At 66.8% G+C, this 56,709-nt stretch carries 52 protein-coding genes and 3 tRNA genes (2 of these 55 cut by a window edge); 30 read left to right on the top strand and 25 right to left on the bottom strand.

Features of this window, described 5'->3' with window-relative positions:
* Window positions 1-26 carry the final stretch of a DUF937 domain-containing protein gene (locus tag OPU70_RS10405; protein ID WP_498557701.1) on the top strand. Its footprint begins 565 nt before the window's first position, so the window shows 26 of its 591 coding nt (coding positions 566-591); the start codon falls outside the window, past its left edge; the stop codon is at window positions 24-26.
* A gap of 91 nt (window positions 27-117) precedes the next feature.
* Here the strand turns inward: OPU70_RS10405 and tilS are convergent, their stop codons facing one another.
* Window positions 118-1,104 carry a tRNA lysidine(34) synthetase TilS gene (gene tilS / locus OPU70_RS10400; RefSeq protein WP_498557700.1) on the bottom strand — a complete coding sequence of 329 codons (987 nt, stop codon included), beginning with the start codon at window positions 1,102-1,104 and terminating at the stop codon, window positions 118-120.
* 77 nt (window positions 1,105-1,181) lie between these two features.
* On the opposite strand from tilS, the gene OPU70_RS10395 reads away from it, so the two are divergent.
* Together OPU70_RS10395 and OPU70_RS10390 are read left to right on the top strand one after the other, a co-directional pair.
* Complete coding sequence (locus OPU70_RS10395; protein ID WP_475433691.1) at window positions 1,182-1,841, top strand: TMEM175 family protein; 660 nt, start codon at window positions 1,182-1,184, stop codon at window positions 1,839-1,841.
* Between the two features lie 43 nt (window positions 1,842-1,884).
* Window positions 1,885-2,376, top strand: coding sequence for an inorganic diphosphatase (locus tag OPU70_RS10390; RefSeq protein ID WP_042536967.1), 492 nt, complete (start codon window positions 1,885-1,887; stop codon window positions 2,374-2,376).
* A 73-nt stretch (window positions 2,377-2,449) separates the two neighbouring features.
* Here OPU70_RS10390 and OPU70_RS10385 read toward each other — a convergent pair whose 3' ends face one another.
* Window positions 2,450-3,817 (bottom strand): M23 family metallopeptidase, encoded by a 1,368-nt coding sequence (locus OPU70_RS10385; protein WP_498557699.1) that lies wholly within the window; start codon window positions 3,815-3,817, stop codon window positions 2,450-2,452.
* A 211-nt stretch (window positions 3,818-4,028) separates the two neighbouring features.
* Between OPU70_RS10385 and OPU70_RS10380 the strand changes: the two genes are divergently transcribed.
* The 6 genes from OPU70_RS10380 (at window position 4,029) to OPU70_RS10355 (ending at window position 6,742) form a co-directional block, all read left to right on the top strand.
* A tRNA-Glu gene (locus OPU70_RS10380) sits at window positions 4,029-4,101 on the top strand.
* A gap of 29 nt (window positions 4,102-4,130) precedes the next feature.
* Window positions 4,131-4,204 (top strand) — tRNA-Asp (locus OPU70_RS10375).
* Window positions 4,205-4,275: 71 nt separating this feature from the next.
* Window positions 4,276-4,348 (top strand) — tRNA-Phe (locus OPU70_RS10370).
* A gap of 121 nt (window positions 4,349-4,469) precedes the next feature.
* The gene (locus OPU70_RS10365; RefSeq protein ID WP_309693758.1) at window positions 4,470-4,778 is read left to right on the top strand and encodes a hypothetical protein; all 309 of its coding nucleotides are present in this window, start codon (window positions 4,470-4,472) and stop codon (window positions 4,776-4,778) included.
* Between the two features lie 105 nt (window positions 4,779-4,883).
* A complete protein-coding gene (locus OPU70_RS10360; protein ID WP_498557698.1) occupies window positions 4,884-5,507 on the top strand; it encodes a GntR family transcriptional regulator in 624 nt (207 codons plus the stop codon).
* A 314-nt stretch (window positions 5,508-5,821) separates the two neighbouring features.
* Window positions 5,822-6,742 carry an AEC family transporter gene (locus OPU70_RS10355; protein WP_498557697.1) on the top strand — a complete coding sequence of 307 codons (921 nt, stop codon included), beginning with the start codon at window positions 5,822-5,824 and terminating at the stop codon, window positions 6,740-6,742.
* Here the strand turns inward: OPU70_RS10355 and OPU70_RS10350 are convergent.
* Entirely contained in the window at window positions 6,723-7,457 is a 735-nt protein-coding gene (locus tag OPU70_RS10350) for a DUF2071 domain-containing protein (protein WP_498557696.1), read from the bottom strand. The two genes, OPU70_RS10355 and OPU70_RS10350, sit on opposite strands and share 20 nt — an antisense overlap.
* Before the next feature lie 71 nt (window positions 7,458-7,528).
* Here OPU70_RS10350 and OPU70_RS10345 point away from each other — a divergent pair, with 71 nt between their 5' ends.
* The 6 genes from OPU70_RS10345 to OPU70_RS10320 all read left to right on the top strand — a co-directional run bounded on the left by OPU70_RS10345 (window position 7,529) and on the right by OPU70_RS10320 (window position 13,457).
* Window positions 7,529-8,032: a hypothetical protein gene (locus tag OPU70_RS10345; protein WP_042536958.1), complete on the top strand. Its 504-nt coding sequence runs from the start codon at window positions 7,529-7,531 to the stop codon at window positions 8,030-8,032.
* A 168-nt stretch (window positions 8,033-8,200) separates the two neighbouring features.
* The gene (locus OPU70_RS10340; RefSeq protein WP_309693748.1) at window positions 8,201-9,616 is read left to right on the top strand and encodes a coiled-coil domain-containing protein; all 1,416 of its coding nucleotides are present in this window, start codon (window positions 8,201-8,203) and stop codon (window positions 9,614-9,616) included.
* A 146-nt stretch (window positions 9,617-9,762) separates the two neighbouring features.
* The gene (locus OPU70_RS10335; protein WP_498557695.1) at window positions 9,763-10,668 is read left to right on the top strand and encodes an ABC transporter ATP-binding protein; all 906 of its coding nucleotides are present in this window, start codon (window positions 9,763-9,765) and stop codon (window positions 10,666-10,668) included.
* Complete coding sequence (locus OPU70_RS10330; RefSeq protein WP_498557694.1) at window positions 10,665-11,498, top strand: ABC transporter permease; 834 nt, start codon at window positions 10,665-10,667, stop codon at window positions 11,496-11,498. Before OPU70_RS10335 ends, OPU70_RS10330 begins: the two co-directional genes overlap by 4 nt.
* A gap of 106 nt (window positions 11,499-11,604) precedes the next feature.
* Window positions 11,605-12,837: a sensor histidine kinase gene (locus OPU70_RS10325; RefSeq protein ID WP_498557693.1), complete on the top strand. Its 1,233-nt coding sequence runs from the start codon at window positions 11,605-11,607 to the stop codon at window positions 12,835-12,837.
* The gene (locus OPU70_RS10320; RefSeq protein ID WP_309693734.1) at window positions 12,834-13,457 is read left to right on the top strand and encodes a response regulator; all 624 of its coding nucleotides are present in this window, start codon (window positions 12,834-12,836) and stop codon (window positions 13,455-13,457) included. Before OPU70_RS10325 ends, OPU70_RS10320 begins: the two co-directional genes overlap by 4 nt.
* 71 nt (window positions 13,458-13,528) lie before the next feature.
* On the opposite strand, the gene OPU70_RS10315 is transcribed toward OPU70_RS10320, so the two are convergent.
* From OPU70_RS10315 to OPU70_RS10285, 7 genes are all read right to left on the bottom strand, one after another.
* On the bottom strand, window positions 13,529-14,647 hold the full coding sequence (locus OPU70_RS10315; protein WP_042537176.1) for a fatty acid desaturase family protein: 1,119 nt from the start codon (window positions 14,645-14,647) through the stop codon (window positions 13,529-13,531).
* A gap of 147 nt (window positions 14,648-14,794) precedes the next feature.
* The gene (locus OPU70_RS10310; protein ID WP_311879854.1) at window positions 14,795-15,079 is read right to left on the bottom strand and encodes a hypothetical protein; all 285 of its coding nucleotides are present in this window, start codon (window positions 15,077-15,079) and stop codon (window positions 14,795-14,797) included.
* 192 nt (window positions 15,080-15,271) lie between these two features.
* The gene (locus OPU70_RS10305; protein ID WP_153302128.1) at window positions 15,272-15,715 is read right to left on the bottom strand and encodes a Sec-independent protein translocase subunit TatA/TatB; all 444 of its coding nucleotides are present in this window, start codon (window positions 15,713-15,715) and stop codon (window positions 15,272-15,274) included.
* A complete protein-coding gene (gene tatC, locus OPU70_RS10300; RefSeq protein WP_498557692.1) occupies window positions 15,712-16,518 on the bottom strand; it encodes a twin-arginine translocase subunit TatC in 807 nt (268 codons plus the stop codon). The genes OPU70_RS10305 and tatC overlap by 4 nt, the downstream gene beginning before the upstream one ends.
* A gap of 3 nt (window positions 16,519-16,521) precedes the next feature.
* Entirely contained in the window at window positions 16,522-16,764 is a 243-nt protein-coding gene (locus OPU70_RS10295; RefSeq protein ID WP_042536944.1) for a twin-arginine translocase TatA/TatE family subunit, read from the bottom strand.
* 38 nt (window positions 16,765-16,802) lie between these two features.
* Complete coding sequence (locus tag OPU70_RS10290) at window positions 16,803-17,786, bottom strand: intradiol ring-cleavage dioxygenase (RefSeq protein WP_498557691.1); 984 nt, start codon at window positions 17,784-17,786, stop codon at window positions 16,803-16,805.
* Window positions 17,787-17,875: 89 nt separating this feature from the next.
* Entirely contained in the window at window positions 17,876-19,006 is a 1,131-nt protein-coding gene (locus OPU70_RS10285) for a low temperature requirement protein A (protein WP_079113896.1), read from the bottom strand.
* A 350-nt stretch (window positions 19,007-19,356) separates the two neighbouring features.
* On the opposite strand from OPU70_RS10285, the gene OPU70_RS10280 reads away from it, so the two are divergent.
* The 3 genes from OPU70_RS10280 to OPU70_RS10270 all read left to right on the top strand — a co-directional run bounded on the left by OPU70_RS10280 (window position 19,357) and on the right by OPU70_RS10270 (window position 23,214).
* Window positions 19,357-20,889, top strand: coding sequence for a sugar transferase (locus tag OPU70_RS10280; protein ID WP_498557690.1), 1,533 nt, complete (start codon window positions 19,357-19,359; stop codon window positions 20,887-20,889).
* 4 nt (window positions 20,890-20,893) lie between these two features.
* Window positions 20,894-22,060, top strand: a complete 1,167-nt coding sequence (locus OPU70_RS10275; protein WP_498557689.1) for a DUF1972 domain-containing protein — start codon at window positions 20,894-20,896, stop codon at window positions 22,058-22,060.
* Between the two features lie 65 nt (window positions 22,061-22,125).
* Entirely contained in the window at window positions 22,126-23,214 is a 1,089-nt protein-coding gene (locus tag OPU70_RS10270; protein ID WP_498557688.1) for a glycosyltransferase family 4 protein, read from the top strand.
* Here the strand turns inward: OPU70_RS10270 and OPU70_RS10265 are convergent.
* The 3 genes from OPU70_RS10265 to OPU70_RS10255 are packed head-to-tail and all read right to left on the bottom strand — an operon-like array spanning window position 23,201 to window position 26,529.
* Entirely contained in the window at window positions 23,201-23,845 is a 645-nt protein-coding gene (locus OPU70_RS10265; RefSeq protein ID WP_363519527.1) for an arsenate reductase/protein-tyrosine-phosphatase family protein, read from the bottom strand. The two genes, OPU70_RS10270 and OPU70_RS10265, sit on opposite strands and share 14 nt — an antisense overlap.
* 57 nt (window positions 23,846-23,902) lie before the next feature.
* Window positions 23,903-25,222, bottom strand: coding sequence for a tyrosine-protein kinase domain-containing protein (locus tag OPU70_RS10260; protein ID WP_363519524.1), 1,320 nt, complete (start codon window positions 25,220-25,222; stop codon window positions 23,903-23,905).
* A gap of 35 nt (window positions 25,223-25,257) precedes the next feature.
* Entirely contained in the window at window positions 25,258-26,529 is a 1,272-nt protein-coding gene (locus OPU70_RS10255) for a hypothetical protein (protein WP_498557687.1), read from the bottom strand.
* Window positions 26,530-26,608: 79 nt separating this feature from the next.
* Between OPU70_RS10255 and OPU70_RS10250 the strand changes: the two genes are divergently transcribed.
* The 4 genes from OPU70_RS10250 (at window position 26,609) to OPU70_RS10235 (ending at window position 31,364) form a co-directional block, all read left to right on the top strand.
* Window positions 26,609-27,577 (top strand): acyltransferase family protein, encoded by a 969-nt coding sequence (locus OPU70_RS10250; protein ID WP_498557686.1) that lies wholly within the window; start codon window positions 26,609-26,611, stop codon window positions 27,575-27,577.
* Window positions 27,578-27,721: 144 nt separating this feature from the next.
* Window positions 27,722-28,723, top strand: coding sequence for a polysaccharide pyruvyl transferase family protein (locus tag OPU70_RS10245; RefSeq protein ID WP_498557685.1), 1,002 nt, complete (start codon window positions 27,722-27,724; stop codon window positions 28,721-28,723).
* Between the two features lie 89 nt (window positions 28,724-28,812).
* Window positions 28,813-29,922, top strand: coding sequence for a Coenzyme F420 hydrogenase/dehydrogenase, beta subunit C-terminal domain (locus OPU70_RS10240; RefSeq protein ID WP_498557684.1), 1,110 nt, complete (start codon window positions 28,813-28,815; stop codon window positions 29,920-29,922).
* A complete protein-coding gene (locus tag OPU70_RS10235; protein ID WP_498557683.1) occupies window positions 29,919-31,364 on the top strand; it encodes a lipopolysaccharide biosynthesis protein in 1,446 nt (481 codons plus the stop codon). The genes OPU70_RS10240 and OPU70_RS10235 overlap by 4 nt, the downstream gene beginning before the upstream one ends.
* A 61-nt stretch (window positions 31,365-31,425) precedes the next feature.
* Here OPU70_RS10235 and OPU70_RS10230 read toward each other — a convergent pair whose 3' ends face one another.
* The 6 genes from OPU70_RS10230 to OPU70_RS10205 all read right to left on the bottom strand — a co-directional run bounded on the left by OPU70_RS10230 (window position 31,426) and on the right by OPU70_RS10205 (window position 40,196).
* Entirely contained in the window at window positions 31,426-36,093 is a 4,668-nt protein-coding gene (locus OPU70_RS10230; RefSeq protein ID WP_498557682.1) for a PKD domain-containing protein, read from the bottom strand.
* Window positions 36,094-36,104: 11 nt separating this feature from the next.
* Window positions 36,105-36,446 (bottom strand): DUF4352 domain-containing protein, encoded by a 342-nt coding sequence (locus tag OPU70_RS10225; protein WP_363519505.1) that lies wholly within the window; start codon window positions 36,444-36,446, stop codon window positions 36,105-36,107.
* A 457-nt stretch (window positions 36,447-36,903) separates the two neighbouring features.
* Complete coding sequence (locus OPU70_RS10220; RefSeq protein WP_498557681.1) at window positions 36,904-37,863, bottom strand: DUF6492 family protein; 960 nt, start codon at window positions 37,861-37,863, stop codon at window positions 36,904-36,906.
* The gene (locus OPU70_RS10215) at window positions 37,860-38,723 is read right to left on the bottom strand and encodes an O-fucosyltransferase family protein (RefSeq protein ID WP_140036041.1); all 864 of its coding nucleotides are present in this window, start codon (window positions 38,721-38,723) and stop codon (window positions 37,860-37,862) included. The genes OPU70_RS10220 and OPU70_RS10215 overlap by 4 nt, the downstream gene beginning before the upstream one ends.
* Entirely contained in the window at window positions 38,716-39,618 is a 903-nt protein-coding gene (locus OPU70_RS10210) for a glycosyltransferase (RefSeq protein ID WP_363519499.1), read from the bottom strand. The genes OPU70_RS10215 and OPU70_RS10210 overlap by 8 nt, the downstream gene beginning before the upstream one ends.
* The gene (locus OPU70_RS10205; RefSeq protein WP_498557680.1) at window positions 39,615-40,196 is read right to left on the bottom strand and encodes a CDP-alcohol phosphatidyltransferase family protein; all 582 of its coding nucleotides are present in this window, start codon (window positions 40,194-40,196) and stop codon (window positions 39,615-39,617) included. Before OPU70_RS10205 ends, OPU70_RS10210 begins: the two co-directional genes overlap by 4 nt.
* 276 nt (window positions 40,197-40,472) lie before the next feature.
* Here OPU70_RS10205 and OPU70_RS10200 point away from each other — a divergent pair, with 276 nt between their 5' ends.
* Together OPU70_RS10200 and OPU70_RS10195 are read left to right on the top strand one after the other, a co-directional pair.
* The gene (locus OPU70_RS10200; RefSeq protein ID WP_363519493.1) at window positions 40,473-41,474 is read left to right on the top strand and encodes a glycosyltransferase; all 1,002 of its coding nucleotides are present in this window, start codon (window positions 40,473-40,475) and stop codon (window positions 41,472-41,474) included.
* Window positions 41,471-42,403, top strand: coding sequence for a glycosyltransferase family 2 protein (locus tag OPU70_RS10195; protein ID WP_498557679.1), 933 nt, complete (start codon window positions 41,471-41,473; stop codon window positions 42,401-42,403). Before OPU70_RS10200 ends, OPU70_RS10195 begins: the two co-directional genes overlap by 4 nt.
* A gap of 140 nt (window positions 42,404-42,543) precedes the next feature.
* Here OPU70_RS10195 and OPU70_RS10190 read toward each other — a convergent pair whose 3' ends face one another.
* Together OPU70_RS10190 and OPU70_RS10185 are read right to left on the bottom strand one after the other, a co-directional pair.
* Entirely contained in the window at window positions 42,544-44,028 is a 1,485-nt protein-coding gene (locus tag OPU70_RS10190; RefSeq protein WP_498557678.1) for a hypothetical protein, read from the bottom strand.
* A gap of 254 nt (window positions 44,029-44,282) precedes the next feature.
* Window positions 44,283-45,524 (bottom strand): glycosyltransferase, encoded by a 1,242-nt coding sequence (locus tag OPU70_RS10185; protein ID WP_079112189.1) that lies wholly within the window; start codon window positions 45,522-45,524, stop codon window positions 44,283-44,285.
* Between the two features lie 97 nt (window positions 45,525-45,621).
* On the opposite strand from OPU70_RS10185, the gene OPU70_RS10180 reads away from it, so the two are divergent.
* The gene (locus tag OPU70_RS10180; RefSeq protein WP_042542251.1) at window positions 45,622-46,080 is read left to right on the top strand and encodes an FAD synthase family protein; all 459 of its coding nucleotides are present in this window, start codon (window positions 45,622-45,624) and stop codon (window positions 46,078-46,080) included.
* Between the two features lie 30 nt (window positions 46,081-46,110).
* Here OPU70_RS10180 and OPU70_RS10175 read toward each other — a convergent pair whose 3' ends face one another.
* Window positions 46,111-46,503, bottom strand: coding sequence for an SIP domain-containing protein (locus OPU70_RS10175; protein WP_042542250.1), 393 nt, complete (start codon window positions 46,501-46,503; stop codon window positions 46,111-46,113).
* A gap of 99 nt (window positions 46,504-46,602) precedes the next feature.
* On the opposite strand from OPU70_RS10175, the gene OPU70_RS10170 reads away from it, so the two are divergent.
* The 3 genes from OPU70_RS10170 to OPU70_RS10160 are packed head-to-tail and all read left to right on the top strand — an operon-like array spanning window position 46,603 to window position 50,085.
* The gene (locus OPU70_RS10170) at window positions 46,603-46,866 is read left to right on the top strand and encodes a glutaredoxin domain-containing protein (RefSeq protein WP_042542249.1); all 264 of its coding nucleotides are present in this window, start codon (window positions 46,603-46,605) and stop codon (window positions 46,864-46,866) included.
* A 38-nt stretch (window positions 46,867-46,904) separates the two neighbouring features.
* On the top strand, window positions 46,905-48,284 hold the full coding sequence (locus tag OPU70_RS10165; protein ID WP_498557677.1) for an MFS transporter: 1,380 nt from the start codon (window positions 46,905-46,907) through the stop codon (window positions 48,282-48,284).
* 46 nt (window positions 48,285-48,330) lie between these two features.
* The gene (locus OPU70_RS10160) at window positions 48,331-50,085 is read left to right on the top strand and encodes an aldehyde dehydrogenase family protein (RefSeq protein WP_498557676.1); all 1,755 of its coding nucleotides are present in this window, start codon (window positions 48,331-48,333) and stop codon (window positions 50,083-50,085) included.
* Between the two features lie 22 nt (window positions 50,086-50,107).
* Here OPU70_RS10160 and pip read toward each other — a convergent pair whose 3' ends face one another.
* Together pip and ypfJ are read right to left on the bottom strand one after the other, a co-directional pair.
* Window positions 50,108-51,070: a prolyl aminopeptidase gene (gene pip, locus OPU70_RS10155; RefSeq protein WP_498557675.1), complete on the bottom strand. Its 963-nt coding sequence runs from the start codon at window positions 51,068-51,070 to the stop codon at window positions 50,108-50,110.
* A gap of 2 nt (window positions 51,071-51,072) precedes the next feature.
* Window positions 51,073-51,957, bottom strand: a complete 885-nt coding sequence (gene ypfJ, locus OPU70_RS10150; protein WP_042542245.1) for a KPN_02809 family neutral zinc metallopeptidase — start codon at window positions 51,955-51,957, stop codon at window positions 51,073-51,075.
* Window positions 51,958-52,008: 51 nt separating this feature from the next.
* Here ypfJ and OPU70_RS10145 point away from each other — a divergent pair, with 51 nt between their 5' ends.
* Both OPU70_RS10145 and OPU70_RS10140 read left to right on the top strand, forming a co-directional pair.
* Entirely contained in the window at window positions 52,009-52,998 is a 990-nt protein-coding gene (locus tag OPU70_RS10145) for a malate dehydrogenase (RefSeq protein WP_455904193.1), read from the top strand.
* A gap of 52 nt (window positions 52,999-53,050) precedes the next feature.
* Window positions 53,051-53,521: a recombinase family protein gene (locus OPU70_RS10140; RefSeq protein WP_052493032.1), complete on the top strand. Its 471-nt coding sequence runs from the start codon at window positions 53,051-53,053 to the stop codon at window positions 53,519-53,521.
* Window positions 53,522-53,570: 49 nt separating this feature from the next.
* Here OPU70_RS10140 and OPU70_RS10135 read toward each other — a convergent pair whose 3' ends face one another.
* Window positions 53,571-56,709 carry the 3' portion of a type VII secretion protein EccC gene (locus OPU70_RS10135; protein ID WP_042542243.1) on the bottom strand. The gene runs 836 nt beyond the window's last position, so the window shows 3,139 of its 3,975 coding nt (coding positions 837-3,975); its start codon lies off the right edge, out of view; the stop codon is at window positions 53,571-53,573.

Below are 56,709 nucleotides of genomic sequence, written 5' to 3'. Positions count from 1 at the left end.
GCGGGCTGCTCGGCGGCAAGAGGTAGCAGCCGCCCCTGCCTGACCAGAACCCCTGCGGTCCCCGAGGACGGGACCGCAGGGGTTCTCTCGTCGCTGCGGGTCGCGGAATACTGCGACTCAGCGCGCGGTGAAGACGATGCGTCCGCCCACCCGGGCCGCCGAGCACGACGGCAGGTCGATGGGGCCCTGACCCGCCCAGTCCGTGGCGAGCCGCGCGACCTCGAGAGTCTGCAGGCGCGTCAGGCCCACCCCGAACTCGCTGTCGACCACCAGTCGGATGATCCGATTGCGCAGAGCCGCCGGATTGGCGGCGAGAGCGGCGACGCTGACCGAGATCCCCGCCTCGGCATGCTCGACGATGTCCTCGATCGTCTCGTGGATCATCTCGTCGAACGCCTCGGCGTCTTCCCGCAGCTGTTCGGCCGTGCGCGCCAGAGCCTCGGCGATGCCGGGGCCGAGTTCCGATTCGAGCACTGGCAGCACCCGGTCGCGCACACGCACCCGGGCGAATCGCTGCTCTGCGTTGTGCGGGTCGTCCCAGACCTCGAGGTCGGATGCCGTGCAGCACGCTCGCGTGGTCTCGCGCCGCACCGCGAGCAACGGCCGCACCCAGCGCAGCCCGTCGTCGTCTTCGCGCACCGGCGCCATCCCCTGCAGGCTCGCCGCCCCGGATCCGCGGGCGAGACCGAGCAGCACCGTCTCGGCCTGGTCGTCGAGCGTGTGTCCGAGCAGCACGGCTGAAGCGCCGGCGTCCGCGGCAGCGTCCTTCAGCACCCGGTACCGCGCGTCGCGGGCCGCGGCCTCCGGACCGCCGTCCTCGCCCACCTCGACCCGGACGATGAGAGCGTCGAGCCCCAGCGCCGCCGCCGTTCGCGCGGCGCGCGCGGCGACAGCATCCGATCCGTCCTGAAGACCGTGGTCGACCGTGAGACTCCCCGCGCGGAGCCCGAGCTTGGGGGCTTCGAACGCGGTCGCCGCGGCGAGCGCGAGCGAGTCCGCTCCCCCGGAGAGAGCGACGACGACGGTCGATCCCGCGGGCAGATCGGCGAGCGCGGTGCGCACGGCGAGGCGGATCTCGGCGATGGCGGGTGATAGCGACGGCACAGACCAACGGTAGATCACGAGGATGGATCGCCGCGCAGGTCTCGCGCTCTGCGGGCTCTGCGTCCTAACCTGGCGCCGTGACGGATCACCCAGTGCGTTTCAGGGCAGTGCGGTTCAGGACAGAGCGGTTCAAGGCGTTCGTCGATGCCGTCGTCGCGATCGCGATGACTCTGCTGATCCTTCCGCTCATGGAATCCGTGTCCGAGGCCGCCTCCGGCACGCTCAGCACGGCCGAGTTCTTCGTCGAGCATTCGGGTCAGCTGCTGAGCTTCGGGCTGAGCTTCGTCCTCATCGCGACGTTCTGGATGGGCCACCATCGGCAGTACCGCGACGTCGAGTGGGTCACGGGCCCGCTGCTCTGGATCAACATCGCCTGGATGGCGACGATCGTCTGGCTGCCCGTGCCGACCGCGATGATCGGACAGATGGAGACCGACTCTCTGCAGCCGGTGGTCTACATCGGCACGCTGATCCTCACGCAGATCACGACCCTGGCGGGGTGGCTCTATCTGCTGCGTCATCCCGACTTCACGACGACGCCCGTCGAGGTTCTGCGAGCGGGCGTGATCGGCGACCTCGCCGCGATCATCCTGTTCCTGATCGCCCTCGCGATCGCGGTGTTCGTGCCGTCGCTCGGCTACGCCGGGCTCCTCGTGCTGCTGCTGACAGGGGTCGTGACGACGCTGCTGAGCCGGGCGTCCCGGCAGGCGCCCAGGCCATCCACCGGCCGCGGGTAGGCTAGTGCGCGGCATCCAACCGTCATTTCTGAGGAGCACACGCATGGGCGCACACGACGCCGTCATCGAGATCCCGCGCGGCAGCCGCGTGAAGTACGAGGTCGACCACGAGACCGGACGAGTGCACCTCGACCGCGTGCTCTACACGACCTTCGGGTACCCCGCCGACTACGGCTACTTCGACAACACCCTCGGAGAGGACGGCGACCCGCTCGACGTGCTCGTGCTTCTCGACCACGCGATCTACCCCGGCGTCGTCGTCGAGGTGCGCCCCGTCGCCGTGCTCAAGATGAGCGACGAGGCCGGCGGAGACGACAAGCTCGTCGCCGTGCTGTCGAAGGACCCCCGCTGGGCACACATCCAGGACATCGGCGACGTCGCCGAGTTCACCAAGAAGGAGATCGAGCACTTCTTCGAGCACTATAAGGACCTCGAGCCCAACAAGTGGGTCAAGGTCGACGCGTGGGGCGACGCCGCAGAGGCGCAGCGCATCCTCGACGAGGCGATCGTCCGCTTCGGCGAGCAGGGTCACTGACCCCTCGCTGCAACGAGGAAGACCCCCGGATCCGCACAGCGGTCGGGGGTCTTCCTCGTCGTGGACGCGGAACTCAGACCGAGACGCCGCGATCCGCGAGGAAGGTGATGGGGTTGGTGTACGCGCCGTTGATGTAGACCTCGAAGTGCAGGTGGCAGCCGACGGATGCTCCGGTGTTGCCGGCGTAGGCGATGACCTGACCGGAGTTCACCCAGGTGCCGCTGCGGACCGCGAATCCACCGTCCCTGATGTGCGCATAGCCGGAGGAGACTCCGCCGCCGTGCTGGATGCGGATGTAGTTGCCGTAGTTGCCCCGGGGGCCGGCGTAGTCGACGGTGCCGGACTGCGCCGCGTAGATCGCCGCTCCGCAGCCGTTCGCGAGGTCGACGCCGTAGTGGTAGCCGGAGCATGCCGCGCAGGGCTTGGGACGAGGGCCGAACCCCGCGCTGCGGTGGCCGCCGTGCGGTCGGACCCAGCCTCCCGATCCGGGTGACCCGCCGACTCCTCCGCCGCCACCGCCACCGCCGCCATTGCCTGCGGCGGCAGCAGCGGCCTCGGCCGCTTCGCGACGCTTGCGTTCTTCCTCCGCGACGCGCACGCCCTCCTGGTAGCCGGCCACGGTCGTCGCCGTGGCGTCCTTCAGGGCGGCGAGCTGCGCCTGCATCGTCGCGAGGTTGGCCGACTGCTCGTCGAGCGCCGCCTGGGCGGCGTCGGCTGCCGCCTGGGCCTCGATCATCTTCTGCTCGGCGATCTGCTGCAGACGGTCGCGCTCGGTGCGGGCGACGACGGCCTGATCGGTGAGCGCCTGGGCCGAGTTGCGTGCGGCGACCGCGTTGTCGTGCACCGTCTGGTTGTACTGGTAGACCTTGTCCATCGTCCCGAGACGAGAGAGCAGCTGGTCGGCGTTGTCGGCCGAGCCGGCGAAGAAGAGTTCGAGGGCGGTGTCATCGCCCCCGTTGCGATAGAGCTGAGCGGCGAGCTGGGCGGCCTTCTTGGTCGCGTCGTCGGCGACGAGCGCCTGCTCGTCGGCCTTCGACTGGAGCTCATCTGCGACGGCGATGGCGTCGAAGTACGCCAGCTGTGCGGCGTTGTACTCCTCGCCGGCGAGGACGGCCTTCGCCTGCGCGTCTGCCACCCGCTGCTTGAGCGACTGGATGAGCCCCTCGATGCGCGTGACCTCGCCTGCCTTCGCGGCCTCGTTGTTCATCGCGTTCTGGACGTCGTCCCAGCTGGGATACGTCGCCGCGTACGCGGAGGTCACGCCGTTGGAGACGCCGAAGGCGCTGAGGGCGACGACGCTGAGCGCGCCGAGAGTGAGGGCGCCGCGACGGGTGACCGAGCGGTCCTTCCAGAACGCACGGCTCTCCGCGGGCGTCGGCGCGCAGCCGCAGTCGTCGGATGCCGCCGCAGCAGCATTCGTCGTCGAGTCCTTGTCGTTCACTCGGCCCCTTCCGCCGGTTTCACAAATGCCACACTAACAACTTCTTTCACATCCGCACCAGGAGGCGGACAGCGCGAGAGGACACAGCGATACGGGTCCATCGTCCTCCCGAACACGCCCGGGGTACAGCAGGCTCGCCCTCGATTCGCGTTTTGCTCAGATCTTCCCTTATGCTTGAGCGTCGGCAAGGAAGTCCTCCGGGACAGACTTCGGCCCCATCGTTTAGCGGCCTAGGACGCCGCCCTTTCACGGCGGTAGCACGGGTTCGAATCCCGTTGGGGTCACTCCTTCCGGTATAATTGAAAACAAGTATGGCCCTGTAGCGCAGTTGGTTAGCGTGCCGCCCTGTCACGGCGGAGGTCGCGGGTTCAAGTCCCGTCAGGGTCGCTCTAAGCGACGGGCCTTTCTCTTCGAGAAGGGCCCTTTCGTCTAGATGCGACAGGTCTAGCCCGTCGCACGGCTCTGTAGCTCAGTTGGTAGAGCGCACGACTGAAAATCGTGAGGTCACGGGATCGACGCCCGTCGGAGCCACAGGGTGATCATTACAGTCACCTTAGGAACCCTCGCCTAGCTTCTACATGGCGGGGGTTTCCGCTTTTCCTGGGCGGAGGCGATCTGAACGCCGGACAGCGCACTTGATACCGTCGATGACATGTTCGTCTTCGGAATCGCTGCCGCTGTCGTCGGGATCGCGATCTTCCACACCGCTCTCGGGATGACTCTTCGAGCCAACGCGACCACGCGAGTTCCGTTCGGCGGCAAGCCTCGGACGACGCCTGAGCGCTCGATCGCACTGCGGGCCGTGGGCGCCGGACTCATCGTGCTCGGCGCCGCGCTCGTGAGCATCGCGGGATGGCACTGGACGATCATGGTGGTTCTGGCCGGTCCCGTCGCAGCGCTCGTCGTGCTGATCCTCCACAACCGGCGCGTCAGCCGCGAGGTCTCCTTCACGCGCGAGTGACGACCGCATGGATGCAGTCCATGAGTGCGGCTGCAGCACGATAGACACGCAGGTCGTCTCTCGCGGTCGATATCCCACCCGACGTATGCGAAGTAATATATCGATATGGGACCTGACCTGCCGGTTGTGCCTGGGGCGCAGCGGAACCTCGGAGCTGAGGAGCTCTTCCGCCGATTGGCGACGTCGATCGCCGACGGCACTTATGCTCCGGGCGCGAAACTGAGCGACAAGGCGATCGCCGACGACCTCGGCGTCACCCGCACCCCGGTGCGAGAGGCAGTGCAGCGACTCGCGCGAGCCGGGCTGATGGAAGTCCACGCGAATCGCTATTCGATGGTCACCGACATCACCGACGAACGCTCACGCATCACCCGCGAGTTCGCCGCGTCTCAGGGCGGCGAGATCATCCGCGAAGCTGCACTCGCGCTGTCCGAGGCGGACCTCGCCATCGCGTGCGAGCTGATCGGCGAGGCGATCGAGTCGGTCGAGTCCGGCAAGGGCTGGATCGAGGCCCATGTCAAGCTCTTCGAATTCCTGACCGACCGTGCGCTGAACGATCTCTATCGACTGATGCTGAGCGACTTCTGGTATCTCGTGTTCCGCGATCTCTACCTCGGAGAGCCGCGAGTGAACACGCGGGAGTCGCTCGAGGAGCTCGAGTCCGCGATGCGCGCCCGCAGCGCGAACGCCGGCGTCAAGGCCGTGCAGAGGATGCTCCGCCTGAAGTAGCGGATCGACTCCGAGGAGTTGGTTCCGGTCCCCCGCGCCCGAACGGGGGGACCGGATCAGTCGATGAGAAGGTCCGCAAGCGCACCCACCCCCCAGTGGGCGCTCAAGACCGAGAGACTCGAGGGCACGTCTGGTTCGACCGACGGAGAGCAGCAGACTGCGGCTCGTCGTATTTCCAGCGTATTGGCGAGACGGGCACCGACGCTGATCGGGGCTCAACCATTGACGCCGAGACGCTCGAACTGCTATGCCGAGACACCCTGCCCGAGCCGCCGGTGACGACGGGGGGAGTCCGGGCTGGATACGCTCGAACCATGCTCGAGACGTTCACCGGATTCGCGGTCGTGGGGGTGGCGATCGCCCTCGGGTACCTGCTCGGGCGGATCGATCTGCTCGGCCCGCACGCCCGGCATGTGCTCGGCCGCCTGATCTTCTTCGTGCTGTCGCCGTTCCTGCTCTTCACCGTGCTCGCCCATGCCGATGCGAAGATGCTCTTCTCCTCGCTGCTCCCCGTCTCGGCGATAGCGGCCGTCGCGATCATCGCGATCTACACGCTGGTGGCGCGACTCTGGTGGAAGCGCCCCGTCGGAGAGACGCTGATCGGCGCCCTGTCGGCCGGGCAGGTCAACTCGAACAACATCGGCATCCCACTGTCTCTGTACCGGCTCGGCAGCGCCGCCTACCCCGCGCCGGTCGTGCTCATGCAGCTGCTGGTCTTCACGCCGGTCTCGCTGACGATCCTCGATGCCGTCACGAGCGACCGGGTCTCGCTGCGCAAGACCCTCGTGCGCACGGCGACCAACCCGATCATCATCGCCTCGCTCCTCGGAACCCTCGTCTCGGTGCTGGGCATCACTGTTCCGCCCATCGTCATGGAGCCCGCGCAGCTGATCGCCGATGCTGCCGTGCCGGTGCTGCTGATCAGCTACGGCATCTCGCTGCACGGCCAGCGCGTCCTCGGAGCCCCCGGACACCGCCGAGACATCATCGTCGCCACATCGCTCAAGCTCATCGCGATGCCTCTGATCGCCTGGGTCGTGGCGGAGTTCGTCTTCGGACTCTCTTCGGCCGAGGTGCTGATCGTCGTCATCCTCGCGGCGCTTCCGACCGCCCAGAACGTCTTCAACTACTCGCAGCGATACGACATCGGCGAGACCATCTCGCGTGACACCGTGTTCCTCACCACGCTCGGCTGCCTGCCCGTGCTGATCCTCATCATGTTCCTGCTGGGGTGAGCACCGCAGCATCCCGCCGGCCGCCGACGCCGGAGAGGGTCAGCGGGAGATCGCGCATCACGACGACGCTGTCGAAGACCGTGGCCCCGGCGGGAAGCGCCTCGAAGAACGACGACCGAAGGTGGTGCAGACGGGCACCTTCGACCTTCCACGAGTCGGACGCGAGCGCGACCGGTTCGACGGTGCGTCGGTCGCGCGCCAGTGACCACCCGATGCGACCGGAGCGGTAGAAGTCGGAGGCCTCGTCGACAGACGCGAACAGCGCACTCGACCATTCGCCGCCCACTTCGACATCGGCGTCGAGGCTGTGCCCGGCCGCCTCCATCGCGAGCGCGTAACGATCGCCGGATTCCTCGATCCGGAATCGCGCCCTCCGATGCACCCCGGGGAACAGTCGCCCACCGAACAGCACCGGATGCCATGCCGAACTGTGGCGTTCGAAGATGAAGACCCCCTGCTCGACGCCGTCGGGGCCGTCCCACTCGACGGCGATCCGATGAGCGGCGTTCTCGGAGCGGAGACCCCATCGACCGCTCGACCAGCCCGGGCGAATCGATTCCAGACCCAGCACGCACACGCCGGCGACCGCAGAGCCGTCGACGATTCGAGGGCGGAACCCCGCAGGCAGCAGCGAGACGGCGACGTCAGGGTCCACCCGGTAGCTGATCAGAAGTCGCCGGCGCAGCTGCGCCCGTACGTCGCGAATGATCCTCATGTTGTGAATCTAGCACTGTAGCTAAATTACTCCAAGGGTGTCGGCGTATCCGCCTCCCGTAGGTTGTATGCGTGGACAACGCGCTCATCTACGTCGCGGTGATCGCCGCGATCCTCGTGCTGGCGATCTTCCTCCCCCGCTGGGTGCGCCGCTCGACCGACGCGGCTGGAGGAAGAGAAGGGCGGCGCTACGCGACGACCCGCCTCACCGGGATCCTCGACGAACTGGACACGACCCTGGTGCTGCATGCGCCGGAAGCCACAGCACGCGAGGTCGTCGACGGTGTCGTGCTGCAGCAGCCGCGCAAGTTCACCCGGCTCGGGGGCGGGGGCTACGGCATCCGATTCATCGAGCCCGACGACGCGATCGTGCGGCTCGTCGACGATGAGCGCGGAACCCGGCTGGAGGTCGAGAGGGTCCGCGAGCACCTGGGCGTGCCGAACACCTCGGAGTTCTGGGCAGACCTGCGCTCCGGCGTCTCCGCGGCCGCGCACGTGAGGGGCATCGATGTCTCCCCGGGACGGCCGACCCACCACCGGCGCGACGAGGCGACGGGAACATGGATGCCGGTCTAGACCGACCGCACGTCGCGTACCGGAACACCGGGTGCATCTCACAGCCGCCGCAACTAGGCTGTGGTATTGCTGATGACGCACCGGCCCCACCACAGCCGGCCTCGCGACGGCACCATTTCTCATCACAGCCCTCAGTCCCTCTGTGACCTGCGCCGGAAAGGCCGACCAATGAGTGAATCCCCCAATAACGACCGGACTCCCGACTTCTTCGACAAGCTGATTGAAGAGACGCCCCGTGAGCAGTCCGGCTTCACAGCGTCGTTCCGCGGCTACGACAAGGCCGAGGTCGACTCGGCTCTGAGCGCGCTGCGCAATCAGCTGCAGCAGGCGAAGGCAGACCTCGCCGCCACCGAGGCGCGCCACGAAGACGCCGTCGAGGCGCTCCGCGAAGAAGAGCGCATCGCCCGCGAAGAACTCGAGGCCGAGCTTCTCGCCACCAAGGCGAAGGCCGCGGAGACCGAGCAGCAGGTCGCCACCCTGACCAACGAGCTCGTCGACACTCCGCGGGCGGACGGCCAGGAGGCGCCGTCGCGCGAGCAGTTCGAGGCCATCCTCCGTGTCGCCGAAGAGCAGGCGAACGTGCTCATCCAGAACGCCGCGGTGCAGGCGGACCGCCTGATGGCCGCAGCTCGCGAAGAGGTCACCACGCAGCGTGCCGAGGCCGATGCCGATGTCACCCGCATCATCGCCCACGCTCAGCACGATGCCGACCAGGTGCGCCTGAAGATCGACACCGAGTACACCGCGCACCAGGCGACTCTCGAGCGCGAGGCCGCGCACGCCGCCGAGCGGGTGCACCAGGCGACGCAGGAAGCCACGGCGATCCGCACCGAGGCCGAGAAGGGCGCTGCGGCGCTTCGCTCGCTCGTCACTCGCGAGACGACCCAGCTGCGTGCCGAGGCGGAGCGCGAGGTGCGCGAGATGAACGCGCGCGTGCTCGAGTTCGAGGAGACGCTCACCCGACGCCAGGACGACGCCCAGCAGGAGTTCCTCGTGCTGCACAACCAGGCCGTCGCCCACGCCGAGCGCATCACGAACGATGCCAACGAGCAGGTCGCCGCGTCGCTCGATCATGCACAGCGCATCTCCGCGAAGGCCGACGACTACGAGCGGCTGATGCGCTCGCAGGCGCAGACCATCGAAGCGGATGCCCAGGTGCGCGCCCGCGACACGCTCGACCGTGCGCGCGTGAAGTCGCAGAAGATCGTCGACTCTGTGACGAGTCACACCTCCGCAGTGCTGCGGGATGCCGAAGACCAGGCGCGCCAGCTGCGCTGGCAGCAGCAGCAGCTCGCCAGCTTCATGGCCGAGGTGCGCGAGCTGATCCGCCCGGAGGGGATCTTCAGCGACCAGCAGAAGGAGGACGCCGTCGCCCCGGCGGCCGACGCTGACGACGACGTACTCGACGTCGACACCCTCGATGCCGAGATCCTCGAAGACGACCAGGACGACATTGTCGAGCCCGTCGAGGAGTTCCGCGGGGACGAGGCCCTCGACGATGAGCTCCTCGATGACGACGCCGAGACCATCGACGGCAAGATCACCATCGAGGTCGTCGAGACCGATGAGAAGGCCTCACGCTGACCTCGATCTCCTGACGAACAGGGGCGTGGGCGGACATTCCGCTCACGCCCCTGTTCCGACCTCAGCCGGCATCCACCGATCGGTGGATGCCCGAGTCCGTCGCTTCACGGCTACCGCTCGCGCTCTTCCGCGGGCACGCTGGGAACATGACAGACAGCGTGATCGAGGTGCGGGATCTCCGCAAGGACTACGGCGGGTTCGCCGCCGTCGACGGCATCAGCTTCGACATCGGCCGGGGCGAGACGTTCGCGCTGCTCGGCCCGAACGGCGCAGGAAAGTCGACGACCATCGAGATCCTCGAGGGATATCGACACCGCACGTCCGGCGAGGTGCGTGTGCTCGGCGTCGACCCGCAGCGCGGCGGGCTGGACTGGAAGGCACGCCTGGGCATCGTGCTGCAATCCACCGGCGAAGCGGGCAACTTCACCGTCCGTGAGCTGCTCACCGAGTTCGCCGGGTACTACCCCCGCCCTCGCGACATCGACGAGGTGATCGCCGCGGTGGGCCTCGAGCAGAAGCAGCGCTCCCGCGCAGGGAAGCTCTCCGGCGGCCAGCAGCGCCGCCTCGACGTCGCACTGGGGATCATCGGTCGACCCGAGATGCTGTTCCTCGACGAACCGACAACGGGTTTCGATCCAGAGGCACGCCGCCAGTTCTGGGATCTCATCCGCTCTCTCAAGGCAGAGGGAACCACCATCCTGCTGACCACCCATTACCTCGACGAAGCGGCTCAGCTCGGCGACCGCGCCGCGGTCATCACAGGGGGGCGGATCACCGCGATCGGACCGATCGACGAGATCGGCGGCCCGGACGCACGCACACCGCTGGTGCGCTGGCGGGATGCGACGGGCACGCGTCATGAGCAGCGCACCCCGACTCCTGGAGCGTTCGTCTCGGGGCTGCAGACGACGATCGGCGAACCCGACGCCCTGGAGGTCGTCCGCCCGACCCTCGAGGACATCTACCTCGGCCTGATCCGAGAGCACGACGCCGCCTCCGCCGCGGACCCCACGGCAGACGACAGCCTCACCGACCTGAAGGAGCCGGCATGAGCACCATGACCGCACCGACGCGCTTCGGCCTCCCCCGCACGATCCGACTCGGCGTGCGTCGCATCGGCTTCGAGCTGCGACAGTACTTCCGTGCGGGAGATCAGGTCTTCTTCACGTTCCTGTTCCCCACCGTGATGTATCTGATCTTCGCGACCATCTTCACCGGCGACGTCGGCGAGGGCGCTGACAAGGTGAGCATGGCGACGTACTACCTCCCCGGACTCATCGCGGGCGGCATCTTCCTCTCGGGAGTGCAGGGCCTGTCGATCGAGATCGCAGTCGAGAAGAGCGACGGCACGCTGAAGCGCCTCGGAAGCACCCCGATCTCGCCCGCCACGTATTTCATCGGCAAGATCGGCGAGGTGTTCGTGACCGCGATCCTGCAGATGGCGCTGCTCCTCACCGTCGCGGTCGTGCTCTACAAGGTGCAACTGCCCGCGGATGCAGAGTCGTGGGGCCTGTTCGCCTGGGTGTTCGTGCTCGGTCTGCTCTCGTGCACGCTGCTCGGCATCGCCCTGTCGGCGCTCCCCCGTTCGGGCAAGACCGCGTCGGCCGTGGTGATCCCGGTCGTGCTGCTGCTGCAGTTCATCTCGGGCGTCTACATCGCCTTCTCAGCCCTGCCCGAGTGGCTGCAGAACGTCGCCGCCGTGTTCCCGCTCAAGTGGATCGCTCAGGGGATGCGCGCGGCGATCCTGCCCGACTCGTTCAAAGTCGCAGAACCGGGCAGCGAATGGAACCTCGGTCTCGTTGCGATCATGCTGGCGATCTGGCTCATCGCAGGCTTCATCCTCAGCCGCGCGACCTTCCGCTGGATCCGACAGAGCGGATGACACCGGCATCGCTGTCGCCCCGGCGCGCGGTTCGACGTCGTCGCGACGTCGGGCCGTGCGTCGGGCTGTGCGTCGGGCCGTGCCGAACAGTGGAAGAGTGGTGCGCATGAGCCGCGTGATCCGCCGAGAGCGCCTGGGGTGGGACATCGCCGCGACCGCGCTGCTGCTCGCGGTGGCCGGCCTCTCCCTCACCCTCCCGCAGAATTTCCCCGGGTCGCGCTGGGTGCTCGTCGCCATCACCGTCGGGGTCTTCCTCGTCTACGCGTTCGGCGCCCGCGCCTATGTCGGGATTCATGAGGGCGTCGAGGATCCTGCGCCCGCTGTCTCGGCGCTGCTGCAGGTCGCGATGATCTCGCTTCTCGCGGTGGGCGTGGCGATCGAGCCGAACATGCTGCTGCTGCAGACCCTGGTGCTGCCGCTCATCTGGATGACGTCACGATCGACCCTGCAGGCCGTGCTGGTCACGGTGGGCAACGGCGTCGTGCTCGGTCTCGCCTACGGCTACTGGGGCGACTTCACCGCCGATGCGCTCAGCACCGGTTTCCTCTCGTCCGGTCTGTCGACCGCGTTCAGCCTCGCTCTCGGCCTCTGGATCACGCGCATCGCCGAGTGGGGCGTCGAGCGCCAGAATCTCCTGGCGGATCTGACCGACGCACAGGCGGGCCTCGAGACGGCGAGCCGCGAAGCCGGTGCGATCGAGGAGCGCGCTCGTCTCGCTCGCGACGTCCATGACACGATCGCCCAGAGCCTCGCGAGCATCGTCATGCTCGCAGAGCGCGCGCGTCTCGACGGCTCGCCCGCGGCGATCGAGCTGATCGAGAGCGCGGCACGAGAGGCGCTCGTCGAAGCCAGGGCTCTCGTGGCCGTGACCTCGCCCGCGCCGTCCGCCGGCTCGCTCGGAGACGCGCTCCGCCGCCTCGGCGCCCGCTTCGCGAGGGAGACCGGCATGCGCGTCGATGTGTCGGCATCGGATGCTGTGCTGGCGCGAGACGTGCAGGTCGTCCTGCTGCGTTGCGCGCAAGAGGGCCTCGCGAACGTGCGCAAGCACTCCGGCGCCGCATCCACTCGGGTCACGCTCGCGATCACCGATTCCGCAGAGCTCGGCATCCGCGATGACGGCCGCGGACTCGGAGGAGTCTCGATCGACGATGACCGCGGATTCGGTCTTGCCGGGATGCGGGAGCGGGTGTCCCTCGTCGGCGGCACGTTGACCGTCGCAGACGGAACGCAGGCCGGCACAGACCTGACCGTGCGCATCCCGCTGCACGCCGAGGCCGCGACCGTGGCCGAGTCCGTGGCCGAGTCCACGGCCGAGGCCGAGAAGGAGACGACGCCATGATCCGAGTCATCGTCGCCGACGACCATCCGATCGTGCGGTCCGGCATCGTGGGACTCATCGCCCTCGATCCGGGGCTCGAAGTCGTCGGGCAGGCGGCGAACGGCGCCGAGGCGGTCGACCTGGCCGCTCGTCTGCGCCCGGATGTCGTGCTGATGGATCTCCGGATGCCCGGCACCTCCGGCATCGAGGCGACGTCGCGCATCGCTGCAGAGCTGCCCGAGGTGCGCGTTCTCGTGCTGACGACGTACGAGACCGACGATGACATCCTCGGTGCGATCGAGGCGGGGGCGAGCGGTTACCTCCTCAAGGCCGCCCCGCAGGAGGAGATCGTCGCGGGGATCCGCGCCGTCGCTGACGGCCATACGGTCCTCGCCCCGACGATCGCCGCCACGCTCGTCACGCGGATGCGCGGCGACCGACCGGGCAGACCTCAGCTGAGCCCGCGGGAACGCGAAGTGCTCCGCCTCGTCGCGGCCGGTCGCAGCAACCCGGAGATCGCCCGCGAGCTGTTCATCGGCGAGGCCACGGTGAAGACCCACCTGATCCACGTCTTCGAGAAGCTCGAGGTCTCCGACCGCACGCGCGCCGTGACGCGGGCGCTCGAACTCGGCCTGATCTAGACGACGACGGACGACGCGAACGGCCCCCATCCCGAGGGATGAGGGCCGTTCGAATCAGCGATGCGGACTGTCTACGCGCGGACGAACTGCGTGGCTGCGGGGCAGTCGAAGGGATCAGCACCGGCGGCGAGGCCGACCCGGTTGAGGTACTCGATGACGATCGCGTACGAGCGCAGAAGGCTCGTCTCGGTGTAGGGCACGTCGTTCGAGACGCAGTAGTCGCGGACGATCTCGCGGGCCTTCGAGAGGTGCGGACGCGGCATGTTCGGGAACAGGTGGTGCTCCACCTGATAGTTGAGACCGCCCATGAGCCAGGTGGCCCACCATCCGCCGCGGATGTTGCGCGAGGTACGCACCTGCTTCGAGAAGAAGTCGAGGCGGGCGTTCGGGTCGATGATCGGCATGCCCTTGTGGTTCGGGGCGAACGACGCCCCCATGTAGACGCCGAAGACGGCGAGCTGCACGCCCATGAAGGCGAATGCCATGCCGAGCGGGAGCATCAGGAAGACCGGGATCAGAACGATCGCGAACCGGAGGGCGATCAGCCCCAGCTCGATCCAACGGCCCTTGGCCTTCTTGCTGGTCACCAGGTGCTTGACGCCGAGATAGTGGAGGTTGAGCCCCTCGAGCGTCAGCAGCGGGAAGAACAGCCATCCCTGCTTGCGCGTGATCAGGCGGACGATGCCGCGCGACTGCGCCGCATCCGTCTCGAGGAACGAGATCGTGTCGACCTCGATGTCGGGGTCCTTTCCGACCTGGTTCGGGTTTCCGTGGTGCTTGGTGTGCTTGGAGTCCCACCACGAGTAGCTGATGCCGACGACGCCGGCGGCCAGGATGCGAGCGAGGCGGAAGTTCGCCGGGCCCGAGGTGAGGATCTGGCGGTGCGCCGCCTCATGGGCGAGGAACGCCACCTGCGTGAGGACGAGGCCGAGGCCAGCGGCGATCAGCAGCTGGAACCAGCTGTCGCCGAGCAGGATGAAGCCGGTGATGAGTCCTCCGAGGGCGACGGCGAGGCCGGCGGCGACGAAGATGTAGAACCATCCGGCGCGCCGGAGAAGGCCCGTCTCCCGGACGACCTGCGACACCTGCTTGTAAGCGTGCGTCATCGGGGGGATGTCTGCGTTTCCGGAATACGTCTGGCGTACCGGTCCGAGCGTGGCCGCGGTCTTTTCGACCTGTGAAATGGAGATGTTGCTCTCCCGTCGATTGGAGCCCTTGAGCTGTGATAAGCCCAAGGCAGATCGCCCAACGCTTAACTCAACCTAACCCCCCGCACATGCGCCGTGGGGAATACATCGGCACCCCTTGACGATTCACAGGTCCTGTGAATGAAACGGTCAGGCGCGGGCTCGCCGAGGGCGTCTTCTCAGCGCCCGCGGGAGCGCGAACGAGAAGGTGCGTGCGCGGCGTTTCGGGGCGCACGCGCCCTCGAGTGCCTCGCGCGCGTCGTCGAGAGAATCGAAGGCGCCGAGCTCGGTCCCGCGCTGATCACGGGCGAGGTGGGTGGTGCCGTCGAACTCGATGAAACCGGCGAATTCGCCTGATCGGGTCGCGACGTGCACGTCTGCGTCGGCCTGTTTCCAGGTCAACGGGTCAGAAGGAGGAAAAGTGGTCATGCTCATGGTCATACTCATTGCTGTGTGACGGGCACGCGATATCGCGACCCGCAAGATGTGAGATCAAGGGCGGATGCCGCGCGCATCGATGCGCGTGGTCCGTAATGGCCCTGATCAGTGGCTCCGTGGACGGCCTAGATAGGGCCAGAACACACGGTGCTCCATCAGTCTAGCAGGTCGGCTTGGCCGGTGCTCGTTTCAGCTTTCGGCCGGGACCCACACACGCCGCGGGTGGCCCGACGACCCCGCCATGATCCAGGCCCCCTCGGGCTCGGGCCGTGCGTCATCGGCCGCATCCGCCGTCGCCGAGTCCTCCGTCACAGCGTTCTCCGTGACAGTGTTCTCCGTGACGATCGGCACCTGCTCCCTCGGCTCCGCGCTCTCCCCCGCCGCCCACGCGTCGCGGATGATCCGCCGAGGGTCGTACTGCCGAGGATCCAACGCCGTCCAGTCCTGGCGGATGCTCGCCACACCGGTCTCCTGCTCGGCTCGCCGCGCCGCGTCGCCTGAGAGCAGGGTGACACGGCGGACGAGCGCCCCGAGACGGCGCGCGTACTCGGGCAGCCGTCGAGGACCGATGATCACCGCCGCGATCAGCGCGACGAGGAACAGCTTCTCGATCGTGAGTCCGAACATCGTCATCCCTCCGTCGCGCGGGCGGTCATCGCAGCAGCGCTGCGGCGCGCTCTGCGGTCATGGAGCCAGGCGATGAGCAACGCCACCAGGAACAGCACGGTCATGGGAACGGCGATCAGGAACATCGACAGCACGTCGGCCGCCGGGGTCACGACCGCGCTGAACAGGACGATGGCGACGATGACGATGCGCCAGCTCCTCGCGATCGCCCCGGACGACACGACGCCCAGCAGATTGAGCATCACGAGGAACACCGGAAGCAAGAAGGCGATGCCCGTGGCGAGCACGATCTTGAGGATGAAGTCGACGTAGTACGACGCCTGCAGCAGGGTGCTGTCTTCGGCCGAGGCGAAGCTCGCCAGCAGTTCGACCATGTGAGGGAACAGGAGGAGACCCGTCAGGCACCCGCCGGCGAACAGGGGGACGGATGCTCCGAGGAACCCGAACGTGTACCTCTTCTCCTTCGTGGTGAGGCCCGGGGCGAGGAACGCGAAGAGCTCGTACATCCACACGGGACTCGACAGAGCCACACCCGCGAAGAGTGCGATCTTGAGCTTGAGGTCGAACGCCCCGGTGATGTTGTCGTAGTTCAGGCTCGCATCGCGCGACTCGGCGAGCGCAGTGATGGGTGCCCGCACCACCTCGAGGATCTGGTCCGACAGGACATATCCGGCGGCCACCCCGACCAGGAGCGCTGCCGCCGCGCGGTACGAGCGCGTGCGCGCCTCCCGCAGGTGCGACGACAGCGGCATCCCGGTCGGAGCGGACGACGTGCTCGCCTCGACGGCGTCAGCGACGAGCGCGGACACGTTCTACTCCGCGGCCCGCAGGGCAGGCCTGACGATGTCGGCGGAATCGCGAGCATCCGCAGGACTGCCGACACTCGGTGTCGGCGCGATCCGCGCCTCGCTCGGGGTCTCTGCGACCTCCGACTTGAGGATGCGCATGGACTGGCCGACGCTCTTGGCGAGGGCGGGGAGCTTCGCGGCGCCGAAGATGAGGACGACGATCGCGAGGATGATCAGGGCGTGCCACCCTGTGAGGTTCTGAAGCATGTCTTCCTTCTTTCTCGTATGAGGTGCGTGGTTCGTGATCAGTCGGACGGCGGCTCACCACCGCCGCCTGGGCCGCCCTCGCCGCCCGACGGGGCGGAGCCCGCGCTCGGCGTCGTGGTCGTGTCGACGCCCACCACGAGCGACGCGGAGTACCCGCTGCCGGCGTCACCGGTGACCGTGGCCAGTTGAAGGGCCCCGGAGTCGTCGCCGAAGACGTTGTCGGAGGAGAGGCTCGTCTGCGCGAGGTTCTGCGAGGACCCCGGGTACCGCGAGTCGGCGTAGACGGTGGCGCAGACGTCTTCCGGCAGCGCCAGCTGGGAGGTGGCGATGGCGTTGGTCGAGTCGGTGATCGAGTCGACGTCCGGATAGACCTCGAAGTGGATGTGCGGCCAGCGGCCCGAGTAGCATCCGGGGAAGATCGACGTGAACGAGACCTTGCCGTCGGCATCCGCGACCTGCACTCCGCGGAGGTAGGTGACGTCCTCGAGGCCCGAGGAGTACATCGAGTACTCGCCCTCGGCCGTGCAGTGCCACGCGTAGACCGCGACTCCCTCGAACGGGACGCTGCCGTTCGCGAGATCCACGACCTGCAGCTCGAAGGTCAGGGGGATGCCGTCTGCGGTCGCCGACCCGTCGATCGTGGTCGTGATGTCCTGACGCACGATGCCGGACTCCTCGAGGACATCCGGCCCGTTCGAGCCGTCGCCGGGGTATGGCCCTGCGGTCTCATCCGGGATCTCGCCCGTCGCTGTCGTGGCCGTCGATCCGGACGAGCCACCCGTGTCGGTCGTCGCCGTCGAGTCGCTCGTGCTCGACGTGGTGCTCTGCGACGGCGCGCATGCGGCGAGGACCAGCGCACCCACCCCGAGCCCGGCGAGTCCGAGCACGCCGCGGCGGCTCACCAGCGTGCGGATGTCGAAGGCGGCGCCCTGATCGACGACCTCCTCGTCGGCGCGGTCGAGCAGTCGCCCCTCGTAGGTCGGGCCCTCAGGGGTCTGGACGGGTTCGGGGATGCGGCTCATGATCGTGCTCCTCTCGGTGTGGATGGGTGTCGATGTACCCATGGTCACGGAGGGCCCGATCAGCGAGCTATGTCTCGTCTATGCGAAGACTATGACTCCCTGCGGACGGGCGGGTGCAGGACGAGCACGACGACGATCACGACGAGGACGGCGGCCGTGATCGCCACCGGGATCGGCAGGATCGGGTCGAGCAGCACCACCGCCGCACCGAGCGGGATGACCGTGTTCACGACGCTGTCGGCGTGCTCGCGGATCGCGATCCACCAGATGCCGAGCAGGAACAGCGCGATGGGGATGGCCACCGTGAGAGAACCGACGGCGTGAGGGAGATGACTCTCGCCGGTCAGGACGTCGAGCTCGACCTCGATTCCGGCCGAGAACGCGGCGGCCGCGGCGAAGACGAAATAGTGCGAGTACCCGTAACGGAGCGACCGCCCGAACGTCGTGATCGCCTTGTGATGCGGCGGCCAGAAGTAGATCCACCACAGCGAGGCGGTCACCACCAGGGTCAGCACGGAGATCGAGATGAGCGGCACGAAGGAGTCGAGCTCGTTCCTCGCATCGATGATCGCGTTGGCGGAGGCGAGGAGGCTCTCGCCGAGCACGATGAGCGTGAAGAGGCCGTAGCGCTCCGTGATGTGATGCGGATGCCAGGGCGTCTGCCTGCGGTGCTCGGCGAACACCGGCACGCTGATCTCGACGAGCGCGAAGACGACGAAGGCCACGATCTGGAAGGGCCCCGACGGGATGAAGAGGAACAGCACCCACAGCGCCTGCACACCGGCGATGCCGAACGCGTACCGACGGGTCGCGGCCTTCAGCTCTCCCGCACCACGTGACGCGCGCAGCCATTGCCCGATCATCGCGAGACGCATCACGATGTAGCCGATCACCGGCAGCGTGAAGTCACCGCGCTCGAACGCCGCAGGGATCCCGGCCGCCAGCACGAGGACTCCGCCCATCTGCACGATCGTCGTGACGCGGTAGAGCCAGTCGTCGGTGTCGAATGATGTGGCGAACCACGTGAAGTTCATCCACGCCCACCACACCGCGAAGAACACCAGCGCATAGGAGGTGATGCCGTGGACGAAGTCGCCGTGGCTCAGCGCATGGTGCAGTTGGGCCGAGGCGATGCTCACCGCGACGACGAAGACGAGATCGAAGAACAGCTCGAGCGTGCTTGCGGTGCGATGGGGTTGCGCCGGATCCCTGGGCAGCATGCGGCTGAGATGGAATCGGGTCGCTGAGGTGGTCGTCACGCGGTCAGAATATCGGCGCCGCCGGCCCCGGAGCGCATGTACTGGAATAAAGGTTGATCCACTCGCGTGAATTACCTTCCGCTGAACGTCTGGTTCCGCTAGAGTGAACGAAGTCTGCAGTGCCTGCTGCCAGCACCACCGTGTGGGACGGTGACCGCAACTCGTGATTTGGGATCACGGATGCAGCAGGACCCGAGGGGTCGGGACGCAGACGATGCCATGGACGTGGGGTCCGTGGTCTGGGGAATATCTGGGGAAACTATGGCGCACTGGGGAATTTTGCGTACATTCACGGCTCAAGGGGCCTCGGCATGACTTCCGTCGAGGATGCTCTGAGCATCACCCGCACGGGTACGGTCTTCACGCCGGTCGCTGCTCCGCGAGCCGCCAAGTCGGTCACGCGCACGGTGGTCACACCTCGCGTGTCCGCAACGCTGGAGCGACGCCGTCAGTGGGAGCGGCGTTATCGGATGCGACTGCGGATCACGGATGCCGGGGTCATCCTGTTCGCAGTCGGAATCACAGCAGCGGTCCAGGTGATGACCGGTGTCGCAGGGGAAGAGGCCCTGCGAACCGGCACTCTGCTGGGCACGCTCTGGTATCTGATGCTCGGCGCGCTGCACACCCGTGACGCAGCGCTGTTCCGCGCCAGCGCCACCGAGTACCGCGGTGTGGCACACGCCAGCGGGCTGGCGTTCGGGATCATCGCCATGCTCAGCGTCGTGCTCGGTTGGCAGACGACGCAGCTCGTGCTGCTCGTCGGCCTGCCGCTCGGTGTTCTCACGCTGCTCGTCACCCGCTGGGCGTGGCGGCACTGGCTGACGGCGCAGCGTGCGCGAGGGCGTTTCGCCTCGCGCACGCTCGTCGTCGGCAACCGCGACGACGTCGAGTACGTCATCCGCACCCTGCACCCGATCGGCGCCTCCGGGTACCAGGTCGTCGGCGCGACGCTGCTCGACGGCAACGCACGCGACGTCGAAGCCCGCGGCGCGCAGTTCCCGGTGCTCGGCAACGTCAACTCGGTCTCGACCGTGGCCGCCGAGCTGGGCGCGGACACGATCATCGTCGCGAGCCGTCCCGACGGCGAGCCCGATTTCGTGAAGCACCTCAGCTGGCAGCTCGAGGGCACCGCAGCAGAACTCGTGCTCTCCAGCCGCCTCACCGACGTCGCCGGTCCGCGCATCTCCTTCGCGCCGGTCGAGGGGCTTCCGCTCATCCAGGTGCAGATCCCCTCGTACGAGGGCGGTCAGCACGTGCTCAAGCGTGCACTCGACATCGCCGTCGCATCCGTCGCGCTCATCCCGATCGCACTGATCACGCCGATCCTCGCCCTGCTCGTGAAGCTCGACTCGCCGGGGCCCCTGTTCTTCTCTCAGGAGCGCGTCGGCCGAGATGGCCGCACCTTCCAGATCATGAAGTTCCGCTCGATGAAGACCGATGCCGAGCAGCAGCTCGCGACGCTCAGAGAGCAGAACGAGGGCGCCGGCCTGCTGTTCAAGATGAAGGACGACCCGCGTGTCACCCGAGTCGGCCGAATCCTGCGCAAGTTGTCGCTCGACGAGCTGCCGCAGTTCTGGAACGTCCTCATCGGCGACATGAGCGTCGTGGGTCCGCGCCCGCCGCTTCCTTCCGAGGTCACCGCCTACGACGGCACCGTGTTCCGTCGTCTCTACATCAAGCCGGGCATCACGGGTCTGTGGCAGGTCTCCGGCCGCAGCGACCTCTCGTGGGACGAGAGCGTTCGTCTCGACCTGCGCTACGTCGAGAACTGGTCGGTCATGAACGATCTGCAGATCATGTGGCGCACTGCCAAGGTCATGGTGCGGCCCAGCGGGGCATACTGAGTACATGATCAAGGGGAATGCCCTCACCATCGCGATGGTGGGGACACGGGGGGTGCCCGCGGCCTACGGCGGATTCGAGACCGCTGTCGAAGAGGTCGGTCGACGGCTGGCAGATCGGGGACACGACGTCGTCGTCTACACTCGGGGCTCGAAGAGCCGCGAGAAGACCTACCTCGGGATGCGGGTGGTGCACCTTCCCGCGGTCCCCGTGAAGCAGGTCGAGACGCTGAGCCATACCGGATTCTCGGCACTCCACCTCATTTTCCGACGGCGTCCGCACGCAGCGTTCGTGTTCAACGCCGCGAACTCGCCGTTCGTACCGCTGCTCCGCCTGCGACGGGTGCCCACCGCTCTGCACATGGACGGGCTCGAGTGGCGGAGATCAAAGTGGGGTCCGCGCGGCAAGGCCTATTACCGGTGGGCAGAGCAGTTCGGCGTGCGCACGAGCGACGCGCTGATCTCGGACGCGCCAGGCATCGCCGACTACTACACGCATCAGTTCGATGTGCCCACCGAGATGATCCGCTACGGCGCGCCGATCCTCGACGCCGTCGCCGACGCCCGCCTCGCCGAGCTCGATCTCCGGCCGGGTGGCTACCACCTGATCGTCGCGCGTTTCGAACCGGAGAACCACGTGCTGGAGATCGTCGAGGGCTACCGCCGAAGCTCTGCGACCCTGCCCCTCGTCGTCGTGGGCTCCGCCCCGTACAGCAATAAGTACACCGAGCAGATCCAGCAGGCTGCCCAGGGCGACGAACGCATCCGTCTCGTCGGCGGCGTCTACGACCAGGAGCTCCTCGACGCACTGTACTTCCACGCGCTCACCTACGACCACGGTCACTCCGTCGGAGGCACGAACCCGTCGCTGCTGCGGGCGATGGGCGCCGGTGCGGCGACGATCGCCTTCGACGTGCCCTTCAACCGCGAGGTGCTCGACGGCGACGGGTGGTTCTTCACCACACCGGAGGAGGCAGCAGCGGCGTTCGAGCGTGCCGAGGCCGACCACGCCGGGACGCGCGACAGCGGACGCCGCGCTCAGGAGCGGGCGCAGGCGGTGTTCCGCTGGGATGAGGTGGCAGACGCCTACGAAGATCTCGCTCGACGGCTCTCATCGGGCGAGAGCGTGCACAGGATCGCTCGCCGTGCGCGCCGACGGGCGGAGGACTGGTGACCGGCTCCTCTTCCCGGACCATCCTCGTCGCACACCCGGGTGCCGAGATGTTCGGTTCCGACCGCATGCTGCTCGAGAGCGTCATCGGCTTCGTCGAGAGCGGTGCGCGCGTCGTCGTCGCACTGCCGGGGCGTGGAATGCTTGACATCGAACTCCGCAGAGCCGGCGCAGAAGTCGTCATCATCCCGATGCTCGTCCTGAGAAAGGTCTTGCTCACGCCCCGGGGTCTGCCGACCCTCTTCCGCGATATGTTCCGCGGCCTCGGAGCATCCTGGCGGCTGATCAGCGAGGTGCGCCCTGACATCGTCTATGTGTCGACCATTATCATCCCGCAGTGGCCAGTGATCGCTCGGCTGCGTCGCTGCCATGCGGTGAGCCACATTCACGAAGCAGAAGCTTCCGGCAACCGCCTGGTGAACGCGCTGCTCTACCTCCCGCACCTGGTGTCGAATCGCACGCTCGTCAATAGCCGGTTCAGCCTCGAGACTCTCCGACACTCCCTTCCTCCGCTCGCCGATCGCGTGGAGGTCGTATACAACGGCGTAGCATCACCGCCTGATCCATCACCGCCGCGGTCGCGATTGGGAGGAACCCTACGCGTTCTCTACGTCGGGCGCCTTTCTCCGCGAAAAGGGCCGGACGTCGCGATCCGCGCCGCTGGCGAGCTGGCGCGCGCCGGGCAAAGGACGACCGTCACTCTGCTCGGGGCCGTTTTCCCGGGGTATGAGTGGTTCGAGGAGGAGCTGCGAGCCCTCGCCGAAGAGCTGGCCGTAGACGTCGCATTCGCCGGTTTCCACCCGGATATATGGCCGTTCCTCGACCAGGCCGATATTCTCGTCGTCCCCTCCCGGGTCGATGAACCGTTCGGGAATACGGCCGTTGAGGGCGTGCTTGCCCTCCGTCCGGTCGTGGTCAGCGACAGCAGCGGTCTGCGTGAGGCTGCGAATGGGTACGACACAGCATTATTGATCGCGCCCGACAGCCCAGAGGCCCTCGCTCAGGCGCTCGCCGACGTCGTCGCCCGTTGGCCCGAAGTGGTAGCAGCGACCCCGCGAAGCCGCGTCGACGCCCAAGAGCGGCACGCCCCCGAGCTGTATCGACGACGAATCGTCCAAGCCCTCGGCCTGGCCACGGGCCCACTCACGACTGGCTGAGCTGCTGAATCTGATGCATTCCTCGAGAGACCTGCGTCGCGAGAGCTGATGTCTCTGCGAGCACCCCTTTCACCCCCTGGACGTGCGCCCTCCGTCGTCCATGATGAAAGTCCGGGATGTCCAGTTGCGCCATCGGCGAAGCCGCCCGTGTGAACAGCCCTCTTCGGGGCTGAAGGTCGAGCGTTCCCCGTCGTGCATCGAGAAGAAAGGCGTACGCAGCAAGGGACTCGGCGCGCAGGGTACCTTGAACCAACTTCAGTTCCGCTGCATCGAACGGTTTTCGTCCCAGTTCGACGGCTTCCCGGAGAGTGAAGAGGCCACCCCTGCTGCTGGGCAGCAGTCGAGCGGTTGCAGCGCGCTCCTCGCGGGATGCAACGACGATCAAGTCATGGCGCGCGAGCTGCCCCGCATTCAGGGCAGTGGAATGATGTCTTTCTGCGTAGGCGATGCCCTCGGGCTCGGCTGCGATCACCGCAGCACCTATCTCGCAGATCCCGAGGCCTGACGAGGTTGCCGTGCCAGCGCTGCTCACCGCCACGTCGACGTTTTTCGCGGAGGATGAGGCGAAGGCAAAGGCCATGACAGGCGAACGGCAGATGTTCGCCTTGCACACGAACAGGATCGCCGTCACCGAAGCCTCCCGCTCTGGAGCGATGTCGCCGGCTGACCCCAGATCAGCCTCACGTCGCTACGGCTCCATCGTATACAGGTACTTCTCTTTCTTCTGCTCGCGCACGTTGTTGAGCACCAGGCCAGCCAGATTCGCCCCAACCCCTCGGAGCGCGGCCAGGCAGCGCTCCAACTGCGCACGTGTCGTCTTTCGCGTATTCACAACAATGATCGTGCTGTCCACATACTGGGAGATGATCGTTGCGTCGGCCACCGAGAGCAGCGGAGCTGTATCGATAACCACGAAGTCGTACCGCGGGCGGAGGCCCTCCACCAGCTCCGTCATCTTCTGGGAGGCAAGCAATTGCGCAGGATTCGGCACGTGCTCACCTGCAGTGAGCACGTCGACTCCTGCGGTGCTGATCACGGCATCGTCGAAGGTGACGGCGTCGACAAGCACCGATGCCAAGCCAACCGCATTCTCGAGGCCCAGGACGTTCGCGACGTTAGGCCGCCGAAGATCGGCGTCGACGAGAAGCACTCGATTTCCCATCTCGGCGAACGCGAGGGCTGTGTTGACCGACATGGTCGTCTTGCCCTCCCCTGCGATGGAGGAAGTGACCGCGAGAACGCCGATCTGATGCTCGACCGCCGAGAATCGCAGTGCCGACCGAACCTGCCGGAATGCCTCTGCTGCCGATCCATTGGGGCTGATGAGGAAGGCTGCACCCTGCGCGGGGTTGCGACGACGGGGAACCAACCCGAGGACCGGCAGGTCGGTGACCCCCTCGAGGGCCGCGACGGAACGCACTCGGCGGTCCAACAGTGCCCAAGCCGATAGTGCGAAGAGAGCACCGAATGCGCCCAGCACGACACCCAGCACCGCATCTTGCGACTTATTGGGTGAGGACTGGAATTGGGCCGGGACGCCCGGGTCTATCACGCGCGCACCCACTGTAGACTCACCGCGATCGTCCTTCGGCGCGATGTCATAGACGACCTCGGTGAGATTGTCAGCGACGGAGTTGGCGATCTCTGCGGCGTCGCGGGGGTCGGCCGACGCGGCGGTTATATCGAGGATCACCGTGTTCTGCGGGATGGTCACAGCGACCGCCCGCCGCAATTGCGGCAGAGAGATGTCGATGCCCGCCTCGGCTAGGTCCTCGACCACGGGCTCGAGCACGGCGCCGGAGGTGGCGAGCGAAGCGAACGAGAGCATCTGGTTCTGCGTATACGCGGAACCCTGGTTGATGTCGGAGCCACTTGTCGCCGATCGCATGGAGAAATAGATCGAGGCGCTCGAGTGGTAGATGGGCGTACGTGTCGAGCTGTATCCGAATGCGGCGGCACCGCCGACGATCGCTGCGAGGACGACGACCCACCACAGCTGGAGCAGCACACCCGGGAGTCGTGCGGCTGCGTTCTGTGACGGGTTCACGGGACCTCCAAGATAGATCGCTCATCGCCGGACGTGATGAGAGCGGACCGACGACGAGAGGACTCAACACTACAAGCCGCGACGGCCACGCCCGCGACGAACCAGAGGAACTGCGCGTATTGCGTGATGAGCGCGACGGTAGCCAACGCCGGCAGCTGGCTCAGCACCGCCACCGCGGCTGGATTCCCCCTGCCGCTGAACACCACCGCGGCGCAAACGGCCAACATCACCACGAATAGAGCCAAAGGAATGAGCCCGTGCCTCAGTCCAGTGAGGATCAGAGCGCTGTCGATGGATTGGAAGCCGCCGTAGTAGTCGATACCGTCGGCGGACACTTCTCGAGCGGGGGTCACTCCGATGTAGACCATCTGACGCACTAGGGGCAACAGGTCGGCCCGATACTCCGCACTTCCTGCCGCTTCTTCCCCCGCGTCATCGAAGACCGTGGAGATCAGGGGCATCGCGACCGCAGTCGCGATCAAAGTCACGCAGGAGACAGCAATGCGATGCGCGGGCCGGATGTATCTCCCGAGGAAGAGGGCGGCGAAGACGACGACGAGCACAAGTCCGACGAGTCCGATTCGGCTGAACGTCATGACCACTGCGGTCGTCACGATCGCGAAGGCCGTCGCCTTCACCCACAGTCGCCACGGCGTGGCGAGCAGGAAGGCGCTCGAGACCGCCAGGCTTGAGCCGAGCGAGATTGAATGGCCGAACGCCCCCTCCGCACGGAGCAATCCGCCCCGGTACTGCAGACTCGTCCACATCTCCCCGGCGACGCCGGGAAGGGTGACGTAGAGATTACTGCCGCTCAGGAACTCCGCGATCGCAAGGACGGAGGCACCCACTGCCCCCACACTGATGCAGATCGCGATCCACTCCATGCCCACCTGGGCGAACGCCACTCGCCCCCAGGCATATGGCAGTAGCCATGAGAGCACGGAGTACTGGACGTGCCCAGGGACGCCGCCGAAGAGGAGTCCGAGAAAGATCGACAGGAATGCGCCGACCACAAGTGTGTCGATCACGGTCCATCGGAGCTTCGATTGCGGCGCGCAGGCGGCGAGGCTCGCGATGGTCAGGATGTCCAGCACAGTCAGGGTGATCGACTGGATGGAGAAATTGACGTACACGGGTGTGAAGAACAGCGCAGCAGCCCAAAGCGCCACGGCCCATCGGGAGTCGCGGCGATACAGCAACCACAGCGCCAGTCCCGCGTTCGCTGCGATCAACAGCACCGCGACCGTGGTGAGCGGATTTCCAGCCACTGTGCCTCCCCGAGAGTCGATGATAGCGTCGTCCACTGTGAGCCGAGCAGCGACCGACGATTCGACGCGCATAGGGTGGATGGACAGCGTCCGTGGTCTAGCCATCGTGCTGCTGCTGCTGTGGCATGCCAGCGCGGTCCCCGAGCTCTACGACGTTCAGATGCCCGAGTTCATCCGTTCGGCGAATGCCTTCTTCATGCCGTATCGCATGCCGACGCTGATGCTTCTCTCCGGCTTGCTCTTGGCGCGCTCGCTGCAGAAACCGCTACCGACGTATATCGCAGGGAAGCTGGCCATGATCGTGTGGCCGTATATGGTGTGGGTGCTCATCGCCAAAGCAACATTCTTGGATGTGGAGGGCCTGCCCTGGTGGCACTGGCGCGCGTGGTACGCCACCTCCTACCTCTGGTTCCTCTTCTTCATCGCGGTCTACTATCTCGCCGCGCCCATGTTCTCTCGGCTTCCCGCGTGGATTCCAATAGGTCTGGCTGCCGCAGCGGGGCTCGTGCTCCCTTATGGGAGTGTCGAGCAGCGACTCGCGTACTTCGCTGTCTTCTTCTTCGTCGGCAACTGGCTGGCCCGGCACCCGAGTGCGCTCGAGCAGGCGACTCACGGTCGCGCAATACTTCTGGCCGGCGTGCCCGTGATCGGTTTCGGCATTGCGGCATGCCTGTGGACGGACCAACTGCAGTATTCGGTATGGGGCGCGCCGATCAGCGTCGCAGGAGCCTTGTTGTGCGCTGCCCTGTTCTCCCGACTCGAGCGCCGGGGCCGTGGGCAACCGATGCTGCGGTTCGTCGGACGATCCTCGATCGTGTTCTACGTCAGTCACTTCCCCGTGATGGCACTCGTCACCCTCGCTGCGGGCGAACATCTGCAACCGTTGATACTTGCCTGCGTCAACCTCGTAGCAGCGGTGCTCGTCGGCTGGGCGCTCGCTCTGTGGAAAGAGCGCATCCCCATCAGGTGGCTGTTCCAAGCCCCCCGCCCGTTCGCGCGCGGGGTGGAGAAGATACTCGGCGGGGCCACTCGGCGCCCTGCAATATAGGAACCCCGAACGACCGCCACGGTATGATGTGACCGGTGGCTACGGTCATCCTGGGGAGGAAAAACAGTGCGAGTACTGGTTGCATGGGCTGGGGACACATCGCCCAACCTTGGAGTGAGAGCACTGGGCCGCGGCTCCGTAGATTTGCTCCGTCGCGTCTGGCCGGACGCCGAATTCACGCTCATCGACTTCGGCAACCGCCCGCAGTCCATCCCGTGGGGCCGTCCGCGATCGCTTGTCAAGGAGCGTGTGCTGGGGCGGGCAGGAATGATGGATTGGCTGTCGCAGTTCGATCTCCTCTGGGACACTCGCTCCGGGGACAGCTTCGCTGACATCTATGGCGCGGAGCGCCATGCGAAGATGTCGCTCGTCCATGAGTTCGCCAGCCAGACCGGCATGACCACCACCCTTGCTCCGCAGACGATCGGCCCGTTCACGAGCAGGCAGGGCCGCTTGCTCGCACGACGTAATCTGCGGCGGTCCTCCCTCGTGTTCGCGCGAGACCCGATCAGCGCAGCGGCCTCGGCTCGGCTAGGCCGCCCGGTGGACGTCAGCGCCACCGACCTGGTCTTCGGAATCGACCAGCCAGCGACGACCGGAGAATTGTCGGACGTGCTCCTCAACGTGTCCGGATTGCTGTGGCGAGGGAGCGATCACGTGGACAGCGAGCGCTACCGGGAACTCATCCGCTCACTCATTCCCGCCCTGATCGCGGAAGGACGCCGGGTGACCCTGCTCCCCCACGTCCTCGACTCTCACGACCCTGACAACGACGTGCCCGTCTCGCGAGAACTCGAGAAGGAGTTCGACGGTCTCATCGACGTGCGGGTGCCGATCGATCTCGAAGATGCTCGCTCAGTGATCGCCGGCTCCGAGCTCGTCATCGGGGCGCGGATGCACGCGTGCCTGAACGCATTGTCCACCGGAACGCCAGCCGTCGCGATGGCCTACTCTCGCAAATTCCGGCCATTGATGAGCGAGTTGGGCTGGGAGCACGTGGTTCCGCTGGATGACCGGGATCTGGGCCTTCACGCCGTGATGGCCCAGGTCAGGGCGCCGGGTCTCGAGCAGCGCGCCGTCGATGCCCGAGCCACGGGTCGATCCCTCCTCGGTTCCGTCGCACAAAGCCTGGAGCAGCTCGCGTGAGCGGGGTGCGCACTCGGGTAGACGAGGTCGTCAGTCGCGACGCATGCAGTGGCTGTGGGTTGTGCACGCATCTCGACCGAGCGCTGCGGATGGATTACGACGCGGACGGGTATCTGCGGCCTGTCTCGATCGGAGCGCCCGACGAGATCGACGATGCCCAGCGCCTGTTCGACAGGTCGTGTCCAGGTGTGATCGTTCGTGCGCCACGGATCCCCGGGCGTCACCGTCACGATCTGCTCGGCGACTATGTCGAAGCGTGGGAGGCGTGGGCTGTCGACGAGGAGGTGCGGTTCGCTGGCAGCAGCGGAGGAGCGCTCACGGCCCTGCACTCCTGGCTTGTGGCCACCGGGCGCTCAGCCAGCATCATCGGCGGTGCGAAGGACCCGGCGGAACCCCGGCGCTCCGTCGCCGTGAAGATCATGACCAGAGAACAGGCAATCGCCGCAGCCGGCTCACGCTACGCGCCGCTTGCCACCCTGTCTCACCCCGATGCGCTAACCGCCTCGGCGGTCACCGCCAAGCCCTGCGAGGCATCAGCGCTGCGCGCCTTTGCCGGCAGCGGCACCGACGCTCCGCTCATTCTCTCGTTCTTCTGCGCCGGGACGCCCAGCCAGAAGGCTACGGACACTCTCCTGTCGTCTTTGGGCATGCCGCCGGAATCGAAAGTCGATGACCTCTGGTACCGCGGCCAGGGATGGCCGGGTCGGTTCACCGCCGTATCGGGTGAGAATCGCGTGGACGCGGAGTATGAGAGCTCCTGGGGCAGCACTCTCGGACCGACGACTCAATGGCGTTGCAAAGTCTGCGTCGACGGTGTGGGCGAATCTGCCGACATCGTATCGGCCGACTCCTGGGCGACAGACGAACGGGGCTACCCGCAATTCGCCGAGGACGCAGGCATGAGCGCGCTGATCGCAAGAACGCAACGCGGGAGAGACGTCATCCTCGAGGCAGTCTCCGAAGGTGTCATCGCCGTTCGCCCCCTCGATATGTCGCGGCTAGCGGGTGCGCAGCCGCTGCAGACGACCCGGCGTCGCTATCTCCTGGCTCGTTTGATCGGCTCGCGTCTGGCCGGCCGCGTGCCTCCGAGATATCGTCGGTTTCGGTTCTTCACCGAAGGCCTCCGCGACCCGCGCACATTCGTCAGGGTATTGCGCGGCACGCGCCGCCGCGTCCGCCAGGCAATGCGACAGTCGTGAGTCCGTCACTGGCGCACACCGCCGCACGGGGAGCGTTCTTCACGATCCTGGCTCAGATCGCAAAGATCGTGCTCCAGTTACTCGCAGTGGTGATTCTGTCCCGTCTGCTGTCTCCTCACGACTACGGTCTCTTGGCCATCGTCCTCGTGGTCGTCGGTGTCGGCGAAATTTTCCGGGACTTCGGACTCACCTCTGCCTCCATTCAAGCCCCCGAGCTCACCACCGGGCAGCGCGACAACCTGTTCTGGGTCAACGCCAGCATCGGGGTGTTGCTCACGGTGGCACTGTATTTCCTCTCCTGGCCGATTGAATCAATCACGGGCGAGGCTGAGATCCTGGGAGTCGTGCAGTGGCTCGCGCCGCTGTTCCTCTTGAACGGTCTCGCCACCCAGCACCGCGCGAATCTGTCGCGCGAGCTCAAGTTCCGAGCGCTCGCCATCACGGAGGTGACCGCGACAGCCTTGGCTCTCGCCGCCGGCATCGCTGCAGCGCTGCTCGGAGCCGAGTACTGGGCACTTGTCCTTCAACAACTGGTGCTCGGAACCGCGATGCTCGTGGGCTCCGTGATCGCGGGTCGGTGGCTGCCTAGGCTGCCATCGCGCAAGCACAGCATTCGGAGCATGCTTCATTTCGGGTGGAACATCGTCGCTACCAACATGCTCATCTACGGTGGATCGCAGATCGACACAGTCATCATCGGACTGCGCTTCGGAACGACATCCCTCGGTCTCTACAACCGCGCATTCCAACTGGTGATGACGCCTCTCGGTCAGGTGCGGGCACCGATGAAGGGCGTCGCGCTCCCCGTCCTATCTCGAGTGCAGGAGGATCGGCCGCGCTTCGACACCTACATCGCCTCTGCGCAGCTCGCCCTCGGCTACGCTCTCGGGATCCCGCTCGCACTGCTGGTGGGCCTTGCAGAACCGGTGGTTTCGGTGATGCTCGGTTCGCAGTGGGGCGACGCCGCCCCTATCGTGAGGTGCTTCGCCATCGCTGGGATGCTGACGACCCTGTCGTACGTGGGGTACTGGGTCTACCTCTCGCGTGGTCTCGGCAAGCAGCTGTTCCGCTACACCATCGTCACCACGCTCATCAAAGCAGCGTGCATCGCGGTGGGGTCGATGTTCGGGCTAGTCGGCGTCGCAGTCGCGTTCGCCATCGCACCCGCCATCGCCTGGCCGCTCTCGATCGCATGGCTCGCGCGGATCACACCCATGCCGGTACGTCGCCTCTATGCAGGAGCCGCGCGAGTTCTTCTGCTCGCCGGCGGCGTTGCGCTCGCGGCTTATGGCATGAACGCGACCGGCCTGCCCTCCGTCGCATCGATCGGCGTCGGAATCCTGGCAGGCGGAGCAGTTGTCGGTCTGCTCCTCGTCTTCCCGGTGTTCCGGCACGATCTGAAGAGCCTGGTCGAGTTCGTGAAGCTCATGCTGACGCGGTAAAAAGTGACGCCCGTCCGACCGGGGGCGGACAGGCGTCACCTTCGTGAGTCTCGGAGTGACTCTACTTCACCAGCAAGTCGTCGAACAGTACGGCAACCGGCCCATTCGTCGCGCTACCGGACAGGTACGTGAGCATGCCCACCTGCCCGGCTTGCTGCAGTTCCACCTGCGAATCGGTCGTCGTGACCGTCCACGCGGCCGGTTCTGTAGTTCCGACCGGCCACACATTCCCGTTGAGGGTGGTGGTCCCGCCAACGCTCAGGAGCTGCAGACGCAGATTCAGCTGCGCGTTGGCCGAATGAGTGTATCCCGACAACGAGCGGTTCGCGATGATCGTCTCGACACCGCCAACTACCTTGGCGATACTCACCGTGACGACGCCGGACGAGGCGATCCGCAGCTTCAGGCGATACTCTCCGGCCGCCGTCTTGCGCGAAGTCAGGTTGACGTGAGCACCACCACCGTTCGCCACACGGTCGGTAGCGACGACCACGCGCGCGTCGGAGTCGAGCACGCTCAACCCGGCGAGTGCAGCCCACCTCGTCTGGCCTGGCCCGGTCGTGAATCGCGCGGTTCCGCCAGCGACGCTGAGTCCAGCTGTGCCTGTCCAGGCGCCGCCGAACGGTGCAGTGCCGAGTCCCGGATCGATGTTTCGGTCGAAGTCATCCTGCGCGACGGGGTCGCCCGCAACCGGCGGCGCGGTGACCGTGACATTTCCGGCGAACGCCGCGCTCGCCGAGCCCTCACTGTCCGTCACCGTCAAGGTGACGGGGTATGTGCCTGCAGCAGCGTAGGTGTGCGTAGGATTCGCCTCGGCCGATGTCGAACCATCGCCGAACGACCATGCGTAGGCGGCAATGGTCGCTCCGTCCGACGCTGCGGACCCTGAGGAATCGAAAGCCACGGCGAGATCGGTGGCGCTCGCTGTGAAGGTCGCGACAGGATCGGCGTGTGGTGGGTCCACTGCAGGTCCGATCGCCGTCACATTGTCCACGGCCACGACAACCGGCGCGTTCGTCGTGCTCCCCGACAGATACGAGAGCACCCCGATCTGTCCAGCGCCCTGCAGCTCGGCTGCGGTATCAGACGCGGTGACGAACCATTCGGCCGGCTCACTGCCGCCTGCTGGCCAGACCTTGAGCCGCAGCGCGGTCACTCCCGAAACCGTTACGGTCTCCAACCGCATCAGCAGCTCGGCGTTCGCGGTCTGCGTGTAGCCGGTTAGCGCCTTGCTGACCAGCTGCGTCTCGGTTGTTCCGAGCTGTCGGGCGAGGCTGACCGTAACCGCACCGGTCGACGAGATACGGAGCTTCGCCCGATAATCACCGGCCGCGCTCTTGTGTGTAAGGAGGTTGAAGTGCACGCCACCTCCGTTCGCGACTTTATTCACCGAAACCTGAGCAGTGACATTCAGGTCTCCCGCGTTGACGCCGCTGAGCATGCTCGAACGAGTCTGCCCCGGATTCATCGTGATCCGTCCCGTTCCCGTCTCGACGCTGAGACCGGCCGCACCGGTCCAGACGCCGCCGACGGGTGCGGTTCCCCAACCAGATCCTGACTGACGCTCGAAATCATCCTGGGCGACGAAGTTCTGAGCCGCGACGCTGATGCTCTTCACGACAGGCTCGCTGATCGCGCCCAGGCTATCGCTGACCGTGAGAGTCACCGAGTAGGTACCAGTCTCTGCGTACGGGTGCGAAGGGCTCACACCTGAACCGGTGCTTCCGTCGCCGAAGTCCCACGCGTAGGTCAGGGCCGCGCCGTCTGCAGCTGTCGACGACGTCGCGTCGAAGGTGGCGGTGAGTCCCGTCGCCGTCGAAGTGAAACCCGCCGTCGGCGCTTGGTGCGTCGCTGTGACCTGTGAGGTCGCCGGCGTACTCACCGCTCCTTCGCTGTCCGTCACCGTCAAGGACACCGTGTATTCTCCGGCTGCCGGGAAGGTATGGGTGGGCGCCGCTTCTGTGGACGTCGCTCCGTCCCCGAAAGTCCAGGCGTACGAGGCGAGAGTCGCACCGTCCGTCGTGGTCGACGCGGAGGCATCGAACGCCACCGACAGACCCGCAGGTGCAGAGGTGATGACTGCGGTAGGAGCGAGATGAGGCGCTGTGGCGACGACGGAGATGGACTTCGTCGCTGTCATGTTGGCGCTGTCGCGCACGGTCACCCTTACTTCGTATGTTCCAGCCGCCTGATAGACGTGCGATGCGGTGACCCCTGTCGCGGTCTGCCCGTCACCGAAATCCCAGGAGTACTGAACGATCGACCGACCTGCCGGCGCGGTGGATCCCGATGCGTCGAGCGTCCACGCGAGGTCGTCACCTGTTGCAACGGCGTCCGCGCTGGGTCGAGCCAGTTCCGCGCCCACTGCGTAGTGAGCGGCGACCTGATCAGCGCTCAGACTTGTGGGATACACAGCGACCTCGTCGATCCGCCCGCTGAACGACGATGAACTCGGCTGATTCGGCCAGCCGCCCAGGTTGTCTCCGCCCACGCGCCAGAACCCGTCATACGCCTGGGCCGTGGTCGTGTTCGGGTCGGAAGCGACGAGCACGCCGTCAACGTAGAGCTTCATGCCGCCGGCGCCCTGAGAAGCCACCACGTGGTGCCAGGCACCATTCCGATATGACGACGGAGAGGTGATGGTTCTGACCGCGCCGGGGTAAGCCCCGAAGACCAGGCGCCCGTCATTCTGCATATAGAGATGACGATCGTAGCTTCCCGAGTTGCCCGTCGCAGCATTACCGAAACCGATGAGCTTGCCTCCCGAAGAGGTGGTCGTGTTGAACCACATCTCCACGGAGTACGTCGACGGACCGGCCACGCTCCGAGGCGAAGCGATACCGCTCGAAGCCGAGCCATTGAAATTAGCGGAACCACCGCCTGCGTCCGCCCCGATCGCAGTTCCGGCTGACCAAGTCACGCCCGAACCGACGACGCCGTCGTTGGACCCAGCCCAGTCGACAGCACCATCTCGATTGCCGAGCCTCCAATAGGTGGCCGGGTCGTCGTTCAGCACAGCGTTCGCGTACTCAGAGGGCGGCGTCGAACTTACCGTCACCGATACCGAAGCACTCGATGTCGCATTGCCGTCACCGTCTCGAGCCACCACGCGGTACGTCTGAGCAGAGCCGGAGGGCAGCCCCGTGTCCTCGAGCGTCACCTGCGGCATATTCCAGAAGGTGGAGCTGGCAGTCTTTGAGGAGACAGGTGCCGCTGCGCCGTCGCGCCAGAGCTCGTATGTCAGGTTGAGATCGTCCCGATCCCAGTTCGCGGGAATGGAGACACGCACGGATTCGGCGCGAACGGACTTCGCAACGGGCACCCATGCGGCGCCCGTGAGCCGTGGAGCCTGCTTGGCGCCACCGGCGGGGTGCGTGGAGAAACGTGCGATCCCCTGGTTGCGCTGGGAGTTCACATAGGGGAACTCGCCTCCGACGACGACGTATTCCCCGTTGCCGGTGACGGTCCAACCCGCCTGGCCCGAGCCCGACGCCGTGCCTGTAGTCCAATCCGGATACCAGTTCACCGCAGCCGGCGCAGGGTAACCGCCCCAGTCGGCATAGATCGAGTTGACTGAGGGCGACGTGGTCAGGGTTCCCTTCTGCGCCGCCGTGTAGATCGTGGCGTGCCTCAGGTTTCCGGGCGCGGGGTACGCCTGCGGAAGGCCGCCGGCGGTCTGGCAATCGTGCTCGTGACCCGTGCTGTAGACGTTCGTGCCGTCCGAGTACACGCCGTAGTGGTCGCCGTGGCAGTCCGCGATCCAGCGCACCGCTCCAGTACCCGCCTCGGCAGCGAAGAGACCCTCGAGGTTGCCGACCGTCTTGTCGGCGAACACCCACCCTGTGCCGTAGACGGCTGAGCCGTCCGTCGTCAGGGTCGAGATCCCGGCCTTTCCGGCGCTGCTGCCGGTTCCCCACCCGTTCTTGACCGTAGCGGTGACCGCCCAGGGCAGGACCGCACCGTTGTTCACGTCCAGAGCCGCGAGGCCCCTCTGCGAGGCGTCGTTCACCATCGCAAAGCGACCGCCGATGAGGAGCTTCTCCTGAGTCGGATCCATTACCATCGTGTCGACCTGACGATCGGTCGTGGGCGCCCACCCGAGAACCGCGCCGGCGCGGCTCACTGCGGCGAGATTCTTGCGCACCTGCCCGCCGGCGGCGCCGATCAGTCCACCGATGTAGATCGTCGAGTCGGTCGCGACGATTGCGTTCACATACGAACCGCCCATGGCCGGCTTGAACGAGGAGACCAGCTGCCCCGTGGCAGTGTCGAACGCTGCGAAGTTGAAACGGGTCTGACCGTCGACGGAGTTGAAAGAGCCACCGACGTAAAGACGCGTGCCGTCGGGTGACACTGCGAGCGCTCGCACCGTGCCGTTGATCTGCGGCGCAAACGCCGTCGCGACTCCGGTGTTGATGTCGTAGGCGAGCAGATTGCTACGGGGCATGAGGTTGGCCCCTTGCGCCGCACCCGCCGGGCGGGCATTGGAGAAGGTACCTCCTGCGTAGACGGTGTTGCCGTTGATCACCTGCGCCAGGACGATGCCGGAGTCGATCTGCACCGTAGGCAAGGGGTCGGCCGTCACCGTGCTCTCATTGCGTTGTTCGATGGGCGCGCGCTGATCAGCAGCAGATGCAGGAGCCCCCACTCCGGTCGCGAAGCCCACGCCTATCACTGTCGAGGCCACCAGCATCGCCGAGAGGCGGTGGAGGCGAGAAGGACGGTTCATTCGGGTATCTCCTAGATCTCACCGACGAACAGCGCAACCGGCGCGCCCGCCACATACTCGACTGTGATGGAAAGGTCGTCCCGCTGCTCTGCGGGAATACCGAAGACATAGGTGCCCACTGCATCGCCGCCCGCGGCGATCTCGCCGGAGAAGGGCGCGGCGGGAGCGGAAGTGGTCGGCTGACCGAAGGCGCCGTCAGCGCCGGTCAGCGAGACCATCACCGAGCTGAGATCGACGGTCGAATCGGTGCCGTTCGTGATCTTCAGTCGCACCGCGACGGCCGGACCGGCGATCTCCCCGGGGGTTTCAGCCTTGGTCTCTACACGTTCAGCCTCCGTGACGGCGATGACCATCCCGTCGTCGAGTTCCGCGGGTCGATCCAGCGGAGTCTCTGCCGCGGCGGCAGCTGGAACGGGCTGATCCTCTTCAGCCACGACGACGTCGTCAACCGTCCCCCCGCCCGGCGCAGGCACAGTGGCCGTGGCGACAGGATCAGAGTTCTGCGATCCGTCAGCGATCGGTTCCGAGGTGCATCCAGCGAGCAGCAGCCCAGCTACGAGCACAGCTGACGCGCCGAGCGCGGTTCTCCCGCATCCGAGTACGCTCGAATATTTGTTCCCCATGGTCATCTCCCCAGACGACGGCTGTCACGCGAAGACACGCGACAGATAATTCCCCAGTGAATCTCCCGCCCCACGCGGGAGAGAGCCGCGCGCCCCAATCACGCAGACGGCCCTTCAGCGCCAGAATATCACGGTTCGCGCACAAGGCAAGCAAAAAGTCGCCGACCGGTGCACACGTCGATGAGAACTACGACCCGACGGTCCGTCTCACCCGGGATCGAACGGCATCGAGCACCCGATCCCGCTTGGCGGTACGAAGGAATCGCCGGACCTCCCGCTCATCGGCGAACAGTTCTCGTCCAGTCCAGAAATCCGCGAGCATCGCAGTACCCGAAGCATCCAGCCGTCCCAGCGCCCTGCGATGCACAGCAAACAGGGGAGCCTCCCATCGGGTCACCTCCGCCAGCGCGGCGCCCACGCCCGCGCCGTCAGCGGCTCCGCCCCAGACGGTCGGCGACTGGATCGCTTCTCCGTCGAGTATCTCCGACCAGCCTCCACTGCGTCGCGCAACCCAGCCCGAGTACAGGAAGAACTCCGAGAGATTCTGCTTCACGAACTCCTCCGCGAAAGGGCGGCCCGAACGGTCGGCAACGTCGGCGATGACGGACTGCGCCACTTCTGTGTTCATCACGAACGGCGTCGACGTCGGTGGGAATCGGTCGGCAAGCGACTCGCTCAATCCGAGGTACGCCAGTGTCGTGCGCAGCCGAGGAAGAAGCGGATGCGCTGCGTAGCTGTGGAAGCCGCCACGAGCCCGCCCATCGGGCGTGACGAAGTCGCTGCGTGCGACCGACCTCACGAAGTGATTCTTCGCGTCGAGCAACACATACCACGGCGTCTCGACGGTTGTGGAGACCGAGATCTTCAGCACCTGTTGGAGGGTCCAGCCCGACGCAAACGGCAGATGGGTCAGTTCCTCGGCGCGGCCGATCCGGACTCGCGGCGCAAGCACTCCGTACTCGGAGAGGAGACTCCTGCGAGCACGCGTCCCGAGCCCCGGCGAGCCGTTGTCGATGACGATGATGGTCTCCACCACCGAGGCATCGAGGAACCGCGCCATAGAACGGGCCTGCAGCCGGAGAAGTGCGTCCTCCGCACGGAAGGTGACCGTGACGAACGTCAGGCCCTTCGTCTGCCCGTCGGTCATCGCATCGACCTGTCGAACGGCCGCAGCGGATCAGCGGCGAACTCGAGGACGTCGTCCGCGGTGAGTCTCGAGTCCGCCGTCGACCGGCTGGTCTCGAGACGGAGTCCGGGACCCGCCAGCTGCTGAGCCACCTCAGGAAAGCTGGAGAAGTGCGGACCGATGAGATGCCCGGCTCCGGCGAGAAGGTAGAGGTCGACGACAGACGACTCCAAGGCTCTCCGGGTGTTGTACCCGCCCTTGTCCTCCAGCGCGAAGGTGGAGGGGATGGCGTCTTGGATAGTCTGCTGCGCCTCAGGCGTGTCCGCTGATACGAAGAAGCTCACATCGCGCTCCGCGCGTATCTCCTTCATCCGCTGGACATACCACTCGACGGGAGAGTGCTCCAGTGTCTGAGCGTTCGAGACCGCGTGAGTCCGGACCATCACGCCGACGTAGGGTCGGCCCATCAATCTCTCACCATGCAAGGCGCGCACCCGATCCTCGATGGCGGCAACCGGCTCGAGCCGCTGGAGAAGTCGCCCCCACGGCTCGGAATCCGGCGGCAAAGTGAGGGCGTGCGGAGTGCGAATCTGCCACACGCTGTCGTCTGCAGCCGATTCCATCCATTCGAGCGAGTGATTCCGGTAGGGATGCCGCAGCGAGAGCAAGCGTGATTCCGCAACCGAGATCCTGCGTTCGTCGAATCGCCAGAGGTCCGTCAGATCGGCGCCGAATCGCCTCCCGGTGGGCCAGGTGTAGGAGAACGAACGCCCTTGCGTCCGCGCCAGCGACAGCGCTCCGAGCGTCACCCGGAGCCGGTTGCCCAGACCGTGGTACGCGCCGATGAATGCGACGACCCGCTTCGACGAACTCTCACCCATGACGCGTCGCTGCCTCTCTTGCAGTGCGCACGAAGCGCCATCCCTCCCATGTTCCCCGAGCCGCGGGCCACAGAGTGCGAAGCGGCCGCACGAACTGGCGCCTCCCACCTCGAAGCAGAATGTCCCACGCCGCTTTCGGCGCGGTACGCACCCAACGTCGCTGTGCGGCCGGCGGCACATGTTTGGCAGCGAACACCAGACGGTTACGGGTGTTGAAACGGTAATAGATCGCTGACTTGGACCGGCCGCCCCCCTGGGTGCCGCCAGGGCTGTGGACAGCGACGATGCTCTCGTCCACCTTGATTCGACCGCCAGCCGCAACCACGCGGACGGAGAGATCCACATCCTCCCAGTACAGGAAGTAGTCGTCATCGAAGCCGCCGACGCGGTTCCACAGCTCAGCCCCCACCGCCAGGCAGGCTCCGCTGACCCAGATGGCTGAGGCGGCATACCGGCGCCCGCCCACCGCCCTGCGAAGGGATCCTGTGGCGAGATCCACTTCCATCGCCGAGGAGAAGTGGCCGCCGTCGGGACGCAACACCATCGGCGCGACGAGGGTGCCGGGCTCGGAGCCCGCCGCCACGAGGCGCGCGAGTCCGTCCTCGGGGATGTATGCGTCAGGGTTGAGCAGCACGAGCACCTCCGCTCCGCGCGCTATCGCCGCGCTGGCCGCGAGGTTCATGCCTCCGCCGAACCCCAGATTCGACGCCGGCGTCAGCAGGTTCCAGCCGGCACGCGCGCTGAGTGCGACAAGCTCCGCACGCTCCTCGGGCGTGCTGAGGTTGTCGACGATGACGACATCCATGTTCTCGGGAACCGCAGTCCTCGCGAGGTTCTCCTCCAGCAGACGGTGCGAACCGTAGTTGACGATTAGGAGCGCCGACCGGATGCTCATCGGGTCCGCTCGCCATCGATCCGCCTCATGTCGCGGAACCATTTGATCGCGGCCGCGATGAGAAAGACCAGGCAGCACACAGCCAGTGCGCCGTAGAGAAGGATGAATCGGGAGGTCCAGCCCCAGAAAACGAAAGCGGCGCAGAGGATGCCGAAGTCGGTCGGCAACAGCAGGAACGAGCGCATGCTCCCACCACCTCCCACGGCCGTGGACGAGGCCACGGACGCTTTGCCCTTCAGGAGGTCGTTGAGGATCATCCCGAAGAAGGTCGTGTTGGCCACCACAGCGAATATCAACGGAAGAGCAAGCATCCCGATGGGCAGGATATCGACGCGCGCCAGGCCAACGAGCACCGCGAGGTGGAGACTGCTGATCTTCAAGGCGTCGATGAAGTGGTCGAGCCACTCCCCTGCAAGGGACCCACCCCCGCGCAGACGAGCAACCTGCCCGTCTGCCGAGTCGAGCGCATAGCCGACCGCGAGCAGAAGCCAGATCGCGAGACCGGACAGCAGGGTCACCGGGGCGGCTGCGATCAGGGCGATGCCCGTGAACGTGAACAGCGCGCTGACCAGGGTCACCTGATTGGGGGTCGCACCCAAACGGTATGCGACCGCCGCGAAGAACCGCCCGACCGGTCGATTCACGTAGAGCGAGTACGCGGGCGCGCCTGCAGCACGTCCCTTCTGCGCGGAACGGAGACGCGCGAGCGTCTGCGCGAATGACTCCGACGCGCCGGATTCCCCAACTTCAGCATGCGTGCTCACGAGGATCAGTATGCCCTGCTGCACCCGCTGGCGGGTTCAGACGGTACATTGTCTCATTGGGAAGGGGGCGTTGTGGGGACTCTCCGTGTCATGCAGACGTTCGGCGTGCCGAGGCCGACGACGAATCCGTACATCGTGCAGCTCGCCGCTGCCCTCGAGGCCGAACCTCGGATCGAGCACTTGCCTTTCCGGTGGCACTCCGCGCTTTTCGGCGGGGTCGATGTGCTGCACGTGCATTGGGCGGACACTCTGCTGGCGGGACGTACGCCGCTCACGCGCTCAGCGAAGCGTGTCGCGATGGCCTTGTTGCTGCTGCGCATCAGAGTGCGTCGCATTCCGGTGGTTCGGACGGTGCACAACCTCAGCCTGCGTGACGCAGGTCGCATGGACGCGACGTTGATGCGGATGCTCGAACGACGGACGAAGCTTCGGATTCATCTGACTCCGACGACCCCGGATGAACCCGGGACGCCCTCGGTTGTGATTCCGCATGGACACTACGTCGAGTGGTTCGCCCAGTTCCGCCAGGAGGACATGGTGCCCGGTCGGATCGGATATGTCGGCTTGCTGAAAGTGTATAAAGGCATCGACCGGCTGCTACAGGCGTTCGGCGAGGCGAAGACCCCCGGAATCTCGCTCAGGCTCGCCGGCAAACCAGCCGACGAAGACACCGCTGCCTTCGTCGCCCAACGGCTACCTGCATTGCCGGACGCTCAAGCCGAGCTCCGGTATGTGAGCGAGGCAGAACTCGTCGCTCTCGTGACCTCGAGCGAGGTCGTGGTGCTGCCATATCGGGAGATGCACAATTCCGGGGCTGCCCTGGCTGCTCTTTCTCTGTCACGGCCTGTAGTCGTCCCCGCCAACCCGACCAATGCCGCGCTCGCTGAAGAGGTTGGGGCCGGGTGGGTGCTGCAGTTCGACGGAGCCCTCGATGGCGCTGCGTTGGACCTTGCGCTCTCTCAGTCGCGTTCCGCGGATCGCCCAGTCGGCCCCGATCTCTCCGGACGAGGCTGGTCCGAGGCCGGGAGACTCCACGCAGACGCTTATCTGCGCGTCGCGGGAGACCAAGCGCGAAGGAAAGAGCGACGGTGAATCGACATGTGATCGCGATACCGACATTTCGTAGGCCGAAGGCGTTGGTGCGCGCACTGCACGCGGTCGAGATGCAGCTCCATGAGGTGCATCCGCCGGACAATGCCATGATTCTCGTGATCGACAACGATCCCGCTGGGTCAGGACGCGCGACTGCTGAGTCCTTCGGTGTGCAGTACGTCGTGGAACCGTCGCCGGGGATTGCTGCCGTGCGGAATCGAGCTCTGACAGAGTGCGCGGATGCCGCGACGGTCATCTTCATCGACGACGACGAGGCACCCGAACCGGGCTGGCTTACCGCGCTCTTGAGCGTCTACCGTCGCTTCTCGCCGACCGCGGTGGCGGGCAAGGTCGTCACCACCTTCCCCAGCGATACTGAAGAATGGGTCCGAGCGAGCGGCGCCTTCATACGGCCACAACGCAGGCATGAGCAGCTGATGACCGAGGCTGCGACGAACAATCTGCTCCTGGACGTCGCCGAGATTCAGCGCCTCGGGCTGAGGTTCGACGAGCGATTCGGTCTGACCGGCGGTAGCGACAGCATGTTCACTCGGCTCTTGACCGCGCGAGGGGGAACCATCCGGTGGGCCGAGGATGCCGTCGTGGTGGAACAGGAGGACGCTGGGAGATTCACACGCGCCTGGATACTCATGCGGACGTTCCGTTTCGGTAACACCTCTACTCGGGTGACGATCGCACTCGCCGATACCGCGGTGGCACGCGTCAGTGCTCGCGCGAGAATGGCGGCACGGGGTGCAGTCCGTATCGTCGGCGGTGCTGGTCGATGGGTGCTCGGCGCCGTGTCAGGATCTCTGCCTCATCGTGCCCGCGGGCTACGAACCGCGTACCGCGGGGCGGGGATGGTCGCCGCCGCGACGGGCTATGCGCATGACGAGTACGGCCGTCGGCGCGCAAAACAGGCCGCCTGACCCGCGCTTCCTTCCCCGGCGAGGATGGCCACACCAGCCCCCTCGGCCACAGAGCGGCTGGATATCACGACGATGAGGCCCGGCGCTCACGAGCGCCGGGCCTCATCGTCGGTCATGCCGCTGGGCATCGGCGTCCGATGTCAGTCCAGGACAACGAAGGAGTTGGCAACGGCCTTGGTGGCCTCCCAGATGTTTCCACTGAGTGATGGGGCATTCGTCTGAGGAGCGATCACCGCACATGTGCGGTGGAGACGCTCCGGCCCGAAGACATTGCCCACGATCGACGGGCGGATGGGCTGCGGCGTGGCGGCGATGTTGATGCTGCATGCCCCGCCCTGGATGTAGTTATCCCGGATCGTCAGAGTGCCCAGTTGTGCGAGGCTCTTGTTCTGAGTCACCTGAATCGCTGCATTATGCGCATCTTCCAGCCTGTTGCCCTCGATGAGAATGGAACTGCCCGCTTCGATCTGAATCGAATCGTCGTGCGTCGCCGCCCCGTTGCGGAGCGGATCGCTTGCCCAATACGAGCTGTCGTGCAGCCATGAGGCTCGCACCGTGACGTTGTTGCCGATGATGCGGATCGGATCCACCACGTTATAGATCTCGACGCGTTCTGCGACGAAATTCGACCCGAATATGCCGTTCCAGCGCGGATTCTCGTACGCTGCGTAGATCTCGGAATCCCTGATCGTAAAGGGCTGACCGGAGACAACGTTGGACACCAGACCGACGCTGTTGGCGTCTTGCCCGCCCACGATGCGGGAGTTCCGGATGACGACCCCCGGCGCTTTGATGATGATGGAACCGCGCACCTCAACACCGTCGATCACCGTGTTCGCTTTCTCGACGACAAGGTCACCGTTGTGCACGGAGAGAGCAGTTCCCTGCGGTACCCCCGTGTTCGTGGCGTCTGGTAGATCGCCACTGGGGTTCGCCGGCCGCGACGGTTCCGGGGTGGGCTTGGGAGCCGGTGCAGGCGGGGAAGACGGGGTGGGCTTGGGAGCCGGGGTGGGCGGGGAAGACGGCGTGGGCTTGGGAGCCGGCGCGGGCGCCTGCGGTGCAGCGACGGCTTTGAGCTCCAGTACGCGCGCGCTCAACTTGCCGCCTGATTGCTGCGCGTACAGAGTGAGTCGGCTCGACCCGGATTGCAGTCGATTCTTCGACTTGTCAGACGCCTTCACAGAAACGCTGGCGCCCTGACCGATCCGAGTCGTCGTCGTGAGCTTGACCTCGGAAGTTCCCGACACCGTCAGGTTGATCAAGAGTCGTTCTCCGGCACGGAGCTTCACTGGCAGTTGCTTCGCGGAAGAGAGCGAAGTCGACGTGTGCCCGGCGCCTGTCGTGTTGTTGCGTTTGATGGTGACAACCGTGATGCCAGTCGAGTAGACGCGCGCTTGAGCGACGTAGGCACCGCCCTTGCCCGTCCGGGCTTCGACGGATGTGTAGACGCTCGTCCCGGCCTTCGGGAGCGTGCTGAGGCTCAGGGTCGCCCGAGCACTCCCATCGGCGCTCGACGCGGAACTTATCGCAATCGTCCTCGTCGATCCGGGGCGGATGTCGTAGGTCTCCGCCGCCATCGCGGGCTGCGGAGATGCGACGCAGCACACGACGATCGCGGCGATCACGCTGGCGACCAACATAGGTCGCTCGCGGGGACGGTCTCGCTGGCGTCTGGGGAAAATGTCGCGGAGCAAAGTCATATCGAAAGTCGGGCCCTTTTCATGAAGAATCTTGCTTCTTACGCCGAGCCTGAACAGTTCTGCTTTACGCATCGCAGCCGGTCAAGCCGGCAACAGCGCTCGTCGGAACCGACGGAGCTCGGATCCCTCCCCCAGGGAGAACGATACATCATCGTTATCTACGGGATTCTCCGCGCAGCTCAGAGCTCGCCGGGCTTCATCGCCTCGGCGTCGATCGCCCGGATGATGCGCACGGTCGCGGTGTCCGGCTTCGGCTCGCCCGTCGTCCCGTCCGCCTTCACACGCCGTTTCGGCGCATATACGACCAGGGAGTGGAAGAGGAAGCGCGCGAAGAACGCGACGATGAGCGACAGTCCCGTCGCGAGGACGCTCGAGATATGCCAGGTCTCGACCATCAATGCCATCACCGGGATGCGCAGCGCTGCCTCGACGTTGTTGAACGTGAACGACGCGGCGAAGCGGCCGCCCAACCCTCGCGCATCCGTGCGCATATCCGCGAAGACGAATCGCTCCTGCAGGATGAAATTGCCGATGATGGTGACCTCGGCGCCGATGATCGCCGCCCAGATGTAGGGCACACCGGCCAGCGTCAGCAGCCACATGATGCCGAGGTTGGCGACCGCCCCGATCACGCCGATCATCGCGAAGAGCGACATCTTGCCGAATCGCAGTCTGGCCAGGTGCGCGACGAAGGTCGCCCCCTGACGCAGGCTCGCCTTGGAGGTTCCGTGGCGGCGCTCGCCGAACTCCATCGGCACCTCGGCGATGCGCAGATCGGTGCGGGCGAGGATCTCGAGAAGGATCTTGAAGCCCTGCGGCCTGAGGGCGGAGAGGTCGAGGCGCGAGCGGTCGACCAGGAAGAAGCCGGTCATCGGATCGGTGCTGCGCGCGAGACGGATCGGGAACATCGCTCGCGTCAGCCACGTGGCCGACCGAGAGACTCCGAACCGCACGGCAGTGCCCAGACCGCTCATGTCGCCCCCGCCGATGTAGCGCGAGGCTGCCACGACATCGGCATCGCCTTCGTCGTGCCGGCGCACCAGTGCAGGAAGCAGTTCGGGCGGATGCTGCAGGTCGCCGTCCATGACGATGCAGAGATCGGATGCCGCGGCCTCGAGGCCCACGGCGACCGCTCCCCCGAGTCCGCCGGTGTTGTCCGTGCGGTGGATGACCCTGACCGGCAGCGGGGCGTCGGCGGCCACCCGCTCGACCTCGGCGGCGGTGCTGTCGGTGCTGTCGTCGACGAAGAGGATCTCCGCGTCGTATCCGGCGAGCGCGACGGCGGTGCGTGCGACGAGCTCGGCGACGTTCTCGCGCTCGTTGAAGGTCGGCACGATGACGGTGACCGATGTCCCCACTGTGCGCCCCTCCCCTGTGCCGACAGCACTGCGGACTCCATAGTTCCATGTGTTCCTATGCATGAGGAAACGACGACCTGCTAGAGTGACGGGATGCGGCTGTGGGAGTCGCTGGGCGGATGGGGATCCGCCTCTGGGGAATTATTGATCTGGGGAGATCATGGGGACGCGCATCGGCTATGCCGTGGGTGCTTTCGACCTGTTTCACGTCGGGCATCTCAACCTTCTTCGTCACGCCAAGCAGCACTGCGACATTCTCGTCGCCGGTGTCGTCAGCGATGAGATGCTGCGGCAGGTGAAGGGCATCGAGCCCGTCATCCCGACCGCTGAGCGGGCGGAGATCGTCCGTCACATCTCGTTCGTCGACGACGTCTACGTCGAGACCACTCCGTCGAAGATGGATTCGTGGCGAGACGTGCAGTTCACGCACTTCTTCAAGGGCGACGACTGGCGCGGCACCGACAAGGGCCTGCGGCTCGAGCGGGAGTTCGCGGAGGTGGGCGTCGAGGTCGTGTACTTCCCGTACACGGCGCACACGTCGAGCTCGTCGCTCCGCCGCGCGCTCGATGCGATCAGCGCCGGCGCGACCGTCGGCGCTCCGGCGCTCGCGACCCGCTGAATCGGGACCGCTGACGCTGCGCCCGCGGCGTCAGTTCGCGACGCCGAGCAGACTGCGTGCCATCCGCGCCACGTGCGGAGGCGTATGCGCGCCGAGCCAGACCGTCCATTGCAGCGCGGGCTCCGCGCACGTCCACTCGATGCACCACGAGTGCACGGCATTCGCGAGGCGTTCGCCTTTCGCATGCTGACGGATGCCGTCGCCGCGCAGCAGCCAGCGCACCGACACCCCCTCGGGCACGTCGATGTGGCGGAACTGGATGCGTGCGGCCGCCTCGAGGAGGATGACCCCCTCGGCATCCCAGGGCAGCCGTGCGGCGATGGCGGCGATGGCTCCGGCGTCGGTCGAGTCGCCGGCGATGAGCACGACCCCCTCGATGTTCTCCCAGTCGGGGTCTTCGAGATGCTCGCACGCGCTGTTCATGCACCAAGTATAGGTAAGGCTACCCTTAGTGAGCAATGATCGATCGACGGCATCCCTCCGCTCGGCGCCCGCCCAGCCAGGGCGCTCTACGCTGGAAGCATGACTTCTCCCGCAGACTCCGCGATCACCGTGTTCGGCGCCGACTGGTGCCGCGACTGCATCCGCACCAAGAAGCAACTCGACTCCCTCGGCGTGGAGTACACCTACGTCGACCTCGTCGCCGACCCTTCGGCGGCCGACATCGCGAAGGAGATCTCGGGCCGCATGAACATCCCCGTGGTGCTCTACCCCGACTCCTCGCACCACGTCGAGCCGTCGAACGCGGACGTCGAGTCGAAGCTCCGGGAGCTCTCGCTCATCTGACCTGAAGCAGGCTCTTCGCGCACCGATACACTGGCGCGATGAGCACCGCGGCTCGGCCCGAAGCAGCCTCCGTCCGCCTGTCCGCCCGCACGGTCGCCCTCTACGCGATCGGCTCGCTCGGCACAGGCGGATACGCGACCCTCCCCGGGCTGGTTCTGACGTACTTCCTCACCGACAATCTGGGTGTCGCCGCCCTCACCGCCGGCCTCATCGTCACCGGGGCGAAGATCTGGGACGTCATCATCGACCCGGTGATCGGGGCCGCGTCGGACCGTCAGTACGCGAGGACCGGCTCGCGTCGAGGATTCATGGTCGCAGGCGGCCTCACTCTTCCGGTGTTCTTCGCGCTCACCTTCGCGGTGCCCCCGTCCTGGGGCCCGACCGCCGGCGCCGTCTGCGTGCTCCTCGCGTTCCTCGCCACAGCGACGTCCTTCAGCCTGTTCCAGGTGCCCTACGTCGCACTGCCCGCCGAACTGACCTCGGGCTACGACGAGCGCACCCGGCTGCTCGGGTGGCGCGTCGTCGTGCTCACCGCAGCCATCCTGCTCTTCGGCGCCGGCGGCCCCGAGCTGAGGGGCGCCACCGCCGACCCCGTCGCGGGATACCTGCTGATGGGCGTGGTGGCGGGCGTGGTCATCGGCGTCGGCATGCTCATCGCGTCGCGGACAGCGGATGCCGCCGCCCATCACATGGCCGCGGACGAACGCCCCCCGGCGGTCGCTCCGGCAGGACTCCGGGAGCAGTATGCCGCCGGCGTGCGCACTCTACGACGCAGTCAGCCGTTCCGCGCCCTCCTCGGCACGTTCGTGCTGCAGGCGCTCGCGACCGGGACCATGCTCGCCGGCGCGCAGTACGTCGCCACATGGGTGCTGCGCTCGGAAGACGCCGTGACACTCGTGTTCCTGGCGCTCGTCGGGCCCGCCCTGCTCGCGACGCCGGGCTGGACCGTCGTCGCCCGGAACCTGGGCAAGGAGCGGGCGTTCGCTCTCGCGAGCATCCTCTTCCTGATCGCCGCTTCATCACTCGTCCTCGCCGTCTGGACGCCGGGCCCCTGGATGTACGGCTCGATCGCGGTGGCCGGCATCGCCTATGCCGGGCTGCAGTCGCTGCCGATGGCGATGCTGCCCGATGTGATCTCACACGACGAGCGCCGCACCGGAAGAGGCCGGGCCGGCACCTTCACGGGCGTCTGGACGGCAGGAGAGACCGTCGGGTTCGCGCTCGGAGCGAGCGCGGTCTCCCTCACGCTGGCCGCGACGGGATACGTCTCGAGCGTGGCGGGCACGACCATGCAGCAGCCGGACGCCGCGATCACCGGCATCGTGCTCGCATTCAGCATCCTGCCCGCCCTGCTGATGGCGGCGAGCCTGCTCACGCTTCGCCGCTACCGCCTGCGCCGCGCCGACATCGACGCCTGACCGGAGTGCGCGACATAAGCTGGGATCCCGCCCGAAGGAGACGCCGATGACTTCTGCGACAACGCCCGCCGCTTCGACGAAGACCCTGGAGCTCGGAGAGGCCGAACGCGATCGCCTCGACGCCGCGATCGACGACCTTCAGGGCGGCAGCCGCACGTGGTCGGCCCTGACGCTCGCCCAGCGGGTCACCCTGCTGCGCGCCGTGCGCTCGAGCGTCGCCGCCGCTGCGGAGGACTGGGCCGACACCGCAGCCGCGTCGAAGGGCCTCGACGGCCGGCATCCGCTGCGCGGGGAGGAATGGCTCAGCGGACCCTACAGCGTGCTCGGTGCCCTCGATGCCTACATCGAGACGCTCACGCGCCTCGCGAACGGCACCAACCCGCTGGACGGGATCACAATCGACCGGGCTCCCGGCGGACGCACCCGCGTGCGGGCCTTTCCCCTCACCGGCATCGACCGGTTCCTGCTCTCCGGCTACACGGGAGAGGTCTGGCTCGAACCCGGCGTCACCCCCAACGGCGCGCGCGCCGCGGCAGGGCTCGCGCAGCGCACCCCGTCGGACTCGGGGGGCGTGGGACTCGTGCTCGGCGCCGGCAACATCACCTCGATCCCGGTGCTCGACGTGCTCTACGAACTGCTCGCTCACAATCGCACGGCGCTGCTCAAGGTCAATCCGACGCAGGACGCGCTCGTGCCCGTCTACAAGCGAGCGCTCGCGCCGCTCATCGGTCCTGGGCTGCTGCGCATCACGCGCGGCGGGCCCGACGTCGGCGCCTACCTGACCGGCCACCCCGACCTCGTGCACGTGCACATCACGGGGTCGGCCGCGACCTTCGACGCCATCGTGTGGGGCACGGGGGCTGCGGCCACGCGGCGGCGCCGTGAGAACCGTCCGCTGCTGAAGAAGCCCATCACGGCCGAGCTCGGCGGGGTCTCGCCCATCATCATCGTCCCGGGCGAGTGGACGGACGCCGATCTCACGTATCAGGCGGAGCACGTCGCGACGATGCGTCTGCAGAACAGCGGACACAACTGCATCGCCGGCCAGGTGGTGATCATGTCGTCGGATTGGGCGCAGGCCGACGACTTCCGAGCCGCTCTGCGCCGCGCCTACGCGAACGCTCCGGAGCGGCCGATCTGGTACCCCGGTGCGACCTCGAGGATGCACCTCGCGACCGATGCGTACCCCGACGCCCTCGTGCTCGGCGATCGTGTGCTGGTCGAGGTCTCCGACGGCGACGACGCGACAGCGCTGCAGAGCACCGAGTACTTCGCTCCGGTGCTGGGCGTCGTCTCGGTGGCGGGCACCGGCCAGGAGTTCCTCGACGCGGCCGTGGCCTACGCGAACGACCGGCTGCAGGGCACGCTCGGCGCGAACCTGCTGATCGACCCGTCGACCGAGAAGGCACTGGGCGCGGGATTCGACCGGGCGATCGCGGCCCTTCGCTATGGCTCGATCGCGATCAACGGCTGGACGGCCTTCGGCTTCATCACCCCGACCATGACCTGGGGAGCGTTCCCCGGCAGCACGATCGCCGACGTCGGCAGCGGCATCGGCGTCGTCCACAACGCACTCCTGCTCGATCGCGTCGAGCGCTCGGTGATCCGCGGACCCTTCCGGCCGTTCCCGCGTTCTCTTCCGGTCGTCAACGGCGGCGGGCGCCTCACCATCCTGCCCAAGCCGCCGTGGTTCGTCTCCTCCCGGACGGGCGCAGCGGTGAGCGAGGGCCTCACGCGGTTCCGCGCGCACGGCGGCACGATCGGGCTGCTGAAGACCCTGACCGCGGCGCTGCGCGCCTGACGCGCGACCGGCCGCCGCGGGCTCAGCCGGCGAAGCGGTCGGTCGCGGCGCGCAGCGCGCGCTGGATGCCGGGCTCGGTCGCCGAGTGTCCGGCATCGTCGATGACGACGAACTCGGCCTCCGGCCAGGCGGTATGCAGGTCCCAGGCGGTCATCATCGGAGTGCACACGTCGTGACGCCCCTGCACGATGACGGTCGGGATGTGACGGATGCCGTCGACACCGGCGATGAGCTGCCCCTCGGTCCACCATCCGCGGTTCACGAAGAAGTGGTTCTCGATGCGGGCGAAGGCGGTCGCCGTGTGCGGGTCGGACATCGCCTCGATCTGCGCGGCATCCGGGCGCAACGTGACCGTCGAGGCTTCCCACCGCGACCAGGCGACAGCCGCCGGTTCGTGCACGGCCGGATCGGGGTCGAACAGACGCCGGTGATAGGCCTCGATCATGTGCGAGCGCTCGAGCACCGGGATGGGCGCGATGTACTCCTCCCAGAGGTCGGGGAACAGAGCGGCGGCGCCGCCCTCGTAGAACCACTCCAGCTCTGCCCGACGGAGTGTGAAGATGCCCCGCAGGATCAGCTCGCTGACGGCATCCGGATGAGCCTGCGCGTAGGCGAGCGCGAGTGCACTCCCCCACGACCCGCCGAACACCTGCCACCGCTCGATGCCGAGGTTGCGGCGAAGCAGCTCGATGTCGGCGATCAGGTGCGCGGTGGTGACGAAGCGGAGGTCGACATCGGGTTCGCTCGCGTGCGGAGTGCTGCGCCCGCACCCGCGCTGGTCGAGGAGCACGATCCGATACACCTCAGGGTCGAAGAACCGACGCTGCCACGGCGACGTGCCGCTGCCGGGGCCGCCGTGCAGGAACACCACGGGTTTGCCCTCGGGGTTGCCGCTGGTCTCCCAGTACATGCGGTGCCCGTCGCCGACGAGCAGTTCACCGGAGTCGTACGGTTCGATGGGCGGATACAGCGCGTCGAGTTCCATGGTCAGAGTTCTCCGGGCGCCGCCGTGAGCGGGTCGGCGCACACATCGAGTCCGTACTTGTAGCCGCTCGCGAACCACCCCTGCCGCTGCTCGCTGGTGCCATGCGTGAAGCTCTCGGGGTTGACCGAACCGGACGACTGCTCCTGGATGTTGTCGTCGCCGACCGTGTTCGCGGCGTTCAGCGCGTCGGTGATCTCCGCCTCGGTCGGCTCCAACAGGTAGGGGACACCGTCCGGGTCCTTCTCCTGGGTCATCTGCCCGATCCAGGCGCCCGCATAGCAGTCGGCCTGCAGCTCGATGCGCACCCCGTTGCTGTCCGGGCCGGTGCCGTTGTTCGGATACTGATTCATCACGTCGGTGATGTACTGGATGTGGTGGCCCCACTCGTGACCCACGATGTAGAGCTGAGCGAGATCGCCGGCGGATGCCCCGAACTGCTGCTGCATGAGGTCGAAGAACGTGGGATCGATGAAGACCGTCTCATCGGGCGGGCAGTAGAACGGGCCGACCGCGTTCGACGCGGTGCCGCACGAGGTCGAGGTGGCTCCGTCGACGATGATGAGCTGCGGCGGGCGGTACCCCTCGACGTGGTCCTCCCAGTAGCCGTCGAGCGCCAGCTGCGAGGCCGCCACTCGGCAGTCGACGTTCTCGTTGGCGTCCTCGCCGGTGAGGCAGTTCTCGATCACGCTGCCGCCCGCAGGCTCGGTGCCCCCGCCGGTGCCGCCACCGCCGCCCAGCAGGCCGGTCAGGTCGATGCCCAGCAGTGGTCCGGCGATCAGGGCGATGATGCCGAGCAGGCCGACACCGCCCGCTCCGGCGACGACGGCGCCGCGGCCGCGTCGGCGGGCGGTGTTGCCGGAGACATCAGCGTCAGGGTTGAAGGTCATGCCACGAGGGTACTCTGCACGGCGGCCTCTTCACGGTCGTAGGCTCGAGTCATGACGACCACCATCACGCTCACGGGTGCGGGCGGACAGATCGGCTACGCACTGCTGTTCAGAATCGCCGCCGGAGACATGCTCGGCCCCGACGAGAAGGTGCGACTGCGGCTGCTGGAGATCCCCCAGGGGCTCGGCGCCGCCGAGGGAGCGGCCCTCGAACTGCAGGACGGCGCCTTCGGCCTGCTCGAGCACGTCGAGGTCACGGACGACCCCGCCGTCGGCTTCGACGGGTGCGACCTCGCTCTGCTGGTCGGCGCTCGTCCACGAGGACCCGGGATGGAACGCGGAGACCTGCTCGCGGCCAACGCCGGCATCTTCGGCCCGCAGGGCGCCGCGATCGCGGCCCACGCGTCGTCCGACGTGCGCGTCACCGTGGTGGGCAACCCGGCGAACACGAACGCGCTGATCGCCGCGGCCGCGGCAGACGGCATCCCTGCAGAGCGATTCACCGCTCTCACCCGACTCGACGAGAACCGCGCCAGGGCACAGCTGGCGCAGACGCTCGCAGTGCCGGTCGACACGATTCGTCGTGTGCCCATCTGGGGCAACCACTCGGCGACGCAGTTCCCCGACGTCTCGCACGCGACAGTGGCCGGAGAACCGGTCGCGAAGGCTCTCGAGGCCATCGTCGGCGATGTGCCCACGTGGCTCGATGAGACCTTCATCCCTCGTGTCGCGAAGCGAGGGGCCGAGATCATCCAGGTGCGCGGCTCGTCTTCCGTGGCGTCTGCCGCGAACGCCACGATCGAGCACGTGCGCGACTGGGTGCACGGCACCGACGACTGGACCTCTGCCGGGGTCGTCTCGCACGGCGAGTACGGCGTTCCTGCTGGTCTGATCTCGTCGTTCCCGGTGCGGTCGATCGACGGAGAGTGGCAGATCGTCGAAGGGCTCGAGATCAGTGAATGGGCCCAGGCTCGCATCGACGCCTCCGTGGCCGAGCTCGTAGAGGAACGAGAAGCGGTACGCGCGCTCGGGATGCTCTGAAAGGTCACCGCGCCGGCTCCGATCAGGGCAGAATGGATGCCGGAGGTGCGCGATGAGCGAGACGATCGATCCCATGAAGGCGACGGCATCCGTCGACGAGGCCCTGACGAGTCCGCTGCATCTGCCGCACGCGGCCGCGGAGTGCCCCAAGTGCTTCACCGAACTGCAGCAGAACCGCGACTTCTGGCTCGCGCGCCCCGACGGGTCACGCCTGGTCGGACTCGTCGTCTCCCGCGAGGGCATGCCGTCGGTGGTCGAGCAGCGCGACGACCTCACCCGGTTCGGGGTGCCGATCGAGGGGTTCCGTCACCCCGCTCCCGACATCCTCGAGAGCTGGAGCGATCGACTGTCGCGCCTGATCGGCACGCTGAAGACCGGAGACGTCCTCGTCGTGGCGAACATCAACGCTCTGGGGCGCGACGCCGAGGAGGGTGCTCGCACCGCCAAGGAGCTGCGTCGCCACGGCATCATCGTCAAGGTGCTGAGCCACGACGCACGTCACCTCGCCGACGCGACCCGCTGAGCTCAGGCGGCCAGTCGGCGCACTGGCCCACTGACCGCCCCCCGCCAGATCACTGATAGCTCGGCGGCACCCACAGCAGCTGTGCGGCGACCAGCCCGCGGTCGCGGCTGACGATCTGGGCACGGCCGGGGATCGCCGGGATCGCCTTGACCTTGCCGATCAGCTGCCCCTCCTCGGGGTTTCCCGAGAGCAGGATGCCGGTGGCGCCCAGGTCGGTCATGCGCTGGATGATGGGATCGTAGGCGGCACGGCTCGCTCCACCGGTGCGACGCGTGAGGATCACGTGAAGACCGAGGTCTGCCGCCTGCGCGAGCAGCGGGGCGAGCACCGCGACGGGGTTGCCCTGCGATGTCGACACGAGGTCGTAGTCGTCGATCAGCACGAAGCCCTCTGCGCCCTTCCACCACGACCGTGAGCGCAGCTGGTCGGGCGTGACGTCGGGGCCGGGGATGCGGCTCTGGAAGAACTGGGCGAGCTCGCTCATCCCACCCTCGGTCATCTCGTGCGAGGTGAGGTAGGCACCGAGGTAGTCCTGCGGGATCTCACCGAGCAGCGCGCGACGGTAGTCGACGACGAAGATCTTCGCCTCGGTCGGACCATAGAGACGCGTGATTTCGTGCACGACACCGCGGAGCATCGACGACTTGCCCGAATCTGCGTCGCCGTAGAGATAGAGCAGCGGCTCTTCGAGCGGGTCGATCGAGAACGGCGCGAGGTTCGCCTCGTCGATGCCGAGCAGGATCTCACGCGGCTCCGAGCCGTCCGCCGACGCGGCGGCGGCCACTGCCCGGAGGTCGGCGTGGCTGATGCGCGAGGGCAGCAGACGCAGCTTGGGGCCGGCGGGGCCGTGCCATGCGGATGCGACGCGGGTGACGAGATCGTCGATGCCGCCGGCGAGCGAGGATGCGTCGTCGACGCCGTCGATGCGCGGCAGCGCCGTGAGCATCTGCAGGCCGTTCTCGTTGAGACCGCGACCAGGGATCGCCGTGACGTTCTCGGCGGCCTTGCGGTTGACCTCGGAGTCCGTCGGGTCGCCGAGCCGCAGCTCGATGCGGGTGCCGATGAGGTCCTTGATGTTGGCACGGACCTCCATCCAGCGCGACGCCGTGATGATGATGTGCACGCCGTAGGTGAGTCCTCGCGCGGCGATGGCATGGATCTGCGGTTCGAGCATCTCGAACTCCGCACGCAGGGTTCCCCAGCCGTCGACCATGAGGAAGATGTCGCCGTATCCGTCATCGGCGAGTCCTTGGGCGCGGCGCTGTCGGTAGGTGTCGATCGAGTCGATGCCGTTCTGCCGGAAATACACCTCGCGCGCGTTGAGCAGGCTGGTGACCTCGGCGACCGTGCGGCGCACGATGTCGGGCTCGGAGCGCGTCGCCACGCCGCTGATGTGCGTGAAACGCTGCAGTCCCGTGAAGCTGCCACCGCCGAAGTCGATGACGAAGAACTGCACCTCCTGTGGTGTGTGCGTGAGGGCGAGGGCGACCAGCGCGGTGCGGGCGAGGGTGCTCTTGCCGCTGAGCGGCGCACCGACGATCGCCATGTGACCGGCCGCGCCCCCGAGCGAGATCGCGAGATTCTCGCGCCGCTGCTCGAGCGGCACATCGACGATTCCGAGCGGCACGGTGAGCGCACCAGCACCTCTCCACCGCGGCGAGATGAGTCCGAGGGCGGGGTCTTCGACGAGATCGCCGAACAGCTGATCGAGGGTGGCAGGGGTCTCGAGCGGCGGCAGCCACACCTGGTGGGCCGCCGGCCCTCGTCCGCTCATCATCTCGACGGCGATCTCGAAGCTGTTGCGCTTCTCTTCGGGCTCGGCGTCGACGACGACCTCGGGCTCCTCGACCGTCGTCTCGGCTCGCCACACCGGCGCCGCGGTGAAGAGCTCGACCGCGGTCGAGCCCGTGCTCTGCGCAGAACCGGATGCCGCACGGCGCCGACGGCGGGGCGGGGGTCCTGACACGTAGGCGGCACGGAACTGCGTCATGGTCTCGGTGTCGGACTTCAGGATTCCGGCGCCGGGCTGCGTGGGCAGGTGATAGGCGTCGGGGACTCCGAGGACGGTGCGCGATTCGGCGGCGGAGAAGGTGCGCAGACCGATGCGGTACGACAGGTGGGTGTCGAGTCCGCGGAGCTTGCCCTCTTCCAGACGCTGCGACGAGAGCAGCAGGTGCACCTGCAGCGAACGGCCGAGTCGGCCGATGTTCACGAAGGTGTCGACGAACTCGGGCTTCGCCGACAGCAGCTCCGAGAACTCGTCGGCGACGATGAGCAGCGCAGGGAGCGGCGCGAGGTCGGTGCGGCCGCCACGACGGGCCTTCTCGTAGTCGGCGACGTTGGCGAAGGGTCCGGTCGCCCGGAGCAGTTCCTGACGCCGAACCATCTCACCCTGCAGCGCATCCTGCATGCGGTCGACCAGCGAGATCTCCTCGCCGAGGTTCGTGATGATCGCCGACACGTGCGGCATGTCGGCCATGCCTGCGAAGGTGGCTCCACCCTTGAAGTCGACGAGCACGAAGTTGAGCTGCTCGGGCGAGTGGGTCATCGCGAGCGCGAGCACGAGCGTGCGGAGGACCTCGGACTTTCCCGAACCGGTCGCACCGATGATGAGGCCGTGCGGGCCCATGCCCTGCTGAGCCGACTCTTTGATGTCGAGGATCAGCGGGCTGCCGTCTTCCGTCTGCCCGATGGGCACACGCAGCCGATCCCGCTCGAGACGCGGCGACCAGGCCGCATCGAGATCGAGATCACGGACGTCGGGGAGGCCGAGCAGCTCGACGAGCTCGGCCTGATCGGTCGCGCTCTTCTTCTTCGTGATCGTCGTGCCGCCCGAGTAGAGGGCGATGAGTCGCCGGGCGGTCGCCTCGGCTTCGACGATGCTGATCGCGTCGGCCTCGAAGGGGCGAGCAGGCACCTGCAGACTGACGAGCTCGGCTCGGCTGCCCTTGTCGCCCGGCGCGAACGCGATGCGCAGGGCGTTCGGGTCGTCGAGATCGCCCCACCGGGAGGGGAGGTCGATCACGGTCACCCCCTGCACGCCGTCGCCGCTCGCCAGCACGTCGTTGAACGAGGTGGTGATGCCATCCGTCAGGATCACGATGTGCGGCGCCTTGACGCCGGAGCCGTCGCGGGCGAAACGCGGCCGCTCACGCACCTCGGCGGGGAGCATGTCCTCGAGCTCTGAC

Source organism: Microbacterium sp. SWDP-B6 (assembly GCF_059803615.1).
The sequence above is the reverse complement of the archived record's forward strand: the minus strand, read 5'-3'. Positions and strand labels throughout refer to the sequence as shown.

Bases quoted from the DNA above. Each gene is read 5' to 3' on its own strand.
- OPU70_RS10390 (WP_042536967.1), top strand. From the start codon at position 1,885: ATGGGCGCACACGACGCCGTCATCGAGATCCCGCGCGGCAGCCGCGTG.
- OPU70_RS10365 (WP_309693758.1), top strand. From the start codon at position 4,470: ATGTTCGTCTTCGGAATCGCTGCCGCTGTCGTCGGGATCGCGATCTTC.
- OPU70_RS10360 (WP_498557698.1), top strand. From the start codon at position 4,884: ATGGGACCTGACCTGCCGGTTGTGCCTGGGGCGCAGCGGAACCTCGGA.
- OPU70_RS10355 (WP_498557697.1), top strand. From the start codon at position 5,822: ATGCTCGAGACGTTCACCGGATTCGCGGTCGTGGGGGTGGCGATCGCC.
- OPU70_RS10350 (WP_498557696.1), bottom strand. From the start codon at position 7,457: ATGAGGATCATTCGCGACGTACGGGCGCAGCTGCGCCGGCGACTTCTG.
- OPU70_RS10340 (WP_309693748.1), top strand. From the start codon at position 8,201: ATGAGTGAATCCCCCAATAACGACCGGACTCCCGACTTCTTCGACAAG.
- OPU70_RS10335 (WP_498557695.1), top strand. From the start codon at position 9,763: ATGACAGACAGCGTGATCGAGGTGCGGGATCTCCGCAAGGACTACGGC.
- OPU70_RS10330 (WP_498557694.1), top strand. From the start codon at position 10,665: ATGAGCACCATGACCGCACCGACGCGCTTCGGCCTCCCCCGCACGATC.
- OPU70_RS10325 (WP_498557693.1), top strand. From the start codon at position 11,605: ATGAGCCGCGTGATCCGCCGAGAGCGCCTGGGGTGGGACATCGCCGCG.
- OPU70_RS10320 (WP_309693734.1), top strand. From the start codon at position 12,834: ATGATCCGAGTCATCGTCGCCGACGACCATCCGATCGTGCGGTCCGGC.
- OPU70_RS10310 (WP_311879854.1), bottom strand. From the start codon at position 15,079: ATGAGCATGACCACTTTTCCTCCTTCTGACCCGTTGACCTGGAAACAG.
- OPU70_RS10305 (WP_153302128.1), bottom strand. From the start codon at position 15,715: ATGACGATGTTCGGACTCACGATCGAGAAGCTGTTCCTCGTCGCGCTG.
- OPU70_RS10295 (WP_042536944.1), bottom strand. From the start codon at position 16,764: ATGCTTCAGAACCTCACAGGGTGGCACGCCCTGATCATCCTCGCGATC.
- OPU70_RS10290 (WP_498557691.1), bottom strand. From the start codon at position 17,786: ATGAGCCGCATCCCCGAACCCGTCCAGACCCCTGAGGGCCCGACCTAC.
- OPU70_RS10285 (WP_079113896.1), bottom strand. From the start codon at position 19,006: ATGCTGCCCAGGGATCCGGCGCAACCCCATCGCACCGCAAGCACGCTC.
- OPU70_RS10280 (WP_498557690.1), top strand. From the start codon at position 19,357: ATGACTTCCGTCGAGGATGCTCTGAGCATCACCCGCACGGGTACGGTC.
- OPU70_RS10275 (WP_498557689.1), top strand. From the start codon at position 20,894: ATGATCAAGGGGAATGCCCTCACCATCGCGATGGTGGGGACACGGGGG.
- OPU70_RS10270 (WP_498557688.1), top strand. From the start codon at position 22,126: ATGCTGCTCGAGAGCGTCATCGGCTTCGTCGAGAGCGGTGCGCGCGTC.
- OPU70_RS10250 (WP_498557686.1), top strand. From the start codon at position 26,609: ATGGACAGCGTCCGTGGTCTAGCCATCGTGCTGCTGCTGCTGTGGCAT.
- OPU70_RS10240 (WP_498557684.1), top strand. From the start codon at position 28,813: ATGGATTACGACGCGGACGGGTATCTGCGGCCTGTCTCGATCGGAGCG.
- OPU70_RS10230 (WP_498557682.1), bottom strand. From the start codon at position 36,093: ATGAACCGTCCTTCTCGCCTCCACCGCCTCTCGGCGATGCTGGTGGCC.
- OPU70_RS10225 (WP_363519505.1), bottom strand. From the start codon at position 36,446: ATGGTCATCGCCGTCACGGAGGCTGAACGTGTAGAGACCAAGGCTGAA.
- OPU70_RS10220 (WP_498557681.1), bottom strand. From the start codon at position 37,863: ATGACCGACGGGCAGACGAAGGGCCTGACGTTCGTCACGGTCACCTTC.
- OPU70_RS10215 (WP_140036041.1), bottom strand. From the start codon at position 38,723: ATGGGTGAGAGTTCGTCGAAGCGGGTCGTCGCATTCATCGGCGCGTAC.
- OPU70_RS10210 (WP_363519499.1), bottom strand. From the start codon at position 39,618: ATGAGCATCCGGTCGGCGCTCCTAATCGTCAACTACGGTTCGCACCGT.
- OPU70_RS10200 (WP_363519493.1), top strand. From the start codon at position 40,473: ATGCAGACGTTCGGCGTGCCGAGGCCGACGACGAATCCGTACATCGTG.
- OPU70_RS10185 (WP_079112189.1), bottom strand. From the start codon at position 45,524: ATGCATAGGAACACATGGAACTATGGAGTCCGCAGTGCTGTCGGCACA.
- OPU70_RS10180 (WP_042542251.1), top strand. From the start codon at position 45,622: ATGGGGACGCGCATCGGCTATGCCGTGGGTGCTTTCGACCTGTTTCAC.
- OPU70_RS10175 (WP_042542250.1), bottom strand. From the start codon at position 46,503: ATGAACAGCGCGTGCGAGCATCTCGAAGACCCCGACTGGGAGAACATC.
- OPU70_RS10170 (WP_042542249.1), top strand. From the start codon at position 46,603: ATGACTTCTCCCGCAGACTCCGCGATCACCGTGTTCGGCGCCGACTGG.
- OPU70_RS10165 (WP_498557677.1), top strand. From the start codon at position 46,905: ATGAGCACCGCGGCTCGGCCCGAAGCAGCCTCCGTCCGCCTGTCCGCC.
- OPU70_RS10160 (WP_498557676.1), top strand. From the start codon at position 48,331: ATGACTTCTGCGACAACGCCCGCCGCTTCGACGAAGACCCTGGAGCTC.
- pip (WP_498557675.1), bottom strand. From the start codon at position 51,070: ATGGAACTCGACGCGCTGTATCCGCCCATCGAACCGTACGACTCCGGT.
- ypfJ (WP_042542245.1), bottom strand. From the start codon at position 51,957: ATGACCTTCAACCCTGACGCTGATGTCTCCGGCAACACCGCCCGCCGA.
- OPU70_RS10145 (WP_455904193.1), top strand. From the start codon at position 52,009: ATGACGACCACCATCACGCTCACGGGTGCGGGCGGACAGATCGGCTAC.
- OPU70_RS10140 (WP_052493032.1), top strand. From the start codon at position 53,051: ATGAGCGAGACGATCGATCCCATGAAGGCGACGGCATCCGTCGACGAG.